Source organism: Enterobacter sp. MALB-1, assembly GCF_041021625.1.
In the GTDB taxonomy this organism is placed as follows: domain Bacteria; phylum Pseudomonadota; class Gammaproteobacteria; order Enterobacterales; family Enterobacteriaceae; genus Enterobacter; species Enterobacter oligotrophicus.
Map to the genome: position 1 here is coordinate 1,950,312 of NZ_JBDPJL010000001.1, position 57,671 is coordinate 2,007,982.

Annotated in this window: 48 protein-coding genes (2 of these 48 cut by a window edge); 27 read left to right on the forward strand and 21 right to left on the reverse strand. The window is 56.0% G+C overall.

All coding sequences use genetic code 11. The features are described 5' to 3' along the window. Nucleotides 1-1,508, reverse strand: the 5' portion of a protein-coding gene (gene nhaB, locus ABGB15_RS09315; protein WP_215722211.1) for a Na(+)/H(+) antiporter NhaB. 31 nt of this gene lie to the left of the window's left edge; the window shows 1,508 of its 1,539 coding nt (coding positions 1-1,508); the start codon lies at nucleotides 1,506-1,508; the stop codon falls past the left edge of the window. Between the two features lie 201 nt (nucleotides 1,509-1,709). On the opposite strand from nhaB, the gene fadR reads away from it, so the two are divergent. Then, the gene (fadR, locus tag ABGB15_RS09320) at nucleotides 1,710-2,429 is read left to right on the forward strand and encodes a fatty acid metabolism transcriptional regulator FadR (protein ID WP_152081368.1); all 720 of its coding nucleotides are present in this window, start codon (nucleotides 1,710-1,712) and stop codon (nucleotides 2,427-2,429) included. Between the two features lie 116 nt (nucleotides 2,430-2,545). Here the strand turns inward: fadR and ABGB15_RS09325 are convergent, their stop codons facing one another. Continuing rightward, nucleotides 2,546-4,078 carry a SpoVR family protein gene (locus ABGB15_RS09325; protein ID WP_152081367.1) on the reverse strand — a complete coding sequence of 511 codons (1,533 nt, stop codon included), beginning with the start codon at nucleotides 4,076-4,078 and terminating at the stop codon, nucleotides 2,546-2,548. A 321-nt stretch (nucleotides 4,079-4,399) separates the two neighbouring features. Between ABGB15_RS09325 and ABGB15_RS09330 the strand changes: the two genes are divergently transcribed. Both ABGB15_RS09330 and dadX read left to right on the forward strand, forming a co-directional pair. Next, nucleotides 4,400-5,698 carry a D-amino acid dehydrogenase gene (locus ABGB15_RS09330; protein ID WP_215722210.1) on the forward strand — a complete coding sequence of 433 codons (1,299 nt, stop codon included), beginning with the start codon at nucleotides 4,400-4,402 and terminating at the stop codon, nucleotides 5,696-5,698. Between the two features lie 9 nt (nucleotides 5,699-5,707). Further along, the gene (gene dadX, locus ABGB15_RS09335) at nucleotides 5,708-6,778 is read left to right on the forward strand and encodes a catabolic alanine racemase DadX (protein ID WP_215722209.1); all 1,071 of its coding nucleotides are present in this window, start codon (nucleotides 5,708-5,710) and stop codon (nucleotides 6,776-6,778) included. Nucleotides 6,779-6,874: 96 nt separating this feature from the next. On the opposite strand, the gene ABGB15_RS09340 is transcribed toward dadX, so the two are convergent. Next, complete coding sequence (locus ABGB15_RS09340; protein WP_215722208.1) at nucleotides 6,875-8,608, reverse strand: potassium/proton antiporter; 1,734 nt, start codon at nucleotides 8,606-8,608, stop codon at nucleotides 6,875-6,877. A 97-nt stretch (nucleotides 8,609-8,705) separates the two neighbouring features. Then, complete coding sequence (ldcA, locus tag ABGB15_RS09345; RefSeq protein WP_215722207.1) at nucleotides 8,706-9,620, reverse strand: muramoyltetrapeptide carboxypeptidase; 915 nt, start codon at nucleotides 9,618-9,620, stop codon at nucleotides 8,706-8,708. Between the two features lie 107 nt (nucleotides 9,621-9,727). Here ldcA and emtA point away from each other — a divergent pair, with 107 nt between their 5' ends. Further along, nucleotides 9,728-10,339: a membrane-bound lytic murein transglycosylase EmtA gene (gene emtA / locus ABGB15_RS09350; protein ID WP_215722206.1), complete on the forward strand. Its 612-nt coding sequence runs from the start codon at nucleotides 9,728-9,730 to the stop codon at nucleotides 10,337-10,339. A 38-nt stretch (nucleotides 10,340-10,377) separates the two neighbouring features. Here emtA and ABGB15_RS09355 read toward each other — a convergent pair whose 3' ends face one another. Continuing rightward, nucleotides 10,378-11,109 (reverse strand): flagellar brake protein, encoded by a 732-nt coding sequence (locus ABGB15_RS09355; RefSeq protein ID WP_215722205.1) that lies wholly within the window; start codon nucleotides 11,107-11,109, stop codon nucleotides 10,378-10,380. 205 nt (nucleotides 11,110-11,314) lie between these two features. Between ABGB15_RS09355 and ABGB15_RS09360 the strand changes: the two genes are divergently transcribed. Further along, nucleotides 11,315-11,569, forward strand: coding sequence for a GlsB/YeaQ/YmgE family stress response membrane protein (locus ABGB15_RS09360; RefSeq protein ID WP_010432765.1), 255 nt, complete (start codon nucleotides 11,315-11,317; stop codon nucleotides 11,567-11,569). A 114-nt stretch (nucleotides 11,570-11,683) separates the two neighbouring features. After that, complete coding sequence (locus tag ABGB15_RS09365) at nucleotides 11,684-13,789, forward strand: TonB-dependent siderophore receptor (protein WP_215722204.1); 2,106 nt, start codon at nucleotides 11,684-11,686, stop codon at nucleotides 13,787-13,789. 60 nt (nucleotides 13,790-13,849) lie between these two features. Here the strand turns inward: ABGB15_RS09365 and ABGB15_RS09370 are convergent, their stop codons facing one another. Further along, a complete protein-coding gene (locus ABGB15_RS09370) occupies nucleotides 13,850-15,535 on the reverse strand; it encodes an alpha,alpha-trehalase (RefSeq protein ID WP_215722203.1) in 1,686 nt (561 codons plus the stop codon). A 436-nt stretch (nucleotides 15,536-15,971) separates the two neighbouring features. Here ABGB15_RS09370 and ABGB15_RS09375 point away from each other — a divergent pair, with 436 nt between their 5' ends. Continuing rightward, entirely contained in the window at nucleotides 15,972-17,309 is a 1,338-nt protein-coding gene (locus ABGB15_RS09375; RefSeq protein WP_215722202.1) for a carbohydrate porin, read from the forward strand. 12 nt (nucleotides 17,310-17,321) lie between these two features. Here ABGB15_RS09375 and ABGB15_RS09380 read toward each other — a convergent pair whose 3' ends face one another. Next, on the reverse strand, nucleotides 17,322-18,278 hold the full coding sequence (locus ABGB15_RS09380; protein WP_152081357.1) for an AraC family transcriptional regulator: 957 nt from the start codon (nucleotides 18,276-18,278) through the stop codon (nucleotides 17,322-17,324). Nucleotides 18,279-18,394: 116 nt separating this feature from the next. Between ABGB15_RS09380 and ABGB15_RS09385 the strand changes: the two genes are divergently transcribed. Next, on the forward strand, nucleotides 18,395-19,582 hold the full coding sequence (locus ABGB15_RS09385; RefSeq protein ID WP_215722201.1) for an MFS transporter: 1,188 nt from the start codon (nucleotides 18,395-18,397) through the stop codon (nucleotides 19,580-19,582). Nucleotides 19,583-19,621: 39 nt separating this feature from the next. Here ABGB15_RS09385 and gap read toward each other — a convergent pair whose 3' ends face one another. Together gap and ABGB15_RS09395 are read right to left on the reverse strand one after the other, a co-directional pair. Further along, entirely contained in the window at nucleotides 19,622-20,632 is a 1,011-nt protein-coding gene (gene gap, locus ABGB15_RS09390) for a type I glyceraldehyde-3-phosphate dehydrogenase (RefSeq protein ID WP_152081355.1), read from the reverse strand. A gap of 78 nt (nucleotides 20,633-20,710) precedes the next feature. Then, a complete protein-coding gene (locus tag ABGB15_RS09395; protein ID WP_215722200.1) occupies nucleotides 20,711-21,691 on the reverse strand; it encodes a GlxA family transcriptional regulator in 981 nt (326 codons plus the stop codon). A gap of 157 nt (nucleotides 21,692-21,848) precedes the next feature. Here ABGB15_RS09395 and ABGB15_RS09400 point away from each other — a divergent pair, with 157 nt between their 5' ends. Together ABGB15_RS09400 and ABGB15_RS09405 are read left to right on the forward strand one after the other, a co-directional pair. Continuing rightward, a complete protein-coding gene (locus ABGB15_RS09400) occupies nucleotides 21,849-22,808 on the forward strand; it encodes a fatty acid desaturase (RefSeq protein WP_215722199.1) in 960 nt (319 codons plus the stop codon). A 4-nt stretch (nucleotides 22,809-22,812) separates the two neighbouring features. Further along, nucleotides 22,813-23,580: a phosphate/phosphite/phosphonate ABC transporter substrate-binding protein gene (locus ABGB15_RS09405; protein ID WP_215722198.1), complete on the forward strand. Its 768-nt coding sequence runs from the start codon at nucleotides 22,813-22,815 to the stop codon at nucleotides 23,578-23,580. A gap of 78 nt (nucleotides 23,581-23,658) precedes the next feature. Here the strand turns inward: ABGB15_RS09405 and ychF are convergent, their stop codons facing one another. Then, nucleotides 23,659-24,753: a redox-regulated ATPase YchF gene (gene ychF, locus ABGB15_RS09410; RefSeq protein ID WP_010432886.1), complete on the reverse strand. Its 1,095-nt coding sequence runs from the start codon at nucleotides 24,751-24,753 to the stop codon at nucleotides 23,659-23,661. 126 nt (nucleotides 24,754-24,879) lie between these two features. Next, on the reverse strand, nucleotides 24,880-25,464 hold the full coding sequence (gene pth, locus ABGB15_RS09415; RefSeq protein ID WP_215722197.1) for an aminoacyl-tRNA hydrolase: 585 nt from the start codon (nucleotides 25,462-25,464) through the stop codon (nucleotides 24,880-24,882). 272 nt (nucleotides 25,465-25,736) lie between these two features. On the opposite strand from pth, the gene ychH reads away from it, so the two are divergent. Further along, nucleotides 25,737-26,012, forward strand: a complete 276-nt coding sequence (gene ychH / locus ABGB15_RS09420; protein WP_152081351.1) for a stress-induced protein YchH — start codon at nucleotides 25,737-25,739, stop codon at nucleotides 26,010-26,012. A 64-nt stretch (nucleotides 26,013-26,076) separates the two neighbouring features. Here ychH and dauA read toward each other — a convergent pair whose 3' ends face one another. The 4 genes from dauA to lolB form a co-directional block, all read right to left on the reverse strand. Further along, nucleotides 26,077-27,756, reverse strand: a complete 1,680-nt coding sequence (gene dauA, locus ABGB15_RS09425; RefSeq protein WP_152081350.1) for a C4-dicarboxylic acid transporter DauA — start codon at nucleotides 27,754-27,756, stop codon at nucleotides 26,077-26,079. Between the two features lie 124 nt (nucleotides 27,757-27,880). Next, entirely contained in the window at nucleotides 27,881-28,828 is a 948-nt protein-coding gene (prs, locus tag ABGB15_RS09430) for a ribose-phosphate diphosphokinase (protein WP_003856663.1), read from the reverse strand. Nucleotides 28,829-28,954: 126 nt separating this feature from the next. Then, nucleotides 28,955-29,824 carry a 4-(cytidine 5'-diphospho)-2-C-methyl-D-erythritol kinase gene (gene ispE, locus ABGB15_RS09435; RefSeq protein WP_152081349.1) on the reverse strand — a complete coding sequence of 290 codons (870 nt, stop codon included), beginning with the start codon at nucleotides 29,822-29,824 and terminating at the stop codon, nucleotides 28,955-28,957. Beyond that, nucleotides 29,821-30,432 (reverse strand): lipoprotein insertase outer membrane protein LolB, encoded by a 612-nt coding sequence (gene lolB, locus ABGB15_RS09440; RefSeq protein WP_215722196.1) that lies wholly within the window; start codon nucleotides 30,430-30,432, stop codon nucleotides 29,821-29,823. The genes ispE and lolB overlap by 4 nt, the downstream gene beginning before the upstream one ends. A gap of 201 nt (nucleotides 30,433-30,633) precedes the next feature. Between lolB and hemA the strand changes: the two genes are divergently transcribed. The 6 genes from hemA to kdsA are packed head-to-tail and all read left to right on the forward strand — an operon-like array spanning nucleotide 30,634 to nucleotide 35,936. After that, the gene (gene hemA, locus ABGB15_RS09445) at nucleotides 30,634-31,890 is read left to right on the forward strand and encodes a glutamyl-tRNA reductase (RefSeq protein ID WP_215722195.1); all 1,257 of its coding nucleotides are present in this window, start codon (nucleotides 30,634-30,636) and stop codon (nucleotides 31,888-31,890) included. Nucleotides 31,891-31,931: 41 nt separating this feature from the next. After that, entirely contained in the window at nucleotides 31,932-33,014 is a 1,083-nt protein-coding gene (gene prfA, locus ABGB15_RS09450; RefSeq protein ID WP_152081346.1) for a peptide chain release factor 1, read from the forward strand. Next, nucleotides 33,014-33,844: a peptide chain release factor N(5)-glutamine methyltransferase gene (gene prmC, locus ABGB15_RS09455; protein WP_152081345.1), complete on the forward strand. Its 831-nt coding sequence runs from the start codon at nucleotides 33,014-33,016 to the stop codon at nucleotides 33,842-33,844. Before prfA ends, prmC begins: the two co-directional genes overlap by 1 nt. Then, complete coding sequence (gene sirB2 / locus ABGB15_RS09460) at nucleotides 33,841-34,233, forward strand: invasion regulator SirB2 (RefSeq protein ID WP_215722194.1); 393 nt, start codon at nucleotides 33,841-33,843, stop codon at nucleotides 34,231-34,233. Before prmC ends, sirB2 begins: the two co-directional genes overlap by 4 nt. Nucleotides 34,234-34,236: 3 nt before the next feature. Beyond that, on the forward strand, nucleotides 34,237-35,046 hold the full coding sequence (gene sirB1 / locus ABGB15_RS09465) for an invasion regulator SirB1 (RefSeq protein ID WP_152081343.1): 810 nt from the start codon (nucleotides 34,237-34,239) through the stop codon (nucleotides 35,044-35,046). 35 nt (nucleotides 35,047-35,081) lie between these two features. Then, nucleotides 35,082-35,936: a 3-deoxy-8-phosphooctulonate synthase gene (gene kdsA, locus ABGB15_RS09470; RefSeq protein WP_152081342.1), complete on the forward strand. Its 855-nt coding sequence runs from the start codon at nucleotides 35,082-35,084 to the stop codon at nucleotides 35,934-35,936. A gap of 107 nt (nucleotides 35,937-36,043) precedes the next feature. On the opposite strand, the gene chaA is transcribed toward kdsA, so the two are convergent. Continuing rightward, nucleotides 36,044-37,144: a sodium-potassium/proton antiporter ChaA gene (chaA, locus tag ABGB15_RS09475; protein WP_215722193.1), complete on the reverse strand. Its 1,101-nt coding sequence runs from the start codon at nucleotides 37,142-37,144 to the stop codon at nucleotides 36,044-36,046. Between the two features lie 270 nt (nucleotides 37,145-37,414). Here chaA and chaB point away from each other — a divergent pair, with 270 nt between their 5' ends. Both chaB and ABGB15_RS09485 read left to right on the forward strand, forming a co-directional pair. Beyond that, nucleotides 37,415-37,645, forward strand: a complete 231-nt coding sequence (gene chaB / locus ABGB15_RS09480) for a putative cation transport regulator ChaB (protein WP_152081340.1) — start codon at nucleotides 37,415-37,417, stop codon at nucleotides 37,643-37,645. Between the two features lie 177 nt (nucleotides 37,646-37,822). Next, nucleotides 37,823-38,518, forward strand: a complete 696-nt coding sequence (locus ABGB15_RS09485) for a gamma-glutamylcyclotransferase (RefSeq protein WP_152084384.1) — start codon at nucleotides 37,823-37,825, stop codon at nucleotides 38,516-38,518. A gap of 40 nt (nucleotides 38,519-38,558) precedes the next feature. Here ABGB15_RS09485 and ABGB15_RS09490 read toward each other — a convergent pair whose 3' ends face one another. The 3 genes from ABGB15_RS09490 to ABGB15_RS09500 form a co-directional block, all read right to left on the reverse strand. Continuing rightward, nucleotides 38,559-38,798, reverse strand: a complete 240-nt coding sequence (locus ABGB15_RS09490) for a DUF1883 domain-containing protein (protein ID WP_215722192.1) — start codon at nucleotides 38,796-38,798, stop codon at nucleotides 38,559-38,561. 211 nt (nucleotides 38,799-39,009) lie between these two features. Continuing rightward, nucleotides 39,010-40,794 carry a methyl-accepting chemotaxis protein gene (locus tag ABGB15_RS09495; RefSeq protein ID WP_215722191.1) on the reverse strand — a complete coding sequence of 595 codons (1,785 nt, stop codon included), beginning with the start codon at nucleotides 40,792-40,794 and terminating at the stop codon, nucleotides 39,010-39,012. A gap of 106 nt (nucleotides 40,795-40,900) precedes the next feature. After that, nucleotides 40,901-41,254 carry a DsrE/DsrF/TusD sulfur relay family protein gene (locus ABGB15_RS09500; RefSeq protein WP_215722190.1) on the reverse strand — a complete coding sequence of 118 codons (354 nt, stop codon included), beginning with the start codon at nucleotides 41,252-41,254 and terminating at the stop codon, nucleotides 40,901-40,903. A 71-nt stretch (nucleotides 41,255-41,325) separates the two neighbouring features. Between ABGB15_RS09500 and nasR the strand changes: the two genes are divergently transcribed. The 7 genes from nasR to ABGB15_RS09535 all read left to right on the forward strand — a co-directional run bounded on the left by nasR (nucleotide 41,326) and on the right by ABGB15_RS09535 (nucleotide 53,642). Further along, a complete protein-coding gene (gene nasR / locus ABGB15_RS09505) occupies nucleotides 41,326-42,510 on the forward strand; it encodes a nitrate regulatory protein NasR (RefSeq protein WP_215722189.1) in 1,185 nt (394 codons plus the stop codon). Nucleotides 42,511-42,738: 228 nt separating this feature from the next. Then, nucleotides 42,739-43,986, forward strand: a complete 1,248-nt coding sequence (locus tag ABGB15_RS09510; protein ID WP_215722188.1) for a CmpA/NrtA family ABC transporter substrate-binding protein — start codon at nucleotides 42,739-42,741, stop codon at nucleotides 43,984-43,986. 2 nt (nucleotides 43,987-43,988) lie between these two features. Further along, a complete protein-coding gene (gene ntrB, locus ABGB15_RS09515) occupies nucleotides 43,989-44,867 on the forward strand; it encodes a nitrate ABC transporter permease (protein ID WP_215722187.1) in 879 nt (292 codons plus the stop codon). Between the two features lie 9 nt (nucleotides 44,868-44,876). Further along, a complete protein-coding gene (locus ABGB15_RS09520; protein ID WP_215722186.1) occupies nucleotides 44,877-45,665 on the forward strand; it encodes an ABC transporter ATP-binding protein in 789 nt (262 codons plus the stop codon). Nucleotides 45,666-45,678: 13 nt separating this feature from the next. After that, nucleotides 45,679-49,665: a nitrite reductase large subunit NirB gene (nirB, locus tag ABGB15_RS09525; protein WP_215722185.1), complete on the forward strand. Its 3,987-nt coding sequence runs from the start codon at nucleotides 45,679-45,681 to the stop codon at nucleotides 49,663-49,665. Continuing rightward, entirely contained in the window at nucleotides 49,662-52,160 is a 2,499-nt protein-coding gene (locus ABGB15_RS09530) for a nitrate reductase (protein WP_215722184.1), read from the forward strand. The genes nirB and ABGB15_RS09530 overlap by 4 nt, the downstream gene beginning before the upstream one ends. A gap of 75 nt (nucleotides 52,161-52,235) precedes the next feature. Next, nucleotides 52,236-53,642, forward strand: coding sequence for a YchO/YchP family invasin (locus ABGB15_RS09535; RefSeq protein ID WP_215722183.1), 1,407 nt, complete (start codon nucleotides 52,236-52,238; stop codon nucleotides 53,640-53,642). A 1-nt stretch (nucleotide 53,643) separates the two neighbouring features. Here the strand turns inward: ABGB15_RS09535 and narL are convergent, their stop codons facing one another. Further along, nucleotides 53,644-54,294, reverse strand: coding sequence for a two-component system response regulator NarL (gene narL, locus ABGB15_RS09540; RefSeq protein WP_003856701.1), 651 nt, complete (start codon nucleotides 54,292-54,294; stop codon nucleotides 53,644-53,646). Then, nucleotides 54,287-56,083 carry a nitrate/nitrite two-component system sensor histidine kinase NarX gene (gene narX, locus ABGB15_RS09545; RefSeq protein ID WP_152081330.1) on the reverse strand — a complete coding sequence of 599 codons (1,797 nt, stop codon included), beginning with the start codon at nucleotides 56,081-56,083 and terminating at the stop codon, nucleotides 54,287-54,289. The genes narL and narX overlap by 8 nt, the downstream gene beginning before the upstream one ends. A 309-nt stretch (nucleotides 56,084-56,392) precedes the next feature. Here narX and ABGB15_RS09550 point away from each other — a divergent pair, with 309 nt between their 5' ends. Continuing rightward, nucleotides 56,393-57,671 carry the 5' portion of a NarK family nitrate/nitrite MFS transporter gene (locus ABGB15_RS09550; protein ID WP_152081329.1) on the forward strand. 119 nt of this gene lie beyond the right edge of the window, so 1,279 of the gene's 1,398 nt are visible here — the first part of the coding sequence; it begins with the start codon at nucleotides 56,393-56,395; the stop codon falls past the right edge of the window.

The window sequence follows — 57,671 nt, forward strand, 5'->3', positions numbered from 1 at the left end:
AACCAGTGCGTATAAGGAATGAGGGTAATTTTGACGCACAGCAAGCCAACAAGTGTCAGCATCAGCGTATAGGGCAGGGCCATCCACACCATCCTTCCATAGGAAAGCCGTATGAGTGGCGCAAGCGCTGAGGTCAGCAGGAACAGGAATGCGGCCTGGCCGTTAGGTGTTGCCACCGATGGCAGGTTGGTGCCGGTGTTGATCGCCACGGCCAGCAGTTCGAACTGTCCGGCGCTGATGGTTCCTTGCTCCATTGCAGCTTTGGCCTCGTTAATGTAGACCGTCCCGACAAACACGTTATCGGAAATCGACGACAGCAGGCCGTTAAACAAATAGAACAGCGAAAGCTGCGCGTCCGGTGCGGCCTGCAGTACAAAGGCGATAATCGGCGCGAACAGATGCTGGTCGATAATCACCGCGACAACGGCGAAAAATACCGCCAGCAGCGCGGTAAACGGCAGGGCTTCGGTAAAGGCTTTGCCGATCGCATGCTCATCCGTTACGCCGGTAAAGGTGGTGGCGAGAATAATGACGGATAAACCAATCAAACCGACTTCGGCAAGATGGAACGCCAGCGCCGCGATAAGCCAGACGCCAATAATCCCCTGGGCAATAAGGCGCAACGTCTCCTGACGAGTTCGCTGGCGGCGGCTCTGCAGATCAAACGAATGCAGCTCATGGCGAACCGGTTCTGGCAGTTGCGCGCCATAGCCAAAGACCCTGAATTTCTCGACCAGAATACAGGTGGCTAATCCACAGAAGAGTACCGGGACGCTGACAGGTGCCATGCGCAGGAAAAACTCACCGAAATTCCAGCCTGCGGCTTTGGCAATGATCAGGTTTTGTGGCTCGCCGACCATGGTCATCACGCCGCCCAGTGCCGTACCGACACCCGCATGCATCATCAGGCTGCGCAGAAACGCGCGGAATTGTTCCAGCACCTCGCGGTTATGCATATCCACGTGGCTGTCATCCTGCAGATCATCTCCGGGGCGCGACGAAGCCACCCGGTGATAAATACCGTAAAACCCGACGGCGACGCTGATCACAACCGCGACCACCGTCAGCGCATCCAGGAAGGCCGACAGGAACGCGGCAGCAAGGCAGAACGCCAGCGACAAGGCGGTTTTTGAGGGAATGCTTAACAGCAGGCGAGTAAAGATAAACAGCAACAGCTGCTTCATAAAGTAGATCCCGGCCACCATAAACATCAGCAGCAGCAGGACTTCCAGGTTCGACGCCAGCTCCTCTTTAACATGCTCAGCGCGGGTCATGCCGATAACTACGGCTTCAAACGCCAGGAGTCCACCAGGCAGGAGCGGGTAGCATTTCAGCGCCATCGCCAGGGTAAAGATAAACTCCGCAACCAAAAGCCACCCGGCAAGAAACGGGTTCACAACGAAAATAACGGGATTAACGACCAGGAATACCAGTAAAGTCAGTTTGTACCAGTCAGGTGACTGGCCTAAAAAATTGCGCCACAGCGCGCGGCCAAATGAAATTTCCACGACAGACGTCCTTCCCCGTCAAATGAGACAAAACATCAGTATACGCAAAAATGGCGACGGAGAGGGCGGCAAAGCCATTTTGTAAATTTCACAAAAATGAAACGGCGATCCCTCTTTTCTCACTTTGCTGCGCTATCTGCCTTAGCGAGCCTCTGGTATGATGAGTGCAATTTGCTAAAGCTGTGTAATGGAAATCTCACTATGGTCATTAAGGCGCAGAGCCCGGCGGGTTTCGCGGAAGAGTACATCATTGAAAGCATCTGGAATAATCGTTTCCCTGCGGGATCAATTCTACCTGCTGAACGCGAACTCTCTGAACTGATTGGCGTCACGCGTACCACGCTCCGCGAAGTGCTTCAGCGGCTGGCACGTGATGGCTGGTTGACGATTCAGCACGGCAAGCCAACCAAAGTGAATAACTTCTGGGAAACGTCCGGGCTGAATATTCTTGAAACGCTTGCGCGTCTCGACCACGAAAGTGTGCCACAGCTGATCGATAATCTGCTCTCCGTGCGTACCAACATCGCCACCATCTTTATTCGTACTGCGTTTCGTCAGCATCCTGAAGATGCACTCGCTGTGCTGGCGAGTGCGAATGCAGTGGAAGATCACGCCGATGCGTTTGCAACACTGGATTACAATGTCTTCCGTGGTCTGGCGTTTGCATCCGGTAACCCGATTTACGGCCTGATCCTGAACGGGATGAAAGGGCTGTATACCCGCATTGGTCGTCACTATTTTGCCAACCCTGAAGCCCGCAGTCTGGCGCTGGGTTTCTACCATAAACTGAGCAAACTGTGTTCTGAAGGTCTGCACGATCAGGTCTATGAAACGGTGCGTCGTTATGGCCATGACTCCGGTGAAATCTGGCACCGTATGCAGAAAACGCTGCCGGGCGATTTAGCAATTCAGAGCCGCTAAAATAAAAAACCTCTCGCATGAGAGGTTTTTTTTCGTCGGGTAGCGGCTACGCCTTACCCGATCTACGGGTTTTGTAGGCCCGGTAAGCGCAGCGCCACCGGGCAAAAAAAGCGGTACTACAGCGTATTCAACCGCGCCGGGCACCGTTCCAGCAGCTCCACGCTGCCATCTTCGTTCTGTTGCTCCAGCAGTACGTCAAACCCCCACAGGCGATGCACGTGCTTCAGCACTTCCTTGCGCCCTTTGTCCAGCGGCGCGCGGTTGTGCGGGATATAGCGCAGCGTCAGCGAGCGATCGCCGCGCAAATCCACGTTCCACACCTGAATGTTTGGCTCAAGATTGCTCAGGTTGTACTGAGAAGAGAGGCGAGAGCGGATTTCCCGGTATCCCTCTTCGTTATGGATCGCTGAAATTTCCAGGTAGTTATTCCGGTCATCATCCAGCACGGTGAAGAAGCGGAAGTCGCGCATGATTTTCGGCGACATAAACTGGCTGATAAAGCTCTCATCCTTAAAGTCGCGCATCGCAAAATGCAGCGTTTCCAGCCAGTCCGAACCGGCAATGTCCGGGAACCAGTATTTATCCTCTTCCGTCGGCGACTGGCAAATGCGCTTAATGTCCTGGAACATGGCAAAGCCGAGGGCATACGGGTTAATGCCGCTGTACCACGGGCTGTTGTAAGCGGGCTGGAACACCACGTTGGTGTGGCTGTGCAGAAACTCCATCATAAACCGCTCGGTGACTTTCCCCTCGTCATACAGATGATTAAGGATGGTGTAGTGCCAGAAGGTCGCCCAGCCTTCGTTCATCACCTGCGTCTGTTTCTGCGGGTAGAAATACTGGCTCACCTTACGCACAATGCGCAGGATCTCGCGCTGCCACGGCTCCAGCAGCGGCGCATTCTTCTCCATAAAGTAGAGCAGGTTTTCCTGCGGCTCAGACGGGTAACGACGCGCCTCGGCGATGGTTTTTTCCTCTTCACGCTTCGGCAGGGTACGCCACAGCATATTCACCTGGCTTTGCAGATACTCTTCGCGGCTTTTCTGCCGGGCTTTCTCCTCCTGCAGGGAGATTTTTTGCGGGCGTTTGTAGCGGTCGACGCCGTAGTTCATCAGCGCGTGGCAGGAGTCGAGCAGTTTTTCCACTTCATCCACGCCGTAGCGCTCTTCGCAGTCGGTAATGTATTTACGGGCGAAAATCAGGTAATCGACGATCGAGCTGGCATCCGTCCAGCTGCGGAAAAGATAGTTGTTCTTGAAGAACGAGTTATGCCCGTAGCAGGCGTGCGCCATCACCAGTGCCTGCATGGTAATGGTGTTCTCTTCCATCAGATAGGCGATACACGGGTTGGAATTAATGACGATCTCATATGCCAGCCCCTGCTGGCCGTGCTTATACAGTCGCTCTGTCTCGATGAACTTTTTACCAAACGACCAGTGCGGGTAGTTAATCGGCATCCCGACGCTGGAGTAGGCATCCATCATCTGTTCGGACGTAATGACTTCAATTTGATGGGGGTAGGTATCCAGGCGATACAGTTTTGCTACCCGGTCAATTTCCGCCAGGTAGACATCCAGCAGCTCGAAGGTCCAGTCGGGTCCATCGCTCAGACGTGTGCTGTCCCTGGACATGGAATCAATAGTAGCCATTAGCGCGCCCTCGTTGTTGGTGCTCTCTCTGTCTGGAGAGCCTCCTTTCAAGCATAGATCAACGTGTTAAAAAACGTGCTGAAGCAGAAATTTTTTCTTTGCGATTTTCCATTTTTGATTCGGCAAAAAAAGCCCACTGACCAGCATTTTATGCTGGTTAAAAATGACGCGCAGCACGAGATCGCAAATAAGCCTTTACCCTGTATACAGGGGAGGATGTGAGATAAGTCACCATAAAAAAGTCGTATGTTGAATAATATTTTCAACTAGGTTATCAATCTGTAATTAGATGATTGTTCTTTTGCTCATTATGGAGTGGCTATGCGTGTTGTCATACTGGGAAGTGGTGTCGTTGGCGTGACCAGCGCCTGGTATTTAAGTCAGGCGGGACATGATGTTACCGTTATCGATCGCGAATCCGGCCCTGCACTGGAAACCAGCGCGGCGAACGCCGGGCAAATCTCTCCGGGCTATGCCGCGCCATGGGCGGCACCTGGTGTCCCGCTGAAGGCGATCAAATGGATGTTCCAGCGTCATGCGCCGCTGGCGATAAGCCTCGACGGCACGCAGTTCCAGCTTAAATGGATGTGGCAGATGCTGCGCAACTGCGATACCCGCCACTACATGGAAAATAAAGGGCGCATGGTGCGTCTGGCGGAATACAGCCGTGATTGCCTGAAAGAGCTGCGCGCATCGACCGGCATTGAATATGAGGGCCGTCAGGGCGGTACGCTGCAGCTTTTCCGCACCGCGCAACAGTATGAGAACGCCACCCGCGATATCGCGGTGCTGGAAGATGCGGGCGTACCCTATCAACTGCTGGAAGCCAGCCAGCTCGCCGGGGTTGAACCGGCGCTGGCGGAAGTGGCGCACAAGCTGACCGGCGGCCTGCGCCTGCCTAATGATGAAACCGGTGACTGCCAGCTTTTCACCCAGCGTCTGGCCAGCATGTGCGAGCAGGCGGGCGTTAAATTCCGCTTTAACACTGCTGTCGATAAACTGCTGTCGGAAGGGGAAAAGATATACGGCGTGAAGTGTGGCGAAGAGGTGATCAAAGCCGATGCCTACGTGATGGCGTTTGGCTCGTACTCCACCGCCATGCTGAAAGGTATCCTCGATATTCCGGTTTACCCGCTGAAAGGCTACTCACTGACCATTCCGGTGAAAGAAGAGAGCGGCGCGCCGGTGTCAACCATCCTGGATGAAACCTACAAAATCGCGATCACTCGCTTCGACAACCGCATCCGTGTGGGGGGCATGGCGGAGATTGTCGGTTTCAATACCGAGCTGCTGCAGCCGCGTCGCGAAACGCTGGAGATGGTGGTGGGGGATCTCTTCCCGCGCGGGGGCTTTATTGAGCAGGCGACCTTCTGGACCGGCCTGCGCCCGATGACGCCAGACGGCACGCCGATTGTTGGCCGCACGCCGTATAAAAACCTGTGGACCAATACCGGGCACGGCACGCTCGGCTGGACGATGGCCTGCGGCTCCGGTCAGCTGTTGAGTGACCTGATCTCCGGGCGCACTCCGGCAATTCCGTTTGACGATTTAAGTGCCGCACGCTATCAATCAGGTTTTACCCCAACGCGTCCACAGCACCTGCACGGCGCGCATAATTAAGGAGTCGTCATGTCCCGTCCCATTCTGGCTCAGCTGGATTTGCAGGCCCTGAAAGATAACCTGCAGATTGTTCGCCGTGCTGCGCCAGGTTCACGCGTCTGGTCGGTGGTGAAAGCCAACGCCTACGGCCACGGCATCGATCGTATCTGGAGCGCACTCGGCTCCACGGATGGCTTTGCGTTACTGAATCTGGAAGAGGCCATTCTGCTGCGCGAGCGCGGCTGGAAAGGGCCGATACTGCTGCTGGAAGGATTCTTCCGTGCGGATGATTTACCGCTGCTGGACACGTATCGGCTGACGACCAGCATTCACAGCAACTGGCAGGTTAAAGCCCTGCAGGATGCGAAATTACACGCTCCGCTGGACATCTACCTCAAGGTCAACAGCGGCATGAACCGCCTGGGCTTCCAGCCTGAGCGCGTGCATACGGTCTGGCAGCAGTTGCGCGCACTGAAAAACGTCGGTGAAATGACGCTGATGGCGCACTTCGCGGACGCGGAAAAGCCAGACGGCATTGCTGATGCGATGATGCGTGTTGAGCAGGCGGCAGAAGGGCTGGCGTGTCCGCGCTCGCTGTCTAACTCGGCGGCCACGCTCTGGCACCCGGAAGCGCATTTTGACTGGGTGCGTCCGGGAATTATTCTGTACGGTGCGTCGCCGTCCGGCCAGTGGCAGGATATTGCCAACAGTGGCCTGAAGCCGGTGATGACCCTGCGCAGTGAGATCATAGGCGTACAGACTCTGAAAGCCGGAGACACGGTAGGCTATGGCAGCCGCTACCGGGCGACGGGCGAGCAACGTATCGGGATCGTTGCAGGCGGTTATGCTGACGGTTATCCGCGTATCGCGCCAAGTGGTACACCCGTGTGGGTCGATGGGGTACGTACCGGCACTGTCGGCACGGTGTCAATGGATATGCTGGCGATAGATTTGACCCCATGTCCGCAGGCAGGCATTGGCTCGCCTGTCGAACTGTGGGGCAATGAAATCAAAATTGATGACGTGGCGACTGCGGCAGGAACGGTGGGGTATGAATTAATGTGCGCGCTGGCACCAAGAGTGCCGGTTGTGACGGTGTAACGATGGGTTGTGTCGGGTGGCGGCTTCGCCTTACCCGACCTACAAAATCCCCGGACGTAGGCCGGGTAAGCGTTAGCGCCACCCGGCAAAAAACCGCTACTCCGGTTCCTCTTCCATCGGCCTCACGCCGACTTTCCGCACCGCGTTATCCTCTTTCTCGGCAACCGTCCAGATCATCCCGGCAAACTCCACCTGGTCACCCACGACAGGCGCAGCACCCAGCATCTTCTGGATAATTTCGCCCAGCGTTTGCTGCTTGTCCCGGTACTCCATGCCTTCATCCAGGCCATAGATCAAGGCGACATCGGCAAATTTGGCGCTGGCTTCCAGAATAAAATCACCAAAGAAACGCTGGTCCAGCGCAACCGGTGGCGACTGGCTGAACAGCTTGCCCAGCGCGGGCAGATCGCGCTCACGGCCAATCACGCAGAGAATATCGCCCTCGCGCAGTCTTGTGCTGCCGGTCGGGTGCAGGAGGGCATTGTCACGGAACAGCGCCGCAATCCGCGTTTCGGCAGGCATGTGCAGATCGCGCAGCGACGCACCCACGCACCACTTATCGGCGCTAAGCTGGTAGACAAACTGCTCCCACGGGTTTTCCGGGTGGATATCCAGCCCCACGCGGGAGACCGGCCAGCCGACGGGCGGAACCACCACTTTCGCCTTTTTTGCCGCCCAACCCAGTGAGGTTCCCTGGAACAGCAGCGACACCAGCACCACGAAGAACGCCACGTTGAAGAACAGCCGCGCATTATCCAGACCGGCCATCATCGGGAAGACCGCAAGGATAATCGGCACTGCGCCGCGCAGCCCCACCCAGCTGATAAATACCCGCTCGCGCAGGTTAAAGCCGCGGAACGGCAGCAAACCGGCAAATACCGACAGCGGGCGCGCGAAGAAGATCATCCAGGCCGACAGCAGCAGCGCCGGAACGGCAATTGGCAGCAGATCAGAGGGGGTCACCAGCAGGCCGAGCACCAGGAACATGCCGATTTGCGCCAGCCAGGCCAGGCCGTCAAAGTTCTGTAAAATGGCATGGCGGTTGCGAATCGGGCGGTTACCGAGCAGGAAACCACAGAGATAGACCGCCAGAATGCCGCTGCCGTCCAGCGCAGTGGTCACGGCGAAAATCAGGATACCGCCGCTCAGGGCCAGCAAGGGATAAAGACCCGCAGGCAGGGAGATGCGGTTGATCATCTGCTGTAACAGATAGCCACCAGCCAGACCGATAATAATCCCCAGACCAAACTGCTGCAGGATATGCCAGGCAAACATCCAGCTCAGGCCCGTCTCGTGCTGCTGGATCATCTCAATCAGCGTAATGGTAAGAAATACCGCCATCGGATCGTTACTGCCGGATTCAATTTCAAGCGTTGAGCCGACACGTTCGTTCAGCCCTTTGCCGCCGAGCAGAGAAAACACCGCCGCCGCATCGGTAGAGCCCACAATGGCACCAATCAGCAGACCTTCCATGATGTCCAGATGGAACAGCCATGCCGCCATCATCCCGGTCAGGCCAGAGGTAATCAGCACGCCGACGGTCGCCAGCGACAGCGCCGGGCCTAATGCGACGCGAAACGAGCTTGCCTGAGTGCGCATCCCGCCGTCGAGCAGGATAACGGCCAGCGCGAGGTTACTCACCATGTAGGCGAACGGGTAGTTATCGAATGGGATACCGCCAATGCCATCGATGCCAGCCAGCATGCCGATGGCAAGAAAAATAACGAGAATAGGTATGCCGAGACGCGATGAAAATGAACTCAATAAAATACTACAGGTTACAAGCACAGAACCCAGAATGAAAAGGCTGATTATCGCTGCGGCATCCAATGTTTTATTACTCCCACCTCAATGTTAATGCTGTTATTAAAACCCTAACATATTAACGACAGAAACAGCGTTTTATTAAGGCGGTTTAACGGCTTTTTTATGCCTTTATAACCGGATGACCGCTGATGGTTAACCGACTGCCTGAATCATGATGCAATAAGTGCGCCTTCGCCCCCAGCGGCAGGGTGACGGTCCGCTGTTCATGACCAAATTCCAGGCCACTAATGACCGGAATATCCAGCCGGGAACGGATAAACTCAACCATTGATTCAAAAGAGTATCCGGCATCGTAATCATTGGGCAGCGCACCGCTAAAACTGCCCAGCACGATGGCGGACTGGCGCTCAAGAATACCCGCATGATAAAGCTGCAGCAGCATGCGCTCGACGCGGAACGGGTGCTCGTTGATATCTTCCAGCACCAGAATGCCGTTCTCTATCTGCGGTAACCACGGCGTACCTATCAGCGACACCAGCATCGCCAGGTTTCCGCCCCACAGCTGGCCCTCACACTCATGGTGCGGCCCGTGGCCTTGCCACTCAATACTGAATACCGGGTTCTCCAGCGCACGCCAGAAATGTTCCCCGGTAAACGCATCCAGCTCCGGTGCACCAAAATTCCCCGCCAGCATCGGGCCGCTGAAGGTGATGACGTTATGCAACGCCAGTAAACCAAGCTGGATCGCTGTGAAATCGCTGTGCCCGCAAATCAGCAGCGGGTTCTGCTGCTGGCGTTTTGCCAGCCCGGACCAGTTGATACTGTCCAGCAACCGGCTCGCGCCATAGCCTCCGCGCACCGCCAGCACAATAGTGTTCTCGTCCTTCAGGTTTACCAGGCTATTGATATCGTTCAGTCTCTGCGCGTCGGTTCCGGCAAAACGTTGCAGGCGGCGGGGGATAATTGTCTGATTTTCTACCCGATGGCCGGATTCCAGTAAACGCTGAACGCCTCGCTGTGCCGCGTCCTGGTTGATGCAATAGCCCGACGGCGAAATGAGATGAAACTGAGACATGGCAATTCCTTGCTGAATGAGAAACTAATTGTCTATATCATGCCGCTTATACGCTTCCCGCTTCAAGGGGCGGCGCACCGCGATGACCGGCTATAAGGATAGATGACGTGAAATTGAGATGGTTTGCTTTTTTGATTGTGTTGCTTGCTGGCTGTAGTTCAAAACATGATTATCAAAACCCGCCCTGGAACCCGGAAGTGCCGGTAAAACGGGCGATGCAGTGGATGCCAATCAGCGAACAAGCCGGGAAAGCCTGGGGCGTGAGTCCGCGTCTGGTCACGGCGATTATCGCGGTGGAATCCGGGGGAAACCCTTCGCTTGTCAGTAAATCAAATGCCGTGGGGCTGATGCAGCTTAAAGCCTCGACGGCCGGAAGAGAAGTCTATCGTTACATGGGCTGGAGCGGACAGCCTTCGACCAGCGAGCTGAAAAACCCGGAACGCAACATCTCAATGGGAACGGCTTATCTGAGCATTCTGGAGCATGGGGTGCTGAAAGGCATCGAAGATCCTGAGGTGATGCAATACGCGCTGGTGGTCTCTTACGTGAATGGCGCAGGTGCGCTGCTCAGAACTTTCTCCTCCGATCGCAAAGAAGCGATTGAAGAGATAAACGGCATGGACAAAGACGAGTTCTTTGAGCATGTGGTGAAGAACCATCCGGCACCACAGGCTCCGCGTTATATCTGGAAAGTACAGAAAGCGATGGATGCCATGTAAAGCCATTGTCGGGCGGCAGCCACGCTGCCCGACGCGCGTTACAGAACTTTATTCGCACGTTCCCGCGCTTCGCGTTCCAGCGAGAAAATAATACGCTGCAGTTCACGCTCTGCACCCGGCCCGACATTCAGAAAACGGAAGCTCAGACGCGGTGTGGTAATAGTCTCGTTTTTGCTGTCCACCACTTTACGCTCGCTGATGGCAATCAGTTGCGCATCAAACCAGAACCGTCCCCAGCCTCCCAGGTCCAGTTCAATTTGCGAGAAGCGCATGCCTTCGACCAGCCCTTCGGGTTTTGGCGTGTCCATCAATGCCCCCATCCCGCCCAGCGACAGGTCAAAGAGCCGGAAGCGGAACTCCTTTTTGTCCGGCATTCGGGCTTTGCAATAATAGGGCGGCTGCAGCGGGGCGCTGATGCGAAAATATTCGCGGCGCTGTACGAACCAGAGGTTAGTGGGAAACGATGTGACAAAAGCGGGCAGCCCCTGATACTCGCTGAGCGCCAGACGAGGCAGAATAAATTCCACTTTTGCACCCTGCGTTTCTGCCATCACCGAGATTTTTTCTGCCCGTAGCGCCGCGCGGTTTTCATACTCCTGGCTACCCAGGTCGATAATCAGGCGCTCCGGCGAGACATCAAGGATCTTGCTGATAAACTGATTGGTTGACCAGGTGATGCGCAGCGGCACCTCACCTTTTTGCAGGTCGCGCAGCACTCCTAATACAGCCAGCGGATTTTGTTTCAGGAACTGCTCACTGTAATTACTCACGCCAGATGGCTCCTCGATGTGTGACAGACTGTCTCTGAATTATCGGCAGCCTGATGTGAAACTTAATACAAACCTGTGAGTTTTTTCATCGCGGCAGCAATTTAAGTCGGTGAGATGAAACCAGTTTTACGCCGATAGCCTATACTTAAGTGACTTGCGCAGAAGCGTTTCTGCACATGCGTTAAACCTGCAAGAGGGCATCGCTATGGGTATTATCGCCTGGATTATTTTTGGCCTTATCGCTGGCGCTATCGCTAAACTTATCATGCCGGGGAATGATGGCGGCGGCTTTATTTTGACCTGCGTTCTCGGTGTCGTGGGTGCGGTGGTGGGCGGCTGGCTGGCTACCATGTTTGGTTTCGGCGGCAGTATCAGCGGCTTTGATCTGCACAGTTTCCTTGTCGCAGTGGTCGGCGCAATCGTCGTGCTGGGCATATTCAGGTTACTCAGACGGGCATAAGATTATCGAAAGCGGCTCTCCCTGGAGAGCCGTTTTTTTTTGGCCATATTGATTTGCCTACCTAAATGATAATAATTGTCGTTCCCAATATCATCTAATAATAAAGACGACAATATGAACACCTCACGTTTTGCGTTATGTGCGTTGGCAGGAGCCGTCGCGCTGGCATTGCAGGGACCGGCTTTCGCCGAAGAAACGACCCTCGTGGTGACGGGCGCTGAGCAGGACAGCGCGCTCCCGGTCTGGACCAACAGCGCCACCAAATCGGCTGTTGCTGAAAGTAAAACGCCGCAGGTGATCAACACCGTTTCAGCGCAGGAGATTGAGAAGCGTCATGCCCGTTCAGTAAACGAAATCCTGCGCTATGCCCCTGGGGTATCGACCGAGATGCGCGGTAATACGTCCTACATGAGCGAATACAAAATCCGTGGCTTTACCGTCGATCAGGAGTTCTACGATGGGCTTCAGTTGCCGTATAACGTTACCGGGAACACCAAAGCGCGTATCGATCCGCTGCTCATTGAGAGCGTCGATATTCTGAAGGGACCCGCATCCGTGCTCTATGGCGGCGGATCGCCGGGCGGCCTGGTCAACATCCAGAGCAAAAAGCCGCAAAAAACGTCCCGCACCGAGGCGGGCTTCAACACCGGAACGCGCAACCTGAAAGAGGGTTTCCTTGATTCCACCGGGCAGATTGCGGAAAGCGACTGGAACTACCGTCTGCTGGGTAAAGCAACGGAAGGTGACGATCAACCACACACCACGCGTGATGAAAATTATCTGCTGGCACCGTCTGTGGCCTGGCAACCGGACAGCAAAACGCGTCTCACAATCGATACGCTGGCGCAAAATACGCCGGGCCTGTCGCCGTCTGATCCGTTGCCGCTTTCATACCTGCGCTCGAAATATGCCGACAGGCGCGACTATGCCGGTGATGAGTGGAGTGGTTTCAAACAGCGCCAGTGGATGATGGGCTACCATTTTGAGCATCAGTTTGATAACGGCTGGGGGGTTAATCAGAAAGCGCGCTATTTCGATGTCGATACCCATCAGCGAAGCGTCTATTCAACAGGGCCGGGCAGCGAGGTCTATCAACTCAATCGTTTTGCTTACACCACGGATGAAAATCTTCAGAGCTTCAACATTGACAACCAGGTCACCAAAACGGTTGCGCTGGGCGAATGGCAGCATCACCTGCTGGCGGGGTTTGACTATCAGAAACTGAACTCGCACTTCCGCTATCGCTACGCGTCCGCCACCACGCCGGGCATTGATATGCGCAACCCTGACTATTCGCAGATCCACACGGGCGATTTGGGGCTTTATACCGCGCAGAAAAATCGCCTGAGTTACCAGCAGAATGGCTATTACCTGCAGGATCAGGTGGAATTTGGCGGGCTGAACCTGCTGGCCAGCCTGCGCTATGACGATTACCGCTCTGTCACCACAGACTATCTGCAGCACGACGACAAAGCATGGGTGGCGCAGGATCGTCTCACCAAACGTCTGGGGGCACTTTACGCCTTCGGGAATGGCCTCTCACCGTTTATCAGCTACGCCGAAGGCTTCGCCCCGGTGTCGCCGCAGGGAACGCTGACAGCGAAAGACGTTAAGCCGACGACCAGCAAGCAGGTCGAAGGTGGTCTGAAATACCTGCTGGAAGAGTACGCCACCACCTTTACCGCGTCGGTGTTCACTATTCGCCAGAAAAATGTGGTGACGAGCGACCCAGGCTTCCTGAACTACCGCCAGACCGGGGAAGTGGAATCTAAAGGTGCAGAACTGTCTGCCGTCAGCCGTCCGACGGATAATCTGACGCTGATTGCGAACTATGCTTACACGCACGCTATCAATACGGAAGATGATAAATACAAAGGGAAACGCCCTACGCAGGTGCCGGAGAATGCCTTCAACCTGTGGGGGGATTACACCTTCGACAGCACGCCGCTAAAGGGACTTATGCTGGGGGGCGGGGTGCGCTATACCGGGGCGATGGAGATTTCACCGACCAACGAAGCGGGCAAACTGGGTGGCACGACGCAATACGATCTGGCGGCATCCTACCGGATGGGCGAACTTTTGCCCTCGCTGGAAGGGCTGACGCTAAAAGCCAGTGCGCAGAATATTACCAGCAAAGAGACGCTGACCTGTTACGACGAGACTCACTGCTGGATTGGGCGTGACCGGACCTATCAGTTAGGAGCAAGTTACCGTTTCTGACGACCTTTTCCCTCTCCCTGTGGGAGAGGGGTAGGGTGAGGCCATCAGGCCGCAGGGGAATTACTGCGCCGCACTTTTCGCGGGCGCGACATCGTCGTTCGCCGCAGGCTGATTCTCCGGCACGCTGTCACACGGTTTCTCTTTCGGACATACCAGATCCAGCATTTTCAGCGTCACGCCATTGCTCCAGCCGAACCCATCCTGCAGGGGATATTCTCCGCCGCCTCCGCCGGTGCCCGTCGAGGAAACGTCATATTTCTCCACCAGTTTCTGTTCGCGATCATAGGTATGCTGAACGTTTTTCAGGAAGCGCCACGTTACATCCATCGCCACCTTGTTTTGCCCGTAATTCTGCAATCCTTCGGTCGCGACCCACTGCAGCGGTGCCCAGCCGTTCGGTGCATCCCACTGCTGGCCGCTGTTGATTGTGGTGGTGGAAATACCGCCCGGTTTCAGCAAGCGCGAAGCGGTAGCCGCCGCGACTTTGTCGGCGCGATCCTGCGCCGCCGCTTTCACGTAAAGCGGGAAAAGCGCGGCCGCTGTCAGCTGATTACGCACCTTTTTGCTTTTAAGATCGTAATCGGCGTACCACCCCTCTTTTTCATTCCACAGGTGGCTTTCAATCGCTTTCTGACGCGCCGTCGCCAGCGCTTCATATTTGCTCGCGCTGGCGGCATCGCCATCATCCTGGCTTGCCCGCGCCAGCAGTTTTTCCATCTTAAACATCAGCGCATTCAAATCCACCGGCACAATGCTGGTGGTGCGGATTGTGCCGAGTTTCTGCGGATCGTCCATCCAGCGGGAGCTAAAATCCCAGCCTGAGGCGGCGGCAGAACGCAGATCGCGGTAGATCTCCGTGGCCGGGCGATTCGGGTTGTTTTTGGCCGTGGTCACATCATCCAGCCAGGACTCCGGGCGGGGCGTGTCACGGTCATCCCAGTAGCGGTTGAGAATGGAGCCATCGTCCAGCTTCACCACCCGTTTGCTGGCGTCGCCAGGCTGCAGTGCGTCAACCCCATCCATCCAGTAGGCATACTCTTTTTCCATCTGCGGACGGTATTTTTTCAGCGCATCGCTGTCGTGGGTGGCGAGCAGCTCCACCATTAAAGAGAAGAACGGTGGCTGAGAGCGGCTCAGGTAATAGCTGCGGTTGCCGTTAGGAATATGGCCCCAGGTATCCAGTTCATAGGCGAAGTTGTCCACCATATCGCTGATTTTGTCCCAGTGCCCGCTCTCGGCTAAGCCCAGCATGGTGAAGTAACTGTCCCAGTAATAGACCTCGCGGAAACGCCCGCCGGGCACCACGTAGGATTTCGGTAACGGCAGGAGTGAATCCCATTTGCTGGCTTTGTCGGTCGTGCGGGTGAGCACAGGCCACAGATCGTCGATATGTTCACGTAAGTTCTGACCTGCGGGGGGAACATATTTTTCGCCTTCCGTCGGCAGGGTAAAGTTCATTTCCACAAAGTGGCGCAGGTCAAAACCAGACTGGGTACGCTGCATCCGGTAATCCGCCAGAATCATCAGTGGATCGCTTTTGGGGACCGCATCCGCAAAGGTTTTTTGATCCGGGAACAGTTTCGCGCTCTGAACATCATTAAAGAGTGGGCCAAACAGAATGTCGGGTGAGGTTTTCTGGCTCGTTAGCTGATCGTCTGCATAACCCAACGTGGTAACGCCGACGAGTAGTGCGCCTCCCAGCGCAAGATGCAAAAGAGCAGGGCGTAGTCTACGAGGTCTTATCATCGGTTCATCTCCTGTATTCGCTGAACAGCGTGACCGCTGTTGTCAATCACCTGAAAACCTTAGACGAATATTGCCCGCTTCGCGTGTTGAACATCCCATTTTGCGCACAACCAGACGATTTACCGCTGCGGTCGCAGTGCAGGGGCGGCAGGAGAATATTTTTGAAGAGAATAAATCCCCAAGAATAATTGATATTAAATATTATATTAAAGATTCTTTTTAATATTGATTGTGGTTATGGATTGAAGCCGTATTTAATAATGTGAGTCACGTTCTGTTTTAAAGCGGAAATAGGTGGAAAGTTTCTGCGAGGGTCACACAAAGTAAAAAACATAATACCCATACCAAAAAACATAATAGCGTCTTTGTCGGCATTTAGACGAAATTGCGGAACTCATCTTTTTGGGTGTTTACTTTTATTATCAGGATGGATTCTATGAAACTAAATAAAATAGCTGTCGTTATGGGGGCGCTCTATTCGGGGGCTCTGTTTGCTGCACAAACGCCATTGAGCGTGGAAGAAAAACTGGCGCAACTGGAAGCGCAAATCCAGGAATTAAAACAACAGCAGGCGGCCAGCCAGCCAGCGACAACCGTTGCAGTACAGTCGGCGGAGCCCGTAAACGCAGACGCGCCACCGAAGCTCACGTTGTCTGGTTTCGGTGATATTAAATTCTACGGCGATGTGGAATTTAATATGGACGCAGCAAGTAAAACCGGCAGTCTGACCTCTGTTAAGCAAAGCGCTAATAATGACTGGGCTCCCGGAGATAAAGAGCGCTGGGATATTAACGGACGTATTTTGCTCGGCTTTGATGGCTATCGAAAAATGGATAACGGTAATTTTGCCGGCTTCTCTGTTCAGCCGCTGGGAGATCTCGTCGGACAAATGTATCTTGATGATGCAGTATTCTTCTTTGGCACAGAAAACGACTGGGAAGTGAAAGTCGGACGCTTCGAAGCCTACGATATGTTTCCGCTTAATCAGGATACCTTTGTTGAATATTCCGGTAATACCGCAGACGATCTCTACAGCGACGGCTACGGTTATATCTATATGCTGAAAGAGGGACGTGGCCGTACCGACAGTGGCGGTAACTTCCTGATGAGCAAAACGCTGGATAACTGGTATTTCGAGCTGAATACGTTGTTTAAGGATGGAAGCGATCTGTTTGTCGATCAGCGTTATCACGGTGCAGAACTTGAAAACGACAAAAATGTGGCATACGTGCGCCCGGTCATTTCGTGGCAGAACGGGCCGTTTTCAACCGCCGTGGCGATGGAGACCAACCTGGTCAACAACGCTTACGGATATCGGGATGATGCGGGGCGTTGGGTCGATCAGTCTGACCGCACGGGCTACGGTTTTACCCTCACCTGGGACGGGCTCAAAACTGATCCGGAAGATGGCGTCGTCGTGAATGTCAACACGGCTTATCTGGATGCGGCTGACGAGACAGACCTGACCACCGGGATTAACGGCCTGTGGCACAACTTTGAGCTGGGTTATATCTATGCTCACAACGAAATCGATGAATTTAACGCCTCCACGTTTGATGCGGATTGCGATAACGACTGCTGGATCACCGATCCCGGCGAATATGACATTCATACCATCCATACATCATACCTGATCCCAAACGTGATGAAGATGAAAAACTTCAACATCTATCTGGGGGCGTATGCGTCCTGGGTGAACGCGTCGCCTAAAGAAGGTAACGATAAAAACGACGATCGCTATGGCGGCCGCGTGCGCTTCAAATATTACTTCTGATGGACCTGCCGGTCAGACCTCTTCCGGGGCCTGGCTGGCTTCCCGCAATGTTCCCGGCGCATGGCCGACGATGCGCTTAAACGCCCGGCTAAACGCCGCCAGCGACCCGTATCCCAGACGCAGCGCGACGGTTTCGACAGGCTGATGCTCATGGCGAATGTACTGGATCGCCAGCCGCATCCTTAACTCGGCGAGGTATTTTGCCGGCGTGGTGCCTGTAGCCGAGAGAAAACGTTCAGCAAATACGGAGCGCGATGTGCCCGCCTCTTTCGCCAGATCTGCCACGCTCCAGTTTACGCCAGGTTGCTGATGCATGGCATAAATCGCCCGGCTCAGACGGGGATCGCGTAACACCTGTACCCAACCCGTGGCTTTGCCGCACCCGGCTTCTACCCAGCCGCGCACAATCAGCGCGGCGACCACATCCGCCAGACGTGCCAGTATTCCGGCAAACCCGACCTGACGCGTCATCGACTCACGCTCCATGGCCGCCAGCAGTGGGTGGATCTCCGGCCAGGTGGACATTAACCGGCTTACCATCATCACTTCCGGCATCGCCTTAATCAGCGGCTGCATCCCGCCAAGCTCAAAATCCATGCATCCGCTGAAGATAACGGTCTTCTCACTCTCCGGGCAGGGTTCGCAGCGAATGGCGCAGACCGAGTTACATATTGGCTCGCTCGGAAAGGCATTCACCGGCGTCACGTTCGCATGTTCGTCAGAGAGGAGGGCGTGGGCGTTGCCGTTTGGGATGAATAAGGCATCGCCGCCATTCAACCCGAACGTCGCGCCGCTCTCCATGCGCAGCAGTGCCGTACCGTGGCTCACGAAGTGAAATTGTGCCTTGCCAGGCGCTTGCTGAAATGCCACGCCAAACGGTGAGCTGGCTTCGATCCGCCGGTATTTCACGCCTGACAGACGCATACCGCGTAAAAGCTCGCTGATTAAATCGGGTGACTGGACGCTCATCGGCACAACTCCGGACGAATAATCAATAAGTGGAGATTATATGTCATAGATCGTCCATTAGGAACACTCTATGCTTTTGCGACATTAGTCACATTTTTATAACGGGAGTACAACAGATGAACGCATGTGTCGCAGCGAGAGAGGCCGCTACGCCCGCAAAACCCGCCTGGCGAGCCGTCTATTCTCTGGGGCTGGGGGTGTTTGGCTTGATTACGGCGGAGTTCCTGCCAGCCAGTTTATTAACGCCGATGGCGGCAAGCCTGGGCGTGACGGAAGGCATGGCCGGACAAGCCGTGACCGCCACCGCCCTGGTGGCGCTGGTCACCGGATTGCTTATCACGTCAGCTACCAAAAGCATCGACCGGCGTTGGGTACTGATGTTCTTCTCTGTTTTACAGATTATCTCCAGCCTGCTGGTTGCTTTCGCGCCCACGCTGCATGTGCTGTTGATGGGACGTCTGCTGCTCGGTATCGCGATCGGGGGATTCTGGGCGATGTCCACCGCCACGGCAATGCGTCTTGTGCCTGCCGATAAAGTGCCCAAAGCGCTGGCGGTGATCTTCTCCAGCGTGTCGATTGCAACGGTAGTGGCTGCGCCGTTGGGGAGTTATCTGGGTAGCCTGATTGGCTGGCGTAACGTCTTTATCCTTTGTATTTTGCCTAGCATGCTGGCGCTGTTGTGGCAGCTGTGGGTGCTCCCGTCAATGAAACCGGAAAGTAGCGGCAGTCTGGGAACGTTATTCCGCGTGCTGCGACGTCCGGGAATGATCGGCGGGATGCTGGCGACGATTCTGATCTTCAGCGGTCATTTCGCCTTCTTCACCTACCTGCGACCGTTCCTGGAAACCGTCGGGCAGGCGAGTGTGGAAAGCATCTCGCTGATCCTGCTGGGCTTCGGGCTCGCCAACTTTGTCGGCACGTCTCTTGCCGGACATCTGCTGGCACGCAACTTACGTCTGACGCTGGCGCTGGTGCCTTTTGTGATGGGTGTACTGGCGCTGACCATGGTGGCGTTTGGTCATCTGGCGATGCTGGACGGGTTACTGGTCGCGCTGTGGGGCTTTGCCTTTGGCCTGGTGCCGGTGGGCTGGTCAACCTGGCTTGCAACCACGGTTCCGGATGAGGCAGAAAGTGCCGGAGGGCTGCTGGTGGCGTCCATCCAACTGGCGATAAGCGCGGGTGCGGCAGGGGGCGGTGCGGTGTTCGATCTCAACGGTGCCAGCGGGGTATTCATGGGGAGCGGCTTGTTGCTGGTGACCGCAATGGTGATTGTGTTTATGGGCGTCAGAGTTAAGGCGGAGTAGCCCTGTTCCCTCTCCCGGAGGAGAGGGAATGAGGTGAGCTTACAACCCTTTCTTATCCATCCACACGGCCAGGTCCACCAGTCGGTTCGAGAAGCCCCACTCGTTGTCATACCACGCCAGGATCTTGACCATGTTGCCGCCAATGACCAGCGTTGAGAGCCCGTCGATAATGGACGATCGCGGGTCGCCCTGGTAATCGCTGGAGACCAGAGGCTCATCGCTGTAACCCAGAATCCCCTTCAGTGCTCCGCTGGTGGCGGCTTTGCGGAACGCGTCATTCACTTCGTCGGCGGTGACATCACGGCTTAGCGTCACCGTTAAATCGACAATCGACACTACCGGAACAGGAACGCGCAGAGAATACCCGGTCAGACGCCCATCCAGCTCAGGGATCACTTTGCCCAGCGCTTTAGCCGCCCCGCTGGAGTAAGGGACAATCGACAGCGCTGCAGCTCGCGCACCACGCAGATCTTTCTCCGGCTGATCGTGCAGCGCCTGGCTGTTGGTATAGGCGTGGGTGGTATTCATCAATCCATGCTCAATGCCGAACGCCTGATGCAACACCTGAGCCGCCGGAGCGAGTCCGTTCGTGGTGCAACTGCCGTTACTCACCACAACGTGCTGAGCGGGATCGTACAGCGTGTGGTTGACACCCATCACGATCGTCAGATCGTCGTTCTTGCCTGGTGCGGAGATGATGACGCGTTTCGCTCCACCGTGCGTAATATGCACCGCGGCTTTGTCACGTTCGGTGAAGAAACCTGTCGCTTCAATCACCACGTCAACGCCGACATCACGCCAGGGGATATTTGCCGGGTCGCGTTCGCTAAACACCGTGATCCGCTGACCATCCACCTGCAGAGCGCCGTCTGCCGCTTCAACAGGGACCGGCAGCGTACCGAGCAGGGAATCATATTTCAGCAGATGAGCAAGCGTTTTGCTGTCTGTCAGATCGTTGATAGCGGCAATCTGAATTTCCGGATTACCCAGCGCTGCACGCAGAACATTACGCCCGATGCGGCCGAAACCGTTAATACCGACCTTAACCATGATGGACTCCTTATCAGTGTTGTCTGGCGTTACTGTAGGCGTCAGGCTAAGTGGCGTAAACGACAAAAAAGGATCACATTACGCCATTTTGCGGCAGTGGAAGCGCTGGCGGTATTCACCCGGCGTGAGATGAAGTTGTTTCTCGAAAACGCGGCGCAGATTGATGCTGCTGCCAAAACCACTTTTCTCCGCAATGTTCTCAAGCGTCTCCGCTGTTTGCTCAAGCAGCTGGCGAGCGGCGGCAAGGCGTGCTTCGGTCACATAACGCGCCGGAGAGACGCCCGTATCGCGGGTAAACACGCGGGTGAAATTGCGTGGACTCATGGCGACTCTTTCCGCCAGATTTTCCACACACAAATCGGCGGTGAGGTTTTGCAGTATCCAGGTCTGTAGCTCGCTAATCGGGCCGGTGGAGCCGGAATGCTGCAGGTTATAACGGCTGAACTGCAATTGTCCGCCAGGGCGGCGCAGATACATCACCATATCCTGGGCGACATCGCGGGCGAGGGAAAAACCGTAATCGTCCTCAACCAGCGCCAGCGTGAGATCGAACCCGGAGCTGACGCCTCCTGAGGTCCAGACTGGGCCATCCTGGATATAGAGCGGGCCGCCTTCAACCGTGATTGCCGGGTACAGCGTTTGCATGGTTTCCAGCAACCGCCAGTGCGTCGTCGCGCGCCGTCCATCAAGCAAACCGGTTTGTGCCAGCAGCATCGCACCGCCACAAATGGAGGCAATCCGACGCGCGTGCGGAGCAGCAAGATGCAGCCAGTCCACCACGGCGGTGCTCTCCTGCTCGTTCATGCCACGCCCGGTAATGATGATGGTGTCCAGCGGCTCGCGCGGGTCCAGCTCCGGCAGGCGGTAGTCTGCCAGCAGGTTTAACCCGGACTGGCCGTGGATCACCTGGTGAGGCTGGGTGGTCGCAATGATAATGCGATAGCAGGGATGGGTCGTGCCTTCCGGGTGCAGCCGGTTGGCCTGCATCAGAATGTCGGCGATACCGGCGGCTTCAAACAGCATGCCGCCGTCAGGAACGATAATCAGGATCTTCTTCATGTCCTGAAAAGTACCTTTAACACAGAATAAGTCAAGCCGGAGATGCGCGGCTGTATCACTTTTTGGCAAAGCAAAGCGATTTAAGTTGTTTGTTATTTCAGACGTTATCCGGGATCGTCATGCTCAATAGTTACTGACGGAAACGGCGTCTGACGGAATGGGTAAACGACACTCCCTCTATTTGCATGAACAACAACGCAATGAGATTCATCATCTCGCCGCGGGTTTTCTGTGGCGAAGTGAACTACCAACCTGGCTCTTAATCATCACTCTTTACGGCGGCTGGTTTTCCACGCTGGCGTACTGGCAAACGCTGGGGTTGCTGCCCGCCACGCTGCTGCTTGTCTGGTTTACCGCCTGGTATATGTCACTTCAGCATGAGTTAATTCATGGTCATCCCACGCGTTTCCCGCGGATTAACCAGCTTTTCGGCACGCTGCCGTTGGCTGTCTGGTATCCGTATGGTCTGTACCGGGATTCCCACCTGGCCCATCACCGTAACGATCACCTGACTGTTCCGGTGGATGATCCGGAGTCATACTATTTTACCGAAGAGAGCTGGGCGCGGTTTTCGCCGTGGCAGAAAAGGCTCATCCACGCGCGGAATACCTTTATCGGGCGCGTGCTGCTGGCACCGCTGCTGGATATTGTTCAGACACTCAACAGCGCGGTGGTGGCGTTTCGTCAGTGTCACCTTCGGGCGATGGTGATGTGGCTGGTGCATGTTGCGCTGCTGATTGTACTTTTCGCCTGGATGGATCACATCGGTTTCTCACCTCTCTGGTTTGTGCTGGCGGTGAGCTACCCTGCGCTGGCGCTGACTAAGGTGCGCTCCTTCCTTGAACATCGCGCGACGGACGATCCTTTGGCGCGGTCGGTGATTAACGAGGCCGGACTGTTCTGGCAGGTGCTGTTTTTAAATCTCAACTATCATTCAGTGCACCACGATCTCCCTGGTGTGCCCTGGTACGGGTTGAAGAGTATCTATCTGCGAAATCGCGACGATTATCAACAGCGAAACCACGGTTTTATGGTGAAAGGATACGGCGAATGGCTTCGCCAGTTCTGGGGCAAGGCGGTGGACATTACCGTTCATCCGGGAATTAAAAAGGATTAGGGGAATGAGTAACCTGCTGGCGTTCCCGATGTATGCTGTGGATCGCGCAAATACCGACGCGTTATGGCGGGCAGTACAAACGCTGCTGGCCGCGCGCGGCGTGGCGGTGGGCGATGCTGCGCCAGGTGTACCGGACGCGGAATTGCTGGAACACTGGCGAGATCCCCGGCTTATTTTGAGCCAGACCTGCGGCTATCCGCTGGTCACACAGTTGCCAGACGTGCAGGTTGTCGGCTGTTTTCACTACTCTGCACCGGGCTGCGAAGGGGAGCAGTACCGCAGTTTTCTGGTGGTGCGTGAGGAAGATAAACATCATCAACTTGCCGATTTTCACGGGCGGCGTGCGGTATGTAACTCGCTCGATTCCCAGTCAGGCTATAACGCCCTGCTGAAAAAGGTGGCACTGCTCGCAGTTAACGGACGATTTTTCTCGCAGATGAATGTTAGCGGCAGCCATCGCCAATCATTGAGGGCTGTAAGGCGCGGGGAAGGGGACATCGCGGCTATCGACTGCGTAACGTATGCGCTGTTGCAACGCCATGAACCACAATTATCTGAAGGACTGGCAGTGATTGATTGTACTCCACTGACGCCGGGTTTGCCGTTAATCACCTCCCGTGCGACATCAGCCGACACCCTGCATGCCCTTCGGGATGCGCTGAATGCGCTGGTAAAAGCACCGGAATACAGAGGCGTTTGCGATGCCGTGTTGATTAAGGGATTTAGTGAGATGACGCGTCAGCCGTATGCCCGGCTTCTCGCTCCGTATTAACGTTATTATCTAACCGCGTCAGGCGAGAAATAAAAAATCCACGCAACGGCGTGGATTTTGTAAGCAGGATGGAGAGGATTAAACGTTGAACAGGAAGTTCATCACGTCGCCATCTTTAACGATGTAATCTTTACCTTCTGCACGCATTTTACCGGCTTCTTTCGCACCCTGTTCACCCTTATAGGTGATGAAGTCTTCAAACGCGATGGTCTGAGCACGGATAAAGCCTTTCTCGAAATCGGTGTGGATTTTACCCGCTGCCTGCGGCGCAGTCGCGCCAACCGGGATGGTCCATGCACGGACTTCTTTTACGCCAGCGGTAAAGTAGGTCTGCAGGTTCAGCAGTTCGTAGCCTGCGCGGATCACACGGTTCAGGCCAGGCTCTTCCAGGCCCAGCTCCGCCATGAACTCTTCACGGTCGGCGTCGTCCAGTTCAGCAATGTCAGATTCAACGGCGGCACAAACGGCAACCACGACAGAACCTTCAGCAGCGGCGATTTCGCGCACTTTATCCAGATACGGGTTGTTTTCAAAACCGTCTTCGTTGACGTTGGCGATGTACATAGTTGGCTTCAGAGTGAGGAAGCTCAGGTATTTGATCGCAGCTTTATCTTCTTCGGTCAGGTTTTTCAGCGCGCGCAGCATGCCCGCGTTTTCCAGCTGTGGCAGGCACTTCTCCAGCGCGGCCAGTTCGGCTTTTGCGTCTTTATCGCCGCCTTTCGCTTTTTTCTGCACACGGTGGATAGCGCGTTCGCAGGTATCGAGGTCAGAGAGCGCCAGTTCGGTGTTGATAACATCGATGTCGTCTGCCGGGTCCACTTTGTTATTCACGTGGATGATGTTGTCATTCTCGAAGCAGCGCACAACGTGACCGATCGCTTCGGTTTCACGAATGTTGGTCAGGAACTGGTTGCCCAGACCTTCACCTTTGGAAGCCCCTTTAACCAGGCCCGCGATGTCCACGAACTCCATGGTGGTTGGCAGAATGCGCTGCGGCTTAACGATTTCCGCAAGCTGGTCCAGACGCGGATCGGGCATTGGCACAACGCCAGTGTTTGGCTCGATGGTACAGAACGGGAAGTTCGCCGCTTCGATACCCGCTTTGGTAAGCGCGTTAAACAGGGTGGATTTGCCCACGTTTGGCAGACCGACGATACCGCATTTGAATCCCATTTCTAAATCACCTTAATATCTTGATAATCAATCCGTTAGAGATAACCGATTGAAGAAAAGTAAATAACTACGCCTATTATACACGTAACCTGCAGGGTGCGCGGCAAAAAAGCCGTATTGCCCTGATTATTGCGCTTTAAAGGCATGTAAGCGATTTGTCGCCTTTGTTAAGCCCTCTTTGAGCCAGATTTCAGTGCAGCGCGCCGCTTCGTCTACCGCTTCATCAATTAATTTTTGCTCAGAAAACGGAGGCTTACCCAGAACAAAACCCACAACTTTGTTTTTATCGCCCGGATGGCCGATTCCCACGCGCAAACGGTGAAAATTCGGGTTATTCCCCAGTTTGCTGATAATGTCTTTCAGGCCATTATGACCGCCATGACCGCCGCCGAGTTTAAATTTTGCCACACCAGGGGGCAGGTCAAGCTCGTCATGAGCAACCAGAATTTCATCCGGATTGATGCGATAAAACGTTGCCATTGCCGCCACGGCTTTGCCGCTCAGGTTCATAAAGGTGGTGGGCACCAGCAGCCGCACATCTGCACCGGCAAGGTTGATGCGTGAGGTATACCCGAAGAATTTCGGTTCTTCACGCAGCGGGGCTCGTAACCGTTCGGCCAGCAGATCGACATACCAGGCACCGGCATTATGGCGGGTCGCTGCATATTCTGCGCCTGGGTTGGCGAGGCCGACAATCAGTTTAATCGTCACGATTCAATTCCTAATGGGTTCCAGATCTGGCGCGTAGTTTACTGTCTGGCGAGCCGCTTGACAAAGTTATGGGGCAGTCAGGCGGAAATGTGAATAATTACTGGTCTGAACCATTAGAATTTCAAGCTGTTCAGGCGCTTATTTGTAAACTTTTGTCCGGACGTCGTCTGTAATTGTGATCATTCACGCAACTCATATAAGCGGTGTTGTCTATACTTTACACACAAGGATTAGGGGATTATCCCTTACAACCCAGGTTCCGGAGGTGACATATGAAACGCAAAAACGCTTCGATACTCGGTAACGTACTGATGGGGTTGGGACTCCTGGTGATGGTCGTCGGTGTGGGTTATTCTATTTTAAACCAGTTACCGCAGCTTGACCTTCCACAATACTTCGCGCATGGCGCGGTGCTGAGCATCTTTATTGGTGCAGTGTTGTGGCTGGCAGGGGCGCGTGTGAGCGGCCACGAACAGGTGAGTGACAGATACTGGTGGGTGCGCCATTACGACAAACGTTGCCGCCGTGACCAGCATAAGCACAGTTAGTGCGTTGCAATTAAAGAACATAAAAAACGACTCTTTTCAGAGTCGTTTTTTTTACGGTTGCAGATTACAGATCCTTTAGCGCGGCTTCGCGATCGGGATAAAAAGCCAGGCGACCAGGGATTGGCTGCACGCCAGCGCGTGCCATGGTGCGCAGCGGCTGGAATTCCAGGTTACTGACCCGCAGCTCGCAACCCTCCGGCAGACGCTTAACGAAGCGCTGGAAGGCATCCAGCCCACCGGCATCCAGCACCGGCACGGCATCCCATTTCAGCACCACAATGCGTTTGCCCGCAATGCGGGACTCCAGATCGCTAAACAGACCTTCGGCGGCGGCAAAGAACAGCGGGCCGATCACGCGTAACACCAGCACATCGTCAGGCACCTCAACGTTAACCGGTGAGAGGCGTGTCATCTGCGCAATGCGGCGCATAAACAGCAACGAGGCCAGCACGATGCCCACGCTGATAGCGATAACCATATCGAACAGCACGGTCAGGGACATACAGATCAGCATGACGATGATGTCGTCTTTTGGCGCACGGCGCAGCAGATTTACCACCTTATGCGCTTCACTCATGTTCCACGCCACCATCAGCAGCAGAGCCGCCATAGCCGAAAGTGGCAGCCATGAAAGCAGCGGCGCGAGGATCAGCAGGGCGAGGATCACCAGCACGGAGTGAATAACCGCCGAAACCGGTGAGGTGGCCCCTGCGCGCACGTTGGCCGCAGAGCGGGCAATGGCGGCCGTTGCCGTGATACCGCCAAAGAATGGCGCGATGATATTCCCTAACCCCTGACCAACCAGCTCGCTGTTGGCTTTATGTTTGGTGCCGGTCATACCGTCCAGTACCACGGCGCACAGCAGGGATTCAATCGCCCCCAGCATCGCCATTGAGAAGGCGGCGGGCAGCAGCGCCTGCAGCGAATCCCAGCTCAGCGTGAAGCTGGAGCCAGGCATATCCCACGGCAGAACCAGTTGCGGTAATAGCTGTGGAATACCACTACCCTGAGAACCATCCGCCAGAACATAGTGGAACTGTGAGCCGATAGTGGCGACGTTTCCACCGAATAAATTAACGATGGCCATCACCGCACAGCCCAGCAGCAGCGCAGGCAAATGCCCCGGCAGACGAATGCCCAAACGAGGCCAGGCAATCAGCGTCCCCAGAGTGACAATCCCAATCGCGGCATCACCCACGTTGAGGGTCGGTAGCGCCATCAGCAGCGCTCCGACTTTTTGCAGGTAATGTTCAGGCACGTGCGTCAGCTGCAAGCCCAGAAAATCTTTGATCTGCATTGTTCCGATGGTAATGCCAATCCCGGATGTGAACCCCAGCGTCACGGAAAGGGGAATGTACTCGATTAACCGACCAAAGCGGGCCAGGCCAAACAGGATCAGAAAGACGCCGGACATCAGGGTGGCGACCAGCAGGCCAGCCAGGCCAAACTGCTGAGAAACCGGGTAGAGGATCACCACAAAAGCAGCGGTCGGCCCGGAAACACTGAAGCGTGAGCCGCCCGTCAGCGCAATCACAATCCCGGCGACAGCCGAGGTGTAAAGGCCGTACTGCGGTGCCACGCCGCTACCAATCGCCAGAGCCATCGCCAGCGGTATGGCGATAATACCGACAGTGATCCCGGCGATGACGTCACGTATAAAACGTGACGAGGTATATTTCTCTTTCCAGCAAGCGTCGATGAGGGCGCGAAAGGGCAGAACATGTGAGGAAGTTACGTTTTTCACAATTATCTTTCATCCGTGTGCGCATCATCTGTCATGTGAATGGCAGGTGAAGGAGGCATTAATCATACAAATACATATCAGAGACAAAAAAACCCGCCGCAGCGGGTTTTTCGGCCATGTTCGCTTAGTGTTCGAACATTGCTGAGATCGATTCTTCGTTGCTGATACGACGAATCGCTTCGGCCAACATTCCGGACAGGGTCAAAGTACGCACGTTTGGCAGCGCTTTGATTTCGTCACTCAATGGAATGGTATCGCAAACCACAACTTCGTCGATAACGGAGTTACGGAGATTATTCACCGCATTACCAGAGAAGATCGGGTGAGTCGCGTAAGCGAACACGCGCTTGGCACCACGCTCTTTCAGGGCTTCAGCTGCTTTACACAGCGTACCGCCGGTATCGATCATGTCATCAACCAGCACACAGTCGCGGCCAGCAACGTCACCGATGATATGCATCACCTGAGACACGTTAGCACGCGGACGGCGTTTGTCGATGATTGCCATGTCGGTATCGTTCAGCAGTTTTGCGATAGCACGTGCACGGACCACACCACCGATGTCCGGAGAAACCACGATTGGGTTGTCCAGATTCAGCTGCAGCATGTCTTCCAGCAGGATTGGACTGCCGAATACGTTATCAACCGGAACATCGAAGAAGCCCTGGATCTGCTCGGCGTGCAGGTCAACGGTCAGAACGCGGTCAACGCCTACGCTTGACAGGAAGTCAGCGACAACTTTGGCCGTGATAGGCACACGCGCGGAACGGACGCGACGGTCCTGGCGGGCATAGCCAAAGTAAGGGATTACAGCAGTGATACGGCCTGCGGAAGCACGACGCAGGGCGTCGACCATAACAACCAGTTCCATCAGGTTGTCGTTCGTTGGAGCACAGGTGGACTGGATGATGAAAATATCACCACCGCGTACATTTTCGTTAATTTGTACGCTGACTTCGCCGTCGCTAAAGCGACCTACGGCGGCGTCGCCGAGGGAAGTGTACAGGCGGTTGGCAATACGTTGTGCTAGTTCCGGGGTGGCGTTACCAGCAAAAAGCTTCATATCAGGCACGAGAAGAACCTCAGGCATGCGTCCAGTGGTGGATAGCATTCGCCGCTAACTGCGGGGCCTAAGCGAAATGCTATCCAGGCGGTGTATTAAAGAGCGCGATGCAACGTCTGGAACAGGGTGACGTTGTCACCGAAACTCAGTCTGCGCCAGAATGGCGTGCTGTAGGGGGGAGGTGTTCATCCCGCGTGCTACAAAACCATGCAGCCAAACCGGCGCTTGCTCAAGCACCTGACGAGCGGCGGACTCGGTGTCAAATTCAGCAAAGACACAGGCCCCTGTGCCAGTCAGGCGCGACGGCGCGTATTCTAACAGCCAGGAAAGCACCGCATCAACCTCGCGAAAACGTTTTCTTGCGATAACCTCGCAATCGTTGCTGAATTCACAATTTAATAACGTTTCTATTGACCGCACCGGGGTATTTCTTGGCAGGTCAGGATCTTTGAAAATAACAGGGGTCGGAATGCTCACGCCAGGGTGGGCAACCAGATACCATTTTTCCGCTGGCTCCACGGGCGAAAGTATCTCACCAACGCCTTCAGCAAACGCCGCATGACCGCGCACAAACACCGGCACATCCGCACCCAGCGTCAACCCTAAGGCTGCCAGCTCGTCTTTCGATAACCCACAGCCCCAAAGGTGATTCAGCGCAACCAGTACGGTAGCCGCATTAGAAGAGCCTCCGCCCAGACCGCCGCCCATCGGCAAACGCTTTTCAACGTGGATATCTGCGCCGCTGCCCGCAGGCAGCCGATCGGTATTCGCCGCCGCCTTCATCAGCAGGCGTGCGGCACGCACGATCAGGTTATCTTCATGCTCTACGCCGTCAACCGGCGTCAGCAGACGAATCTGCCCGTCCTGACGTAGCTCAATAGAGATTGTGTCGCCGTAGTCAAGAAACTGAAACAGCGTCTGCAGGGTGTGATACCCGTCAGCACGCTGCCCGGTGATGTATAAAAACAGGTTCAGCTTTGCGGGTGAGGGCCAGTGGGTCATCATTTAACGATCCAGTTGTCCATTTTCAGCTTGATGCGCTGGCTGCCCTGCGTCAGCTCCATATTGGATGGCAGCGACGGTTTCGTGTTGCTGTCATAGGCACTGTAAACCACTTTCCAGCTTTTGCCGTTCTGGGTGTAATTCACCTGGCTCAGACGGTACTGGGCATCGAGGGTGTAATCGGTCGCGTCACCCGGCAGGCCGAGTATCCACTGGCGCAGGCTGTTCAGCGGGATAGGCATGCCGGTCAGCTTGCCGATCATCTCTTCCGCATCGGTGGCGGTGTAATGCTGCCCTTTGTTGTCGGTGATCTGCGCTTCACCCGGCCTGGCGATGAGTTCCAGCTCGGTACTGCCCAGCGGGTTGAGCAACAGCAGACGGTAACGGTCCTGCCCCGTTTGCTGCCAGAAGAAGCGGGCGTACACTTTTTGCTCGTCAGACAGATAAGCAAAGGCACCGCGGGTCTGGTACTGACTTAAATTGCGCACGTCCTGCTGGTGCTGACGCCACTGCGGCGAGTCAGGGCTTTTGCCTGGTCCTTTGGGCGGGGTGATGGAACACGCGGTCAGAACCAGCGCCGCCAGAGGCAGCAGGCGAATCAGTCGGGTCATAATGATGACAAATCCTTGAGATACGTTGCAGTTATAACTGTTAATGCTAGCGTCACAGGGTGCTACCGTCTACGTTCAAATTATCTCAAAGCGTTGTGTAAGCTATTACTCCGAAAGGGGGCAGTCTCTTTTATTGATCTCGCGCATCCTGTATGATGCGACCTGCTAACCTTATTAACGCTGGTACTACTCCCGCTCAACATGACCCTATTAGCACTCGGTATTAACCACAAAACAGCCCCGGTTTCGTTGCGAGAACGCGTTACGTTTTCGCCGGATACGCTCGACCTGGCGCTGGACAGCCTGCTTGCACAACCGATGGTGCAGGGCGGCGTGGTGCTCTCGACGTGCAACCGTACTGAGCTGTACTTAAGCGTGGAAGAGCAGGACAACCTGCACGAAGCGTTAATTCGCTGGTTATGTGACTACCACAACCTCGACGAAGAAGAGCTGCGTAATAGTCTGTACTGGCATCATGACAACGATGCGGTCAGCCACCTGATGCGCGTGGCCAGCGGTCTGGATTCGCTGGTGCTCGGCGAGCCACAAATTCTCGGTCAGGTCAAAAAAGCCTTTGCGGATTCGCAAAAAGGGCATCTTAAAGCCAGCGAGCTGGAACGTATGTTCCAGAAATCCTTCTCCGTCGCAAAGCGTGTGCGAACCGAAACCGACATTGGTGCCAGTGCGGTTTCTGTTGCTTTCGCAGCCTGTACTCTGGCGCGTCAAATTTTTGAGTCGCTGTCGACTGTCACGGTGTTACTTGTGGGTGCCGGTGAAACCATCGAACTTGTGGCCCGCCATCTGCGCGAACATAAAGTGAAAAAGATGATTATCGCGAACCGTACCCGCGAACGTGCGCAGGTGCTGGCGGACGAAGTGGGCGCAGAAGTCATTGCGCTGAGCGACATTGATGAACGCCTGAAAGAGGCGGACATTATTATCAGTTCTACCGCCAGCCCGCTGCCGATTATCGGTAAAGGGATGGTGGAACGTGCGCTGAAATCCCGCCGTAATCAGCCGATGCTGCTGGTGGATATCGCGGTTCCGCGCGATGTCGAGCCGGAAGTCGGCAAACTGGCAAACGCCTATCTTTACAGCGTGGATGACCTGCAAAGCATCATTTCGCACAACCTTGCGCAGCGTAAAGCGGCGGCGGTGCAGGCGGAAACCATCGTCGAGCAGGAAACCAGCGAGTTTATGGCCTGGCTGCGCGCGCAAAGCGTCAGCGAGACGATCCGCGAGTATCGCGGGCAGGCAGAGCAGGTGCGTGATGACCTGACTGCCAAAGCGTTAGCGGCCCTGGAACAGGGCGGCGACGCGCAAGCTATTATGCAGGATCTGGCCTGGAAACTGACCAACCGCCTGATCCATGCCCCAACCAAATCTCTTCAGCAGGCTGCCCGAGACGGGGACGATGAACGCCTGACTATTCTGCGCAACAGCCTCGGGCTGGAATAGCGCCCTACACCCATTTTCTATTACAAGGTGCATTTACGCCTATGAAGCCTTCTATCGTCGCCAAACTGGAAGCTCTGCACGAGCGCCATGAAGAAGTACAGGCGCTGCTCGGTGATGCCGGGACCATTGCAGACCAGGAACGTTTTCGCGCGCTGTCGCGTGAGTACGCGCAGTTAAGTGATGTTTCTAAATGCTTTACCGACTGGCGACAGGTCCAGGAAGATATTGAAACCGCGCAGATGATGCTCGACGACCCTGAAATGCGTGAAATGGCGCAGGAAGAGTTGCAGGACGCGAAAGCGCGTTCTGAAGAGATGGAGCAGCAGCTCCAGGTGCTTCTGCTGCCAAAAGATCCTGACGACGAACGCAACGCGTTTGTGGAAGTTCGCGCCGGAACCGGCGGCGACGAAGCGGCACTGTTTGCGGGTGACCTGTTCCGCATGTACAGCCGTTACGCGGAAGCGCGTCGCTGGCGTGTGGAAATCATGAGCGCCAACGAAGGTGAGCACGGTGGTTTTAAAGAAGTTATCGCCAAGATCAGCGGCGACGGTGTTTACGGCCGCCTGAAGTTTGAATCCGGCGGCCACCGCGTGCAGCGTGTGCCTGCGACAGAATCTCAGGGACGTATTCACACCTCCGCCTGTACGGTCGCGGTCATGCCTGAGCTGCCGGACGCGGAACTGCCGGACATCAACCCGGCGGACCTGCGCATCGATACTTTCCGTTCCTCAGGGGCGGGGGGTCAGCACGTTAATACCACTGACTCCGCCATCCGTATTACCCACCTGCCAACCGGCATTGTGGTGGAGTGCCAGGACGAACGTTCGCAGCACAAGAACAAAGCCAAAGCGCTCTCCGTGCTCGGTGCGCGTATCCGCGCCGCCGAAGTGGCGAAACGCCAGCAGGCAGAAGCGTCTACGCGTCGTAACCTGCTGGGCAGCGGCGATCGCAGCGATCGTAACCGTACCTATAACTTTCCGCAGGGCCGTGTAACCGATCACCGCATCAACCTGACGCTGTACCGGCTGGACGAAGTGATGGAAGGCAAGCTCGACATGCTGATTGAGCCTGTCGTGCAGGAATACCAGGCCGACCAGCTGGCGGCCTTGTCCGAGCAGGAATAATGGATTTTCAGCACTGGTTACGCCATGCCGCAAGTGAGCTTTCTGCCAGCGAAAGCCCACGCCGCGACGCCGAGATTTTACTGGGTTTTGTGACGGGTAAAGCCCGCACGTACCTGCTGGCGTTCGGGGAAACCGGGTTGACCGCTGAACAGCAAACGAAGCTGGACGCGCTGCTTGCCCGCCGTAAAACGGGCGAGCCTGTGGCGCATCTGGTCGGGGAACGTGAGTTCTGGTCTCTGCCGCTGTACGTCTCGGCGGCGACGCTGATCCCTCGCCCCGACACCGAGTGTCTGGTGGAGCAGGCGCTGGCGCGGTTACCGGCGCAGCCATGCCACATACTCGATCTTGGTACGGGCACCGGCGCGATTGCGCTGGCGCTTGCCAGCGAGCGGCCGGACTGCACCGTGACGGCGGTGGACGTCATGCCTGATGCGGTGGCACTCGCGCAGCGTAACGTTGAACGTCTGGGGCTGAACAATGTTTCTGTCCTGCAAAGCAGCTGGTTTGCCGCCCTTAAGAACCGTACTTTTGGGATGATTGTCAGCAATCCGCCCTATATCGACGAACACGATCCGCACCTCGCGCAGGGTGATGTTCGTTTTGAACCGCTGACGGCGCTGGTTGCCGCTAACGAAGGGTTAGCCGATCTTGATCACATTGTGACAACGTCACGGCAACATTTACTTTCCGGTGGCTGGCTGTTAGTGGAACATGGCTGGACGCAAGGGGAAGCCGTTCGTGCGCTGTTTACACAGGCAGGGTACACCGCAGTGGAAACCTGTCGTGATTACGGCGGCAATGAACGCCTGACGCTGGGGCAGTGGTCGTGAGCGTGTTTACGGTGCTGATCTCCGTTCACCTGATTTCCGTAGCCCTGACCATCGGCTTTTTTATCGTCCGTTACTGGTGGCGCTACAGCAATAATCCGCTGATTAACGCGCGTTGGGTACGCATCGCGCCGCACTGTATCGACACCGTGCTGTTCCTTTCCGGCGCGGGGTTAATGTGGAAGACCGGCTATCTGCCATTTACTGATAAAGGCGCATGGCTGACTGAAAAGCTGTTTGGCGTTATCATCTACATCGTTTTGGGTTTTATCGCGCTTGGGCGTCATCGTCCGCGCAGCCAGCAGACGGGGTTTATTGCCTTTCTGCTGGGCCTGGTGGTGCTGTACATCATCATTAAACTCGCCACCACAAGAATACCGTTACTGGGGTAAGTCATGAGGTCCTTAGCCGATTTCGAATTTAACAAAGTGCCGCTCTGCGATGGCATGATCCTGATTTCTGAGATGATTCGCGACGACTTTACGTCACAGTATGTCTACGATGAGCTGGAGAATCTGGTCAGCCTGGCGCGCGAAGAGATCAATCAGGCCCGCCCGCAGGACTGGCAATTAGAGAAGCTGGTTGAGCTTTTCTACGGCGAATGGGGTTTCTGCGACACGCGTGGCGTGTATCGTCTTTCTGATGCATTGTGGCTGGACCAGGTGTTAAAAAACCGTCAGGGCAGCGCCGTTGCGCTGGGTGCCATTTTGCTGTGGGTGGCTCATCGCCTGGATATTCCGCTAGTACCGGTCATTTTTCCGACGCAGATGATCCTGCGTGCAGAGTGGCTGGATGGGGAGATGTGGTTAATTAATCCCTTTAACGGCGATACGCTGGATGAGCATACGCTGGATGTGTGGTTGAAAGGTAACATTAGCCCGGTGGCTGAGCTTTTTAACGAAGATCTTGATGAAGCCGATAATTCAGAGGTTATTCGCAAGTTGCTGGATACGCTAAAATCCGCGCTGATGGAAGAGCGGCAAATGGAGCTGGCACTGCGTGCCAGCGAGGTACTGCTCCAGTTTAACCCTGAAGATCCGTATGAAATTCGCGACCGCGGGCTTATTTATGCCCAGCTCGACTGTGAGCATGTGGCGTTACATGATTTGAACTATTTCGTTGAGCAGTGTCCGGAAGATCCCATTAGCGAAATGATTCGCGCGCAGATCAACGCGATCTCGCATAAACAAATCACATTGCATTAACTTAGTTCCGATTCACACCTGAAAAAGGCGATTATATGAAACAAAAAGTAGTTAGCATTGGCGATATCAACGTGGCAAACGACCTGCCGTTCGTGCTGTTTGGCGGTATGAACGTGCTGGAGTCCCGTGATCTCGCGATGCGTATCTGCGAACACTACGTGACCGTGACCCAGAAGCTGGGTATCCCGTATGTGTTTAAAGCCTCTTTTGACAAAGCCAACCGCTCCTCTATCAATTCTTACCGTGGTCCTGGTCTGGAAGAAGGGATGAAGATTTTCCAGGAGCTGAAACAGACCTTTGGCGTGAAAGTAATCACCGACGTGCATGAAGCCTCTCAGGCGCAGCCTGTTGCAGACGTGGTAGACGTGATCCAGCTTCCGGCGTTCCTGGCTCGCCAGACCGATCTGGTTGCTGCGATGGCGAAAACCGGTGCCGTGATCAACGTGAAAAAACCTCAGTTCGTCAGCCCTGGCCAGATGGGTAACATCGTCGATAAGTTTATCGAAGGCGGCAACGACAAGGTGATCCTGTGTGACCGTGGTTCAAACTTCGGTTACGACAACCTGGTTGTGGATATGCTGGGCTTCAGCGTAATGAAGAACGTTTCCGGCCAGTCTCCGGTGATCTTCGACGTGACCCACGCCCTTCAGTGCCGCGACCCGTTTGGCGCAGCCTCTGGCGGCCGTCGTGCGCAGGTGACCGAGCTGGCGCGCGCCGGTATGGCTACCGGCCTGGCGGGTCTGTTCATTGAAGCGCACCCGGACCCGGCCAATGCGAAATGCGATGGCCCATCTGCACTGCCGCTGGATAAGCTGGAGCCGTTCCTGAAGCAGATCAAAGCGATTGACGATCTGGTGAAGAGCTTCGACGAGCTGGATACCAGCAACTAATAAAAAAACCCGCTTCGGCGGGTTTTTCTTTGCCCGGCGGCGCTGCGCTTGCGCGGGCCTACGGGTTTTGTAGGCCGGGTAAGCGCAGCGCCACCCGGCAAAAAAGGTTACGCAAAAATCGTCATCAGGTACGCGACAAACAAGGCCATATGCGCGGCACCGTTCAGCACGTTGGTGCGGCCGGTCGAGAAGGATAACTGGCACAGCAACAGGGATGCCACCATCACAACCAGCTCTGGTGCGCCCAGCGCAAATTGCAGCTCATTACCGGTCATAAAGGCAATCAGCGTTACCACCGGAACGGTGAGGGAAATGGTTGCCAGAACGGAGCCAAAGAACAGGTTCATCGCGCGCTGCACCTGGTTGTTCAGCACCGCTTTCAGTGCTCCCAGCCCTTCAGGGGAGAGAATAAGCAGCGCCACCAGGAAGCCGGTGAAGGCCACGGGCGCATTCAGCTCAGTTAACAGCGTTTCCAGCGGGTTTGCGTTCATCTTGGTCACGGCGATAACCGCGATCAGATGCACAATCAGCCAGACGGTGTGCCAGGCGCTGCTGTGGGCTGACGGCTTACCGTGATGCGGGTCGTCGTCGTCGGCGTCATCTTCATGCTCGTAAACAAACAGGCTCTGGTGCGTTTTGGTCTGAATTAACAGAAACACGCCGTACATTGCGGCCGAAATCAGTGCGACCAGTAATGCTTGTGCAGTGGTGAAATTCGCACCCGGTAGCGCCATCGGGAAGACCAGCACAATAATGGCCAGCGGGAACAGGGCGATTAAATACTGTTTAATACCAAACAGATTCATATACTGGGTCGCAAATTTGCGTCCGCCCAGTAAGAGAGAAAAGCCCACCAGACCGCCCGTTACAATCATAATGATGGAATAGAGTGTATCGCGCATCAGCGTTGGCGCAGCGTCGCCGGTCGCCATGAGAGCAGATATCAGGCTCACTTCGAGAATAACAACGGAAAGGCTTAAGATTAATGAACCGTACGGCTCACCCAGGCGGTGCGCCAGCACGTCCGCATGGCGAACCACGCTAAATGCGCTGGTTAAAATCCCCACCAGCGCAAGGATATTGATACCCACCACCACTGGCAGTGACTGACTGCTTCCCCAGAAGAGCAGCACAGCCAGTGCCAGAACCGGGAAAATGAGCGACGTCTCCTTGTGGCGGGTCTTTACCGCCTCGTGTGTTGCTGTCATGTGCTTCTCCGTCAATGCAGGTGCTTGTAATTATAGATAGAATTTTGAGGCCATTAAACTAACAGATCTCTGTTGAATACCGTTTAATGTTTACTTAATTTTACCGTTAGCAGTAAATTCTTATTCTAAGTGGCATATCTTATCTTCTTTTATAAATAATCAATAAATAACAGTTAATTAACTTCTTTGGTATTTAAGAATTCTATTCTTGCTGGCACCATGAAGTATCCTCGTCCACACTTACCTCTTTAGCAAAAAGAGAGGTCAGAGATGCCATATAAAACGAAACGCGAATTACCCGACAGCGTGCAGCATGTCCTTCCCGCTCATGCGCAGGAGATCTATAAAGAGGCGTTTAACAGCGCCTGGGATCAGTACAAAGATAAAGACGATCGCCGGGATGATGCCAGCCGTGAAGAGACCGCACATAAGGTGGCATGGGCTGCCGTAAAACATGAATATGAGAAAGGAGACGATGATAAATGGCACAAAAAGAAATAACCGCTGCCTGATGCAACACCTTCATTTTGACTTTTCAGGCGGTGGAACTTCCGTTGTATTGCAACTGGCCTGTGAATTGCTTATCGTTCATTCACTGCGGGTAAAATGACCAGCATTTAATGCCGGGAAGGCGAATTACAGATGTCGCAGGGAAGCATGCAGTGGCGGAGGTGGAAAGTGTTAACGCGTGATTTCTTAATGAAGGCAGATTGTAAGACGGCATTTGGTGATATTGAGGAATCGCTTCTCTGGTCGGCTGAACAACGTGCGGCATCGCTCGCTGCGACGCTGGCCTGCCGCCCGGATGATGGACCAGTGTGGATTTTTGGCTATGGTTCGCTGATGTGGAACCCGGCCCTGGAATTTGTCGAATCGGCAACCGGTACACTTCCTGGCTGGCATCGCGCATTTTGTTTGCGCCTGACCGCCGGGCGCGGCAGCGCGTGTCAGCCGGGTCGTATGCTTGCACTGAAAGAGGGCGGACGCACCACCGGCGTGGCTTACCGGCTCCCGGATGCCACTCTGGAAGATGAACTGACGCTGCTGTGGAAGCGCGAGATGATCACCGGCTGCTACATTCCCGGCTGGTTCAAACTGGAACTCGACGATGGCCGCACCGTCAATGCGCTGGTCTTTATTATGGACCCGCGCCATCCGCTGTATGAAGCGGACACCCGCCCGCAGGTTATTGCCCCGTTAATTGCTGCCGCCAGTGGTCCACTGGGCACGAATGCGCAATATCTCTTTTCCCTCGATCAGGAGCTAACGCGGCTCGGCATGAAGGATGATTGTCTGAATGAGCTGGTGACGAAAGTCAAAGCGCTGATGGAAGGTAACCTGCTGAATAACCCGCTGCGTCCGGGCTTTGCCTGATAAAAATGCCCGACTGTGTGACTGCAGCCGGGCGTCGCGGTTAAGCGGCAACGTAACTCACAGAGTGTTCGAGTGACTGGCTGTGGCTGTCAATCAGCACATCCCAGGTGCCGGTGTACGGCACCGTCAGCCATGCCTTGTCATCCTGCACGGTCAGGACATCTGCCTGCGTTTGCTTTTGTGCTTTTGCACTCATCAAATGAATGCGGCAGCGCTCTGAGCAACGTACCACAACCGTATCCCCGCCAAACAGTTTCAGACTTGTTTTTACCAGTGCCATTTTTTTACCCCGTCGTCTTAAGCTACGCTCTTTGCAGCCAGCGCTGAGCGTGATGTTGTTCACAATTCACTCAGTGCATAACACCAAAGGGGAGGGTGAAGGATGCTGATTTTGATCAAAAAATGGCATAACGTTTAAACAAAAATGACAAAATTCCTGAAAGCATTCAGCTGGCGCGCGTTTTACCCCCTTTTCGCGCGCCAGAAGAAAATTAAATGCGGAAATGTCCGGCCGTTTCAGCAAGGTCGCCCGCCTGGCTCTGCAGGGCGCTGGCTGCGGCGGCGGATTGCACCACCAGTTCGGCGTTCTGCTGCACCATACGGTCCAGGTGCGTCACCGCATGGTTGATCTCATGAATGCCTTTCATCTGCTCACTGGTCGCGATGGAGATCTCGCGCATGATGCCCGAAACGCTACCGATGCTGGAGCGGATCTCATTCATGCTCTCTCCGGCCAGATGTACATAACGAGAACCGGTCGCCACGCTGTCAGTGGTGGAATCGATCAGAGATTTAATCTCTTTAGCAGCCTGGGCGCTGCGGCTGGCCAGGTTACGCACTTCACCTGCTACCACGGCAAACCCGCGGCCTTGCTCTCCGGCGCGCGCCGCTTCGACGGAAGCATTCAGCGCCAGAATGTTGGTCTGGAAGGCAATGCCGTCAATCACGCTGGTGATGTCGCCAATTTTAGCCGAGGCCACTTCAATAGACTGCATGGTGCTGATGGCCTGGGATACCACTTCGCCTCCACGCGAGGCTGCGGCTGAGGCTTTACTCGCCTGATCGTTGGCTTCCGCTGCGGACTCATTCGACTGGGTGACCGAGGCGGTGATCTCTTCGACGGCACTGGCCGTTTCACGCAGGCTGGAGGCGGCCTGTTCAGTACGCCCGGACAGATCCTGGTTGCCCGCTGCAATTTCCCGTGCGGCATTTTTCACCGACGCACTCGCATCCCGTAGCTGAACCATCACCACCGAGAGCTTATCGCTGAAGGCGTTAAACGCCTGGGCGATCTGTGCCACTTCATCTTCACCGTTATCGGGCAGGCGCTGCGACAGGTCGTTGGTGCCGTTGGCAATGTTATGCATCGCGTCGCGGATATCCGATAAACGCTTCAGCAGACGGGCAATCATGAAGTGGACAATTGCGCCGCTCAGCAGGGCCAGGATCACCAGCGACAGCGCCGAGGCTTTCAGCAGGGAGCGCATACCGGAGGTGGCATCATTGTTGTCGAGTGCCACAATCAGCATCCAGTGTGTGCCTGGCACCGCTGTTGCCACGAACGTTTTCTCAACGCCGTTAAACGTTCCGTCGACCGGGTCACCCTTTTTCAGCGCGCTAAAGTCAGTCCCCTTGAGCACGTCGGCAAACGGCTTCAGCGTCAGGGCCGGATCGTTGGCTGCAATCACGGTGCCGTCGCTGTCAATCAGCAACCCGCTGCTCGCCGGAGTGGGGTGAATACCGCGAATGTTAGCGACCACGCTATCCATTGCCACGTCGCCTGCGACCACCGCTTTCAGGGTGCCATTTTCTTTGACCGGCACGGCGAAGGTCACCACCAGCTTGCCGGTTCCTGCATCAACGTAAGGAGCGGTAACAACGGGCGCGTCGGCGCTGACGACCTGCTGATACCACGGGCGAATGGTCGGGTCGTAATCCGCCGGAACACCCGCAGGATCAGAGAATTTTGCCGTTTTGCTGGCATAGCCCACATAGACGTTAGTAAACCCGCCAGCCTGAGCGAGTTGTTTAAAGGTCGGAACCGGATCATCGCTCAGCGCGACGCTCTGCGCGGAAACAATCACGGTCATCTTGCTGTTTACCCAGTCCGCAATCGCCATATTATGGCTGGCACTGGTGCTGGTCAGGATATCGCGCTGCGACTGCTGGTTATCCTGGCGCGTGACCTGGAAGTTGATAACGGTATTAAGAAGAAGGGCGACGACCAGACAGCCTGTCGTCGCGGCAATGATACGAGCACGAATGGACCTGAACATAAGTGAAATACCTGCTGTGTTGTTTTCATGCCTATCGGCAATTTCGCAGGTAAACTTGATGCTGAAACCGCGTCCATAAGAAAATAATATTTTTACGGGTTTATTATTAAAAAGTTAATACTTTATCGGCGGTCAGAGTCCACTCAGCCAGCTCAACAAGGGTACCGATTTCAACACCCTCAATCAGCGGCAGCCCGGTGATCCCGCGCCCGTCGGTGCAGGTTTTACACAATTTAACCGGTACATTTTGCGCCGTCAGGATCTCCAGCATCTGCTGGATGTTGTACCCTTCAGCAGGTTTTTGCCCCTTCAGTCCGGCTGTTACCGCATCGGACATTAAAAAAAGACGCAGTTCCAGGTTGCTTTCGCGGTCGCGCAGCGCAATCGCCAGACGCAGGCTATTAAATAGGGATTCGCTACCGTAAGCCGCACCGTTGGCGACGATCACAATCTTCTGCATATTGACTCCTGTTCTTGTAAAGGCACGGATATTGCTTATCTCAACGGGTATACCTATCCGGGAGAGTAAGTATGACGTTGAAGGCTGGCAGTTCGCCCGGCGCAACCGCGTGGTTTCAACGCGCCAGGCAGATGCGCAGGGAACATCTCAGCAGGCTAGCGCAATCAGGGGCGCTGGTGAACGGCATCAGCCGACTGGTGCATATGTTACAGTGCGAACGCGGGGCATCAAACGTCTGGCTGTGTTCACAAGGCAAGCTCTATGCGCCCGAATGCAAAGCCAGCAGAGCACTGGTCGATGAAAATATTACGCTTTTTCATCATTTTCTCAATGAGCACTCCCCATTGCCGGGCAGTGCGGTGTGCGAACGCATTGCCCGTGCCCTGCAGTGTCTGGAGACGCTTGACGCACTGCGTGACGGCGTCACTGAGCAAACTATTGCGGCACCTCAGGCGATGGAGCACTACAGCCGTATGCTCCGCCATTTGCTCAGTATCGTTCCGCAGCTTAATGACAGCATTGACGATCCGCAAATCGCGGGCCGCTTTGTGGCGCTCTATTGTCTGATGCAGGGAAAAGAGCTGGTGGGCCAGGAGCGCGCGCTGGGGGCAATTGGCTTTACCCTAAACTTTTTTGACGATGAAACGCGTCAGAGACTGGTTGATCGCATTGACGGGCAGCAGGCCTGTTTTGAGGTCTTTTTATCGCACAGCCATGCCGACGTGCAGGAGACATTTACCCTCTATTGCCTGCCGGATCGTGAAACCGAGCAGCTCAGACGCATGGCCTGTACCCGCCAGCCTGCGGCCGATAACGGCAATACTGCGCTGAAGTGGTTTGCGTTGCAGACCGCGCGTCTTGAACATTTGCGCACGCTGGAGGAGGGAGAGATCGCCGATCTGATGGTCGCGGTCGATCAACGAATGCGCAGCGATGATGAATGCACACCCCAGGCCAGCGAGCATGACGATCCTCTCGCCCACTTCCCGGATAAGCCGCTTCTGCCACTGGTTCGTCATCAGGCGCGGGAAATAGAACAACTCTCTCGTCAACTGGCCTCGCTGCGCGACACGCTGGAAGAACGTAAAACCATCGATAAAGCCAAAAGCATCCTGATGACGTACCAGAACATGAGTGAAGAGCAGGCGTGGACGGCGCTGCGTAAAATGGCGATGGATAAGAACCAGCGGATGGTGGATATCGCCCGCGCGCTGCTCACCGTGAAGAATCTCTGGCAGATAACACCAAAGGAGTAGTTGCACAGTCAGTGGGCATTTTTTGCATGATTCAGGTGCGTAATCGCTGGCAGCAACCGATGAGAGCCGGAAAAACAAGGGATTAAAAACTGGCATCTACTTTGCAGTAACAAACTCACTACTTTCGACAATGTACCAACGGCGGTGCATGTGTCTTCGGGATAAAGGCGTCCAGCGGTGCTCCGGCACTGTCGGGCGCTTTTTTTTGGCTTTTTTTCAGGAGTGGTTATGGCGGATGTGTCGAGACGACGGTTTTTGCAGGCCAGCATGCTGGCGAGCGGGGCAATGCTGTTACCTGGCGTCATGCAGGCGGCGTGGGCGGCTGGCTCGGATAAGCCCGAGCAGGAGACGGTACGCGTAGGGTTTATCCCTCTGACCGACTGTGCTCCGCTCGTTATCGCGGCGCTGAAAGGGTTCGATAAAAAATACGGCATTACCCTCGTGCCCACGAAAGAGGCGAGCTGGGCGGCAGTGCGTGACAAGCTGGTCGCCGGGGAACTGGATGCCGCACATATTCTCTACGGCCTGCTGTACGGGCTGGAGCTGGGTATCGCCGGTAAGCCTCAGCAGATGGCAAACCTGATGACTCTCAACCAGAACGGCCAGGCCATTACGCTCTCCAGCGATCTGGCAGAGAAGGGCGTTCGCGATCTGGATAGCCTGACAAAAATGATTGGGCAGCAGGCACCGGGGACATACACCTTTGCACACACCTTTCCGACGGGCACGCACGCCATGTGGCTCTATTACTGGCTGGGCAGCGCGGGTATTAATCCGTTCGACGACGTTCGCACCGTGGTGGTGCCGCCACCGCAAATGGTGATGAACATGCGCATAGGCAATATGGTCGGTTTTTGCGTCGGGGAGCCGTGGAATGCGCGCGCCATTAACGACCGGATCGGGTTTACCGCCGCAACCTCTCAGTCCATCTGGGCCGATCATCCCGAAAAAATTCTCGGTACGCGCCGCGACTGGGTAGATAAAAACCCGCATACCGCCCGCGCGCTGGTGAGCGCTGTTCTGGAGGCTGCGCGCTGGATCGACGCTTCAGCGCAGAACAAACGCGAAACCGCGCAGATCCTCGCACGTCGCGCGTGGCTGAACACCAAAGAGCAATACCTCACCGGAAGGATGCTCGGTGAATACGAAAACGGCCTCGGCCAGCGCTGGCAGGATGCGCATCCAATCCGCTTCTTCAACGACGGTGCCGTGAGCTATCCGTATCTTTCCGACGGCATGTGGTTCTTAACCCAGTTCCGCCGCTGGGGATTACTCAAATCTGCACCGGACTATGCGGGCATCGCACAGCGTATTAACCAGACGTCGGTCTGGCAGGATGCCGCCACAGCCGTAGGGGGGATCACCACACCGGCATCATCACTTCGCAGCAGCACACTGATGGACGGCACCGTCTGGAACGGTACCGATCCGGAAGGTTACGCCACCCGCTTCGCCATTCATCACAGAGGGGCCTGATTATGCAGCATCTGCAAAATACGAAACCACAAGAGACGTCAGAGAGCGGGGAAGTGATTGTCCTGCCTCCGTTACAGGTTCGCCGTCGCGCGCCTGCGTTTGCCCGGCGGATGAATGGCCTGTTACAGCGCATCATCCCGGCGCTCCTCGGCCTGGGCTTGCTGGTGGTGCTCTGGCAACTGGCTGCGATTAACAGCAAAGGTTTCCCGACGCCGCTCAGTACGCTGGATTCGGCGTTAACACTCTTCGCCGACCCGTTCTACCGCGACGGCCCCAACGATATGGGCATCGGCTGGAACGTGCTTGCCTCGCTGCAGCGTGTGGCGGTGGGCTTTGGTCTGGCGGCGCTGGCCGGTATTCCGCTCGGTTTTCTGATTGGCCGCTTCACCTTTTTTGCGCGCATGTTCAACCCGCTGATTGCGCTTCTGCGCCCGGTCAGCCCGCTGGCCTGGCTGCCTATCGGCTTGCTGTTGTTCCAGAAAGCGGAACCCGCATCGAGCTGGACGATTTTTATCTGCTCGATCTGGCCGATGGTGATCAATACCGCCGAAGGGGTGCGCCGTATTCCGCAGGACTATCTCAATGTTGCTCGCGTGCTGCAGCTCTCTGAGTGGACCATCATGCGCCGCATTCTCTTCCCCGCCGTGCTGCCCGCCGTGTTGACCGGGGTGCGCCTCTCCATCGGTATCGCCTGGCTGGTGATCGTCGCCGCTGAAATGCTGACCGGGGGGCTGGGGATCGGCTTCTGGATCTGGAACGAGTGGAACAACCTCAACGTCGAAAACATTCTCATCGCCATCGTCATCATTGGCGTGGTCGGGTTGCTGCTGGAGCAGGGGCTGATGCTGATCGCCCGTCGCTTTAGCTGGCAGGAAAAATAAGGAGTGATGATGAAACCGTTAATTCAGGTACAAGCTGTGAGCCAGCGTTTTTCCACTGCCAGCGGCGAGTTTCTGGCGCTGCAGAACGTCTCTTTTGATATTCACGAAGGCGAAACTGTGAGCCTGATTGGTCACTCAGGCTGCGGCAAATCGACGCTGCTGAACCTGATCGCCGGGATCACGTTGCCGACCGAAGGCGGGCTGATCTGTGACAACCGTGAAATTGCCGGTCCAGGGCCCGAGCGCGCGGTGGTATTTCAGAACCACTCTTTGCTGCCGTGGCTCACCTGCTTCGACAACGTCGCGCTGGCGGTGGATCAGGTGTTTCGTCGCACCATGAGTAAAGTCGAGCGTAAGGAGTGGATAGAGCACAACCTCGATCGCGTGCAGATGGGTCACGCCCTGTACAAACGTCCGGGAGAAATATCCGGCGGCATGAAGCAACGTGTAGGTATCGCCCGCGCGCTGGCGATGAAGCCGAAAGTCTTACTGATGGATGAACCCTTTGGTGCGCTGGATGCGCTGACGCGTGCGCATCTGCAGGACTCGGTGATGCAGATCCAGCAGGCGCTGAACACCACCATCGTGCTGATCACGCATGACGTGGACGAGGCGGTGCTGCTCTCCGATCGCGTGCTGATGATGACCAACGGCCCGGCTGCCACCGTCGGGGAGATCCTGTCTGTTAACCTGCCGCGGCCGCGCAATCGGGTGCAACTGGCGGACGACAGCCGTTATCACCACCTGCGCCAGCAAATCCTCCATTTCCTCTATGAAAAGCAGCCGAAAGCGGCGTAACGAGGAGGCCACGATGCGACTGGTGATTATCGGCAATGGAATGGCGGCGACACGGCTGATTGCCTCGCTGACCGGGCGTGCGCCTGGCCGCTTTGCTATCACCGTGATTGGCGATGAGCATGAGCATGCCTACAACCGCATTCAGCTTTCTCCGGTGCTGGGCGGCGAAAAACAGGCGGCGACTATTCGCCTGCAGGAGGACGACTGGTATCAGCAGCGTGGCGCCACGGTTCTGAGGGGGGAAAAGGTGACGGCGGTGGATGTGGTGCGCGCTGAAGTCCATACCCAAAGCCTGACGCTGCCCTGGGATGAACTGGTGTTTGCCACCGGGTCGCTGCCGTTTGTGCCGCCGATCCCTGGTCACGACGCACCGCACGTCTTTACGTTTCGCACCCTGAAGGATACCCGCGCGATTCTCGAAACGCCAGGCCCGGCGGTGGTGCTGGGGGGCGGCGTGCTCGGTGTCGAGGCTGCGGCGGCGCTTGCGCGTACTTGTGACAATGTCACGCTGGTGCATCGCGGCCCGTGGTTGATGGAACAACAGCTGGATCAGCAGGCGGGGCTGCTGCTGGAAGAGGCCCTGGCGGAGCGCGGTGTGCGGTGTGAACTGGCTACCAGCATTACGGCTATCGCCGCGGATTTTGTGACGTTATCCCATGGCCGTCAGCTCGACGCCAGGCGCGTGGTGCTGGCTACCGGCGTGCAGCCCAACGTTACGCTGGCAAAAGCGAGTGGCATTGAGTGCGCCAGAGGCATTGTGGTTGACCGCTGGATGCAGACATCCGCACCACATATCAGCGCCATCGGCGAATGCTGCGAAACAGAGGGTCAGACATTTGGCCTGGTCGCCCCGTGCCTGGCACAGGCAGATATCCTCGCTGCTCGCCTGGCTGGTGATACAGCAACGCCCGTCGCGCTAACCGGGAACGGGATGCGCCTCAAGGTGACGGGCGTGGAGTTGTTCTGCGCCGGACGCGCAACGGCACAGGCGGATGATGTGGTCTGGCAATCGTGGGACCCGCTGACGCGCCATTACCGCCGCTTAGTGATCAATCACGGCACCCTTGCAGGCGTGCTGCTGGTGGGGGATTGCCGCAGCGCAACGACCTTCACCGATTTACTGGCAACGCCGGTTCCCGCACACGTGGACTGGCTGTTTGATCGTTTCACTACGCAACCGCAGGTTGCAGGACAAAACGCTATGACAAAACCTACTCTGGTGGTGGTTGGACACGGTATGGTCGGCCATCATTTTCTTGAAGACTGCGTTAACCGCAATCTGCACCAGCAATACCAGATTATCGTCTTCGGTGAAGAGCGCTATGCCGCGTATGACCGTGTCCACCTTTCAGAATATTTTGGCGGGCGCAGCGCAGATTCGCTCTCGCTGGTGAAAGGTGATTTCTTTACCGACAACGGTATTGAGCTGCGTCTGGCTCAGCAGATCGTCGCGATTGACCGCGAAACGCACGTGGTGCGCACCGCCAGCGGGCATGAAACCCACTGGGATAAACTGGTGCTGGCAACCGGCTCGTATCCGTTTGTACCGCCTGTACCCGGTAACGATCTGCCGGGCTGCTTTGTCTATCGCACGCTCGACGATCTCGACAACATTGCGGCACATGCTGAAGGCTCCCGTCGTGGTGTGGTCATAGGCGGTGGCCTGCTGGGGCTGGAAGCGGCGAACGCGCTGAAACAACTGGGGCTGGAAACTCACGTGGTGGAGTTTGCGCCGAATCTGATGGCGGTTCAGCTCGACAACGACGGCGCGGCAATGCTGCGCAAGAAAATTGAGGCACTGGGCGTGGGGGTACACACCAGTAAAGCCACCACGGAAATTGCGACAACGGACGACGGGCTGGTACTGCGCTTCGCCGATGGTGAACAGCTGGAAACCGATATGGTGGTCTTCTCGGCCGGTATTCGTCCGCAGGATGCGCTGGCACGCAGCAGCGGGCTGAGCACTGGTGAACGTGGGGGGATCTGCATTGATGCCCGCTGTCAGACCTCCGATCAAAACGTGTTTGCCATCGGTGAATGCGCACTATGGGAAGGCAAAATTTTCGGCTTAGTGGCACCAGGCTATCAAATGGCACGCGTGGTGGCGGCTACGCTTGCAGGCGAAGAGAAGAGGTTTGCCGGGGCCGATATGAGTACCAAACTGAAGCTGCTCGGCGTAGATGTGGCCTCGTTTGGGGATGCCCACGGGCGAACCCCTGGCGCGTTATGTTACCAGTGGACGCATGGCCCTCAGCAGATCTACAAAAAAATCGTGGTCAGTCACGACAGCAAAACGTTGCTGGGTGGCGTGCTGGTGGGCGATGCGAGCGAATACGCTACGCTGGTGCAGATGATGCTCAATGGTATCAGCCTCCCAAAAGAGCCTGAAACCCTGATTTTACCCGCTTCGTCAGGCAGTGCGCCGAAAGCGCTGGGCGTGGCGGCGCTGCCGGAAAGCGCGCAGATCTGTTCGTGTCATAACGTCAGCAAAGGCGATATTTGCCAGGCGGTGAGCGCAGGTGCAACGGATATCGGCGCGGTTAAACAGTGCACCAAAGCGGCGACGGGCTGTGGGGGCTGTAGCGCGCTGGTGAAGCAGGTGATGGAATTCCAGCTTGCGGAGCAGGGCGTGGAGGTGAAAAAGGATATCTGCGAACACTTCCCGTACTCGCGGCAGGAAATTTATCACCTGGTTCGCGTCAACCACATTCGCACCTTCGACCAGCTGATCGGTCGCTATGGGCACGGACACGGGTGTGAGATCTGTAAGCCGCTGGTGGGATCAGTGCTCGCCTCCTGCTGGAATGAATACCTGTTAAAACCGGCGCATCTGCCGCTGCAGGATACCAACGACCGCTACTTTGCCAATATTCAGAAGGACGGGACCTACTCCATCGTGCCGCGCATGCCAGCAGGCGAAGTGACCGCCGACGGGCTGATCGCCATCGGCCAGATCGCAAAACGCTACAACCTGTACAGCAAAATCACCGGCGGACAGCGTATTGATCTGTTCGGTGCCACCCTTGAACAACTGCCGGAGATCTGGCAGGCGCTGGTGGAGGCCGGGTTTGAAACCGGACACGCTTACGGTAAGTCCCTCCGCACGGTGAAGTCCTGCGTCGGGTCGACCTGGTGCCGCTATGGCGTGCAGGATTCTACCGGGCTGGCGGTAAAACTGGAGCACCGCTACAAGGGGTTGCGTGCGCCGCATAAAATCAAAATGGCGGTGTCCGGCTGCACCCGCGAGTGCGCCGAAGCGCAGAGTAAAGATGTCGGTGTCATTGCCACGGACAAGGGCTGGAATCTCTATCTTTGCGGTAACGGTGGCATGAAACCGCGCCATGCGGATCTCTTTGCCAGCGATCTGGATGACGAAACCTTAGTTCGTACCGTCGATCGCTTCCTGATGTTTTATATCCGTACTGCGGACCGCCTGCAGCGTACCAGTACCTGGATGGATAACCTTGAAGGTGGGCTGGACTACCTGCGTGAGGTGATCCTCGACGACAGTCTGGGCATCGCCCACGAGCTGGAGCAGGAGATGGCCCGCGTGGTGGAGACGTATCAGTGCGAATGGCAAACCACGCTTAACGATCCAAACCGACTGGCGCTGTTCCGTACCACGGTGAACAACACCCCAGCGGAGGAGAGCAAACGCTGGCAGGAGATCTGCGGCATCGACGACATTCCGGAACAAGCCGGGATTGGCGCGCGGCTGGGGCACAACCCTATTGCGCTGTTCCGCTTTGGTAAATCCGTTTATGCACTTGATGATATTGAACCGGGCAGCAGTGCGAACGTGCTCTCGCGCGGCATTCTGGGCGATGCGGGCGGTGAGCCGGTGGTGATCTCTCCGCTTTATAAACAGCGCATCCGCCTGCGTGACGGGCGGCAGTGTGAGAACGGTGAACCCGCCGTGCGGGCGTGGCCGGTAAAAGTCGAACACGGCAAAGTGTGGGTCGGTAGCCAGGAACTGGTCATGCGCGCGGAGGCATCATGAATGAAACGCGGACAACGTGCCCTTACTGCGGCGTGGGCTGTGGCGTGATCGTCAGCGTTGAGGGCGAAAAGGTAAGCGTGCGCGGAGATGAACGCCATCCTGCAAACTTTGGGCGGCTTTGTGTTAAAGGCTCGGCACTGGGCGAAACCACAGGCCTGCAGGGGCGGCTGCTACACCCCGTTGTTGACGGCCAGGACGTGGAATGGCCACAGGCGTTAAGCGCGGCGGGCGAGCGGCTACGGGAGATCATTGATACCTGGGGGCCGCAGGCGGTGGCGTTCTACGCCTCCGGCCAGTTGCTGACAGAGGACTATTACGCCGCCAATAAGCTGATGAAGGGATTCATCGGTGCGGCTAATATCGATACCAACTCCAGGTTGTGTATGTCGTCTGCGGTGGTGGGCTATAAGCGCGCATTCGGGGAAGATTTGGTGCCGTGCAGCTATGAAGATGTGGAAAACAGCGACCTGGTGGTACTCGTCGGGTCAAACGCCGCCTGGACGCATCCGGTGCTCTACCAGCGGCTGGTGCAGGCCCGGCAGAACAACGCCGGGATGAAAGTGGTGGTGATCGATCCGCGCAAAACCGCCACCTGCGATATCGCCGATCTGCATCTGGCGCTTGCGCCGGGCAGTGACGCCGGGCTGTTTGTCGGCTTGCTGAACCTGATTCAGAAAACCGACGCGTGGCCGGTTGCTCGCGTGGCAGAATTTTGCGGTTTATCCGCCGAAGAGATCGGGACTTTTTACGACTGGTTTATGACCGCCCCCCGCGCCATTACGCTCTACACCATGGGGATCAATCAGTCCACCAGCGGGAGTGACAAATGTAACGCCATTATCAACGTCCACCTTGCCAGCGGAAAATTCGCCCGTCAGGGCTGTGGCCCGTTTTCGCTGACCGGACAGCCAAATGCGATGGGCGGGCGGGAAGTGGGCGGGCTGGCGAATCAACTGGCGGCACACATGAATTTCGAACCGGACGATCTCTCGCGCGTGGCGCGCTTCTGGGGAACCGGGCGGCTGGCGCAAACGCCGGGGCTGATGGCGGTGGAACTGTTTGACGCCATTGCCCGCGGTGAGGTGAAAGCGGTGTGGATTATGGGCACTAACCCTGCTGTATCGCTGCCGGACAGCCATGCGGTGTGTCAGGCACTGGCGAACTGCCCGCTGGTCATCGTCTCGGAGGTAATGCAGGACACAGATACCAGCCGTTTTGCTCATATTCGTTTTCCGGCGCTGGGCTGGGGAGAGAAAAATGGCACGGTGACCAACTCCGAGCGCCGCATTTCGCGTCAGCGAGCTTTCCTGCCCGCCCCTGGCAACGCCAAACCGGACTGGTGGATTATCGCCAGGATAGCTGAACAGCTTGGCTATGGAGAGGCATTTGCATGGGAACATCCGCAGGCGATTTTTTGCGAACATGCGGCGCTTACGGCCTTTGAGAATAACGGTGAGCGGGCGTTAAACCTGCATGAACTTGCCGGCTTGACCCGCGCTGAGTGGGACGCGCTGGAGCCGTACCAGTGGAACGCCGGAGATTTCCCCTGCAGACGGATCGTTCCCGTCGAACCTGCATTACACAAGGCTGTGGCAGATGCGCTCTATCCGCTGATACTGAATACTGGCCGCATTCGCGATCAATGGCACACCATGACCCGCACAGGATACGTTCCCCGGCTGATGCAACATATCGCTGAGCCATTTGTTGAGATCTGTCCGACCGATGCCTCACGCTTTGCACTGCTCGACGGTCAGCTCGCGCGGATCAGCTCTCCGCGCGGTGTGATGGTCGCCAGAGTGCGCATTAACGACTCACCACGGGAGGGCGAGCTGTTTGCGCCCATGCACTGGAATTCCCTTTTTTCGCGTCAGGGCAGGGTGAACGCGCTGGTGGAAGGGCGCTGCGATCCCTGCTCAGGCCAGCCTGAGAGCAAACAAACCGCCGTAAGGATCATGCCCTGGCAGCCTGGCTGGCAGGGGGAACTGTATGCCCGCGAACTGCCGGACCTGCCGTCTTCCGTCTACTGGTGGCGCAAAACCTCTCGACTGACCGTGGCTGGCGATAAACCGCTGCTGGAGTGGGTAATGGCGTATGCCAGCAATCAGGGCTGGCAACTGCAAATCGCTAAAACCGACGAGCGCAGCAGCGTGCTGGCGTGGCATAACGGCGCGCTGATGCTTGGGTTCTGGGAAGGTACTGCATTACCGGATCTGGCACATACGTTTATTGAAGCCTCGTTCCAGCATGCTCCTGTTGATCTTGCCGGACGTCATGCGCTGTTGAACGGACAGAGCCCGGATGAGCGCGCCGAACCGGGGCGGATCATCTGTAGCTGTTTCAGCATCGGGGAGAAGGCGATTCGTGAGGCCATCGCCGGAGGGTGTGATTCTGTCGAGGCGCTGGGAGCCAAATTACGTTGCGGGACGAACTGCGGATCGTGCGTACCGGAGTTGAAAACCCTGTTTCAGGTTATTCCTGAAAATTCCCGTTAAGGCTGCAAAAGAAAAAGAATCACGTTAATGTACCCTGTGTTCTCACGTAAGCACCGGGTATTTCTTACGACGTTAATGACCGTTTTATTTCATCTCCGTTGGTTGTTTCTACTCCCCCTTATTTCGGCCGGAGCCGTTCACGGTGCGCCGAATTCCTTTATGCAGCAGGCGCAAAACCCGTTTGATAACAACGGTGATAATCTGCCGGATCTGGGCCTCGCAAAACCGACCTCGGAAGGTGAAAAGCATCTGGCGGAGATGGCAAAAGCCTTTGGTGAAGCCAGTATGACCGACAACGGCCTCACCACGGGCCAGCAGGCGCGCCAGTTCGCGTTTGGTCAGGTGCGTGATGTGCTGAGTGGTGAAGTGAATGATCAGATTGAGTCCTGGCTTTCGCCCTGGGGAAATGCCAGCGTAAATGTGCTGGTGGATGACGAGGGCAAATTCAATGGCAGCAGCGGGAACTGGTTTATTCCCTGGAATGATAATAACCGTTATCTGAGCTGGAGCCAGCTTGGGCTGACGCAACAAACGGACGGCCTGGTCAGTAACGCCGGGGCGGGGCAGCGTTGGGTCGCCGGAAGCTGGCTGCTGGGTTACAACACGTTTTATGACAACCTGCTCGAAGAAAATCTGCAGCGCGCCGGGCTTGGGGCCGAGGCGTGGGGGGAAAATCTGCGTTTGTCTGCAAACTACTACCAGCCGTTCGCCAGCTGGCGCGACAGCTCCGACGTTCAGGAACAACGTATGGCGCGCGGTTATGATGTGACGGCTAAAGCGTGGCTACCGTGGTTTCATCATCTCAACACCAGCGTCAGCTTTGAGCAGTATTTTGGCGATAACGTCGATCTGTTCAACAGTGGCAACGGTTATCACAACCCGATGGCGGTGAATCTGGGGCTTAACTATACGCCCGTTCCGCTGGTCACCTTAACGGCTGCTCATAAGCAGGGGGAAAGTGGCGTAACCCAGAACAATCTCGGGCTGAAGCTAAACTATCGCTTCGGTGTGCCCCTTGTTAAACAACTTTCAGCCAGCGAAGTTGCCGCGACGCGTTCGCTGCGGGGCAGTCGTTATGACTCACCGGAGCGGGATAACCTGCCAGTGATGGAGTTCCGCCAGCGCAAAACGCTGTCGGTCTATCTGGCGACACCGCCGTGGGATCTGAAAGCAGGTGAAACCGTGATGCTGAAGCTGCAAATTCGCAGTTCGAACGGTATCCGGCAGCTTCACTGGCAGGGCGATACGCAGGCGTTGAGCCTGACGTCACCGGCAAAGAGTAACAGCAGCGAGGGCTGGAGTGTGATCATGCCTGACTGGGATGACAGTGAAGGGGCGACCAACCGCTGGCGGCTGTCGGTGGTGGTTGAAGATGAGAAGGGGCAGCGTGTCTCTTCCAATGAGATCACGCTAACGGTGGTGCAACCGCTTATCGCCTTACCGAAAGACGACCCACGGTGGACGTTGCTGCCGGATGAATAAGTTAAAAAATGCGTTCCTGATGCACCCACACGGCGGCCTCGACGCGGGATTTTAACTTCATTTTCTTCAGCATATGTTTCACGTGCACTTTAACCGTGCTTTCGGTGATATCCAGGCGGCGGGCGATCATTTTGTTCGGCAGTCCCTGGGCAATCAGCTTGAGAATATCGCGCTCTCGCGGGGTTAACTGGCTGACGTCACGGTCGGACGTCGCGCGGTTCGCGCGCAGGCTGGCGGCCAGTACCGGCGTTAAGGCTTCACTCAATACCATTTCGCCCGCTGCGGCCTGTTGCAGCGCCTTGAGCAGATCTTCAGGCTCCATATCTTTCAGCAGATAGCCGTCTGCACCGCGCTTCAGCGCTGTGACCACATCTTCTTCATGATTCGAAACGCTAAAGACCACAACGCGTCCTGAAAGCGATTTCTCCCGCAGCTTGTCGAGGGTTTCCAGGCCGTTCATGCCGGGCATATTGAGATCGAGCAAGATCAAATCAGGATCAAGCGATTCGGCAAGTTCAATACCCTGTTCGCCGTTGCTGGCTTCACCGACAACGGTGATATCCGGTGCCATGCTGACAAGTTGTTTTACGCCAGTGCGCAGCATCGGGTGATCGTCGATCAGCAGGATCGATGCCGGTTCCTGATTAGTCATGGTTTTCTCCTTGAGCAGTTGTAAGGGGCTTTTCGGGTATGAAGGTGACGACGACTTCAGTGCCACCAGACTCTCCCCGGCGAACCTGGCAATCACCGCGCAGGCTTTGCGCGCGGTCTCGCATGATAATTAAACCATAGTGGTTCGTTCTCTCGGCATTTTCCGGCACGCCGCAGCCGTTATCCTGGACAGTCAGCTTCACCTGATTATTGTGATGACTCACGGTCACCGTGACCGCCGTAGCACCGGAATGCTTGAGTACATTGCTCAGGGCTTCACGGGCGATCTGCAGTAGATGAATCGCCTGGTGAGAAGGGACAAAACGAGGCGGAAGCTGGTAATCAAGTTTGACCGGGAACCCCAGTCGGGCGCTAAATTCGTGGCAGCTGGATTCAAGAGCAGGGCGCAGGCCTGGCTCGGTTAGCTGCAGACGGAAGGTGGTCAGTAATTCCCGAAGCTGGGCCCAGGAGGTGTTCAGCTCATTGCGGATCTGGCTAAGGAGCTGTTTGTTGCTCTCGGGCATCTCCGCATCCTGCATCTGCAGGCAGCTTACCTGCATTTTCATACAGGAGAGCGACTGGGCGATAGAGTCATGAAGTTCGCGGGCAATGGTGGCGCGCTCTTCCATGACAATCAACTGCTGCTGCTTTTCCTGGTGACGGTCAAGCGCCAGCGTGGCCGTCAGTTGTTCAACCAGCGTATCAACCAGCTGCTGCTGGTCATGGCTGAGATGGCGGCCTGCGGGAAGCGTCGCCAGCAGAATGCCGTACTGCGTGTGGCTGTCCGTCAGACGCCATTTCAGCGTAGTACCGCTGGTGGTCAAGGGAGGTAAACCGCGAGGGCAAAGATGACACCCTTTATCATCGCATGACATATCCGACTGACAGGTAAATTCCTGATGGTTCTCTTCATCTTCGACGTCGTAAACCCGCAGTTCCAGATCGTGCAACATCGTTAAATTTTGCAGACCGTTGAGTACCGGGGAGAGCCGCTCGCACAGCGGGACCTGCATATGCAGACGACGGTTTGCCTGCCACAGAAACGAGAGGATCTCGTTTTTCTGCTCAAGCCCGGCGGTTTTTTCCTGCACACGTTGCTCCAGCACCGCGTAGCTTTCAGCAAGCTCTCCGGACATGGTGTTCAGCGCCTGGCCCAGCATTGCCATTTCATTGCGACCGCTGATGTTGGCACGCTGCGTAAAGTCGCGCTCGGTGACTGCGCGCGCCACGGCGAGTAGCTGTTTCCAGGGATTCAGCAGCCGCTTACGCAGCCAGATAATGGTGAAAATTAGCAGCAGGCCCATAAATAGGGCCATTGCCCGGTGCAGGAGTACCACCCGCTCAATACGCATCTCGGTAGTATGGTCGAACGAGGAGACAAGGCTGTCGATGCGGGCAACAAAACTGGCGACATCGGTGGCTACCGCGTCTGGCGATGTGGCCTGTTTCATGCCGGGCTGCAGCTGGCTGTGCCAGTAATCCTGCAGTGATTTGAGCTGCGCCTGCTGCCCGTCGCGGTTGGCGGCAACGACCAGCTCCGGGCTGAATACGGTACGCTCCATATCATCAAGAAGCGGTTTATCATCCTGCGTAAGCGGGATGGCGGCCAGCAGGCGATAACTCTGCATGCGTAAGGAGCCTGCCTCGTTAATGGCATGCGCGCTACCCTGCACGCCCTGAACCAGACGGCCAGAGATAGCCATGCCGGTCACACCGATAGCGGTGGACAGCAAAACGATCAGTGCCAGTTGATTCACCAGCGTTAATGGTGATAAACATCTTTTTAACATAGAGTTGCCGGGCTCCTGACGTGGCCTGCTTGCAGGAATGGCGCTATTCTGGTGCATACCCTGGAGTATACCCATACCAATAAAGGATTACCCCTAAATTGCCATAAGGGTAGTGGTCGGGGGGAGGCCCCGACCAGGACGCTTCAGCACCGTGAAAAACCACACCTTTTTTGCATAAAATCCCTACCCACTAAGGGTGATGGCGTTTTTTTCGTCGCCAAACCCTCCACTTTTCCTTTGATTTATATCAACTTACCGCCGCCCTAAAACCCTAATGTTTGCAGCATCATTCGAGAATCAGAGGTGTCTATGAGTCACTCATCCGCTCCCGAAAGGGAAAACGGTGGCGTTATTACTGAATGGCGTCCGGAAGATCCGGCGTTCTGGCAACAGCGCGGTCATCGTGTAGCAAGTCGTAATCTGTGGATTTCCGTTCCATGTTTGTTGTTAGCGTTTTGCGTATGGATGTTGTTTAGTGCGGTCGCGGTGAATCTGCCGAAAGTCGGCTTTACCTTTACCACCGATCAGCTGTTTATGTTGACCGCGCTGCCGTCGTTATCGGGCGCACTGCTGCGCGTGCCTTACGCATTTATGGTGCCGGTGTTTGGCGGCCGTCGCTGGACGGCGTTCAGTACCGGTATCATGATCGTGCCTTGCGTGTGGCTCGGCTTCGCCGTCCAGGATACCTCCACACCGTTTAGCGTGTTCGTGATTATCTCCCTGCTGTGCGGTTTTGCCGGTGCAAACTTCGCGTCCAGCATGGCAAACATCAGCTTCTTCTTCCCGAAAGCGAAGCAGGGTGGTGCGCTGGGTATCAACGGCGGTCTGGGTAACATGGGCGTGAGCGTGATGCAGCTGATTGCCCCGCTGGCGATCTCTGTCTCCATCTTCGCAGCCTTTGGCGGCGGTGGTGTTGAGCAGCCGGATGGTTCTTCTCTGTTCCTGCAAAACGCAGCCTGGATTTGGGTGCCGTTCCTGGTGGTATTCACCCTCGCGTCCTGGTTCTTTATGAATGACCTGTCCGCGTCGAAGGCTTCCCTGAGCGAGCAGCTTCCGGTGCTGAAACGCGGCCACCTGTGGGTGATGGCGCTGCTGTATCTGGCCACATTCGGCTCGTTCATCGGTTTCTCTGCGGGCTTTGCCATGTTGTCAAAAACGCAGTTCCCGGAAATACAGATCCTGCATTTTGCCTTCTTCGGTCCGTTTATTGGTGCACTGGCACGCTCCCTCGGCGGTATGGTCTCTGACCGTCTGGGCGGGACGCGCGTGACGCTGGTGAACTTCGTGGTGATGGCTGTCTTCTGTGCGCTGTTGTTCCTGACGCTGCCAGGCGAGGGTCAGAGTGGTAATTTCATCGCCTTCTTCGGCGTCTTTATGGTGCTGTTCCTGACGGCCGGGCTGGGTAGTGCGTCGACTTTCCAGATGATTTCTATCATCTTCCGCAAGCTCACAATGGATCGCGTGAAAGCACAGGGTGGCACTGAAGAACAGGCGATGCGTGAAGCAGCGACCGATACTGCAGCGGCGCTGGGCTTTATCTCTGCCATTGGCGCGATTGGCGGCTTCTTTATTCCAAAAGCGTTTGGTA

Excerpts from the sequence above, each read along its gene's own strand:
- ychH (WP_152081351.1), top strand. The coding sequence starts at position 25,737 with ATGAAACGCAAAAACGCTTCGATACTCGGTAACGTACTGATGGGGTTG.
- ABGB15_RS09510 (WP_215722188.1), top strand. The coding sequence starts at position 42,739 with ATGGCGGATGTGTCGAGACGACGGTTTTTGCAGGCCAGCATGCTGGCG.
- hemA (WP_215722195.1), top strand. The coding sequence starts at position 30,634 with ATGACCCTATTAGCACTCGGTATTAACCACAAAACAGCCCCGGTTTCG.
- sirB1 (WP_152081343.1), top strand. The coding sequence starts at position 34,237 with ATGAGGTCCTTAGCCGATTTCGAATTTAACAAAGTGCCGCTCTGCGAT.
- ABGB15_RS09375 (WP_215722202.1), top strand. The coding sequence starts at position 15,972 with ATGAAACTAAATAAAATAGCTGTCGTTATGGGGGCGCTCTATTCGGGG.
- ABGB15_RS09520 (WP_215722186.1), top strand. The coding sequence starts at position 44,877 with ATGAAACCGTTAATTCAGGTACAAGCTGTGAGCCAGCGTTTTTCCACT.
- ABGB15_RS09495 (WP_215722191.1), bottom strand. The coding sequence starts at position 40,794 with ATGTTCAGGTCCATTCGTGCTCGTATCATTGCCGCGACGACAGGCTGT.
- ABGB15_RS09365 (WP_215722204.1), top strand. The coding sequence starts at position 11,684 with ATGAACACCTCACGTTTTGCGTTATGTGCGTTGGCAGGAGCCGTCGCG.
- ABGB15_RS09325 (WP_152081367.1), bottom strand. The coding sequence starts at position 4,078 with ATGGCTACTATTGATTCCATGTCCAGGGACAGCACACGTCTGAGCGAT.
- narL (WP_003856701.1), bottom strand. The coding sequence starts at position 54,294 with ATGACTAATCAGGAACCGGCATCGATCCTGCTGATCGACGATCACCCG.
- ispE (WP_152081349.1), bottom strand. The coding sequence starts at position 29,824 with ATGATGACCCACTGGCCCTCACCCGCAAAGCTGAACCTGTTTTTATAC.
- nirB (WP_215722185.1), top strand. The coding sequence starts at position 45,679 with ATGCGACTGGTGATTATCGGCAATGGAATGGCGGCGACACGGCTGATT.
- kdsA (WP_152081342.1), top strand. The coding sequence starts at position 35,082 with ATGAAACAAAAAGTAGTTAGCATTGGCGATATCAACGTGGCAAACGAC.
- dadX (WP_215722209.1), top strand. The coding sequence starts at position 5,708 with ATGTCCCGTCCCATTCTGGCTCAGCTGGATTTGCAGGCCCTGAAAGAT.
- ABGB15_RS09330 (WP_215722210.1), top strand. The coding sequence starts at position 4,400 with ATGCGTGTTGTCATACTGGGAAGTGGTGTCGTTGGCGTGACCAGCGCC.
- prfA (WP_152081346.1), top strand. The coding sequence starts at position 31,932 with ATGAAGCCTTCTATCGTCGCCAAACTGGAAGCTCTGCACGAGCGCCAT.
- chaB (WP_152081340.1), top strand. The coding sequence starts at position 37,415 with ATGCCATATAAAACGAAACGCGAATTACCCGACAGCGTGCAGCATGTC.
- ABGB15_RS09535 (WP_215722183.1), top strand. The coding sequence starts at position 52,236 with ATGACCGTTTTATTTCATCTCCGTTGGTTGTTTCTACTCCCCCTTATT.
- ntrB (WP_215722187.1), top strand. The coding sequence starts at position 43,989 with ATGCAGCATCTGCAAAATACGAAACCACAAGAGACGTCAGAGAGCGGG.
- narX (WP_152081330.1), bottom strand. The coding sequence starts at position 56,083 with ATGTTAAAAAGATGTTTATCACCATTAACGCTGGTGAATCAACTGGCA.
- chaA (WP_215722193.1), bottom strand. The coding sequence starts at position 37,144 with ATGACAGCAACACACGAGGCGGTAAAGACCCGCCACAAGGAGACGTCG.
- ABGB15_RS09530 (WP_215722184.1), top strand. The coding sequence starts at position 49,662 with ATGAATGAAACGCGGACAACGTGCCCTTACTGCGGCGTGGGCTGTGGC.
- ABGB15_RS09385 (WP_215722201.1), top strand. The coding sequence starts at position 18,395 with ATGAACGCATGTGTCGCAGCGAGAGAGGCCGCTACGCCCGCAAAACCC.
- ABGB15_RS09490 (WP_215722192.1), bottom strand. The coding sequence starts at position 38,798 with ATGGCACTGGTAAAAACAAGTCTGAAACTGTTTGGCGGGGATACGGTT.
- lolB (WP_215722196.1), bottom strand. The coding sequence starts at position 30,432 with ATGACCCGACTGATTCGCCTGCTGCCTCTGGCGGCGCTGGTTCTGACC.
- ABGB15_RS09500 (WP_215722190.1), bottom strand. The coding sequence starts at position 41,254 with ATGCAGAAGATTGTGATCGTCGCCAACGGTGCGGCTTACGGTAGCGAA.
- ABGB15_RS09395 (WP_215722200.1), bottom strand. The coding sequence starts at position 21,691 with ATGAAGAAGATCCTGATTATCGTTCCTGACGGCGGCATGCTGTTTGAA.
- fadR (WP_152081368.1), top strand. The coding sequence starts at position 1,710 with ATGGTCATTAAGGCGCAGAGCCCGGCGGGTTTCGCGGAAGAGTACATC.
- ABGB15_RS09380 (WP_152081357.1), bottom strand. The coding sequence starts at position 18,278 with ATGAGCGTCCAGTCACCCGATTTAATCAGCGAGCTTTTACGCGGTATG.
- ychF (WP_010432886.1), bottom strand. The coding sequence starts at position 24,753 with ATGGGATTCAAATGCGGTATCGTCGGTCTGCCAAACGTGGGCAAATCC.
- ABGB15_RS09370 (WP_215722203.1), bottom strand. The coding sequence starts at position 15,535 with ATGATAAGACCTCGTAGACTACGCCCTGCTCTTTTGCATCTTGCGCTG.
- prmC (WP_152081345.1), top strand. The coding sequence starts at position 33,014 with ATGGATTTTCAGCACTGGTTACGCCATGCCGCAAGTGAGCTTTCTGCC.
- nasR (WP_215722189.1), top strand. The coding sequence starts at position 41,326 with ATGACGTTGAAGGCTGGCAGTTCGCCCGGCGCAACCGCGTGGTTTCAA.
- gap (WP_152081355.1), bottom strand. The coding sequence starts at position 20,632 with ATGGTTAAGGTCGGTATTAACGGTTTCGGCCGCATCGGGCGTAATGTT.
- ABGB15_RS09405 (WP_215722198.1), top strand. The coding sequence starts at position 22,813 with ATGAGTAACCTGCTGGCGTTCCCGATGTATGCTGTGGATCGCGCAAAT.
- ABGB15_RS09360 (WP_010432765.1), top strand. The coding sequence starts at position 11,315 with ATGGGTATTATCGCCTGGATTATTTTTGGCCTTATCGCTGGCGCTATC.
- ldcA (WP_215722207.1), bottom strand. The coding sequence starts at position 9,620 with ATGTCTCAGTTTCATCTCATTTCGCCGTCGGGCTATTGCATCAACCAG.
- ABGB15_RS09400 (WP_215722199.1), top strand. The coding sequence starts at position 21,849 with ATGGGTAAACGACACTCCCTCTATTTGCATGAACAACAACGCAATGAG.